We start from the raw sequence: 53,410 nt of genomic DNA, 5'->3' as shown, positions 1-53,410 counted from the left end.
GGCCGACACTCCAGATGTCGGACGTGTCTCCACGATCGGTCCGACATCTGGAGTGTCGGCCCCCGTTTCGTCACGGCCAACCCCGGTGTCGGCGGCGCGCAGCGCACGCAGCTGCGCCCGGGTGAGCGGCTGCTCGCCGGTGCCGCCGCCGTCAGGACCGTCAGTACTCATACGGATCCTTCGGCTCGTCGATCCTCTTCACCGTCGCCGACTCGATGCTCAGCGCACCGTCATCACCGGCGCGGACTGTGCCGGTCACCTCGACCCACTGTCCGGTCTCGTGATCGCCGTCGAGGCCGCCGCCGCTCACGGGGACGGATGCCGGCTGCGCATCGATCACGCAGTGCGAGATCACCATGCGGGTGAGGCTCACGTCGCCGTCCTCGGCGGGCGTGATGAATCCCGTGAGGGTGACAGCCGCGCCGTCGTACTTCTCGGGCCGGGTGGAGTTGGCGAACGCGATCGACCAGTCGCCGACGCCGAAGCTGGCGGTGTCGGCGACGCCGAGCGCGACATCGTCGGCACCGGCAAACAGCGTCGGCGACTCCCCCGCGCGCGACAGCGCGATCTGGGCGGAGAGCGATGCCGGCGGCAGCACGAGTCCGGCGAGCACGACCGCGGAGGCGATCACGCCGCCGCTCACCGCGGCGGTCGTCTGCATCCGGCGCCGACGTTGCGCCCGGGCATCCAGCGCCCGGGCATCCGGGGCCATGGCGCCCGGCGCCGTGGCATCCGGTTCACCCGACGCGGCGTGCGCGTGGTCGTGCTCGCCTTCCGCGCCGAGCGGCAGCGTGCACGACCAGACGGCCAGGACGAGCGTGACCGCGGCCGCCGCCGCGGCGAACCAGACCGTCTCGGGGCTGATGTACAGGGTGAGGCGGCCGGTCACGGCGAGAACGAGCGTGACCACCGAGACGACGACGGCGAGGCCGACGCCCAGCCAGCGGGAGGCGATGGCGCGCCAGCGGTCACGGCGCGCGTCTGCGGTGTCAGCCAAGGACGTTCACCCCGATCCCGATCACACAGGCCGACAGCACGACCACGCCGACGACGGCGGCCAGCACGCGGGCGGTGAAGGTGGTGCGCAGCAGCGCGAGCATCTTCACGTCTACCAGCGGTCCGACGATGAGGAACGCGATGATCGCGCCCGACGAGAAGGTCGAGGCGAACGACAGGGCGAAGAAGGCGTCGACGTTCGAGCAGATCGCGACGGTCATCGCGAGTGCAACCATCGCGACGATCGACAGCACGGGGTTCGAGCCGATCGCCAGCAGCACGTCACGCGGGACGAGCACCTGCACGGCTCCGGCGAGCGCGGAGCCGATCACCAGAGCCGGCATGACGGCGCGCAACTCGATGAGGAACTGCACGAGGCTGCGACGTGCAGGGCTGCCGGGCTCGTGCGCCACGTGCTCGCAGGTGTCGACGAATCGCTCGGTGAGCAGCGCCTGCTGGTCGCGGCGCAGACTGAAGATCCACCCGATCAGGTTCGCGATGACGAAGCCGCCGAGCAGACGGGCGACGAGGATCCCGCCGTCCCAGCCGAAAGCGGCGTGGGTGGTGAGGATGACGATGGGGTTGACGATCGGCGCGGCGATGAGGAAAGTCATCGCCTCGGCCGGCGCGAGGCCGCGCATCATCAGCCCGCGGGCGAAGGGCACGTTGCCGCACTCGCAGACCGGGATGAACATCCCCAGCAACGACAGCGCGCCGCGCCGCGCCCACGGATTGCGCGGCAGCCAGCGCTGCACGGCATCCGATGGCAGCCACACCTGCACGACGATCGACAGGACGACGCCGAGGATCACCCAGGGCAGCGCCTCGATCAGCACGCTGAGGGCGAGGGTCAATCCGTCCTGAGCGCGGGCGGGCAGGGCGACCGGGAAGAGCGTCGGCGCGAACAGGTCGATGAGCACCAGCGCGGCGACGATGCCGGCACCGGTCGCGAGGGCGGGGCCGGTCGGCACTCGGCGAGGCGGCTGCCGGTGAGCATGCGGCACCGTCGGCGAGACCGTGAGTGTCACTGTGAGGCCCCGGGTTCGGCATCCTGCCGGTTGGCGCAGGTCGCGCAGAGGCCGAAGATGTCGACGACGTGCTCGGCGTCGCGGAAGCCGTGCAGGGATGCCGTGCGCTGAGCCCACTGCTCGACGTCCTTCGCCTCGATCTCGACCGTCAGACCGCACGACCGGCAGATGAGGTGATGGTGGTGCCCTTCGGTCGAGCACGCCCGATACAGCGCCTCGCCCTCAGGGCTCTGCAGCGAGTCCGCCTCGCCCGAGGCGGCGAGCCCGGCGAGCGCTCGATACACGGTGGCGAGCCCGATGCCGGTATTCGCCTGACGCAGCTCAGCATGCAGCGACTGGGCGCTCACGAAACCGCGCGCGTCGGCGAGCGCATCGCGCACGCGTTCGCGCTGCCAGGTGTTCCGCTGAGCCATGCCTCGAGTCTAGGCCGGGCGGCTGTGCGGGCGATCCGTGCCGATCGCGCTCGGCCGCCGGTCAGCAACCAGGCTGTCAGCGGCGGGTGCGGTCGGCCTTCGCCCCGGATGCCGACAGCTCGTCGTCACCGAGCGAGCCGGCCGCGTCAGAGGCAGCGGCGTCATCCGCAGCGGCGTCATCCGTCGGCGCGTCAGAGGCAGCGGCGTCGTCCGCAGCGGCGTCGGCCACGGCGGTTTCGCTCGCCGTGGCGGTGAGCACGCCTTCGGGACGCAGCAGCTCGCGCACCTCGGCCATGAAACTGTTCAGCTGCTGCTGCTGCCAGCGAAGCTGGCGGGTCTGATCCTCGGCATCCCGCAGCACACCGGTGGCGTGACCGGTGACCGAGTCGACGATCTTCTGCGCCTTGGCCCGCGCGCGCTCGAGGATCTCGCGAGCCTTCACCTGCGCGTCGGCCTCGATGGCCTGCGCCTGCGTGCGCATCAGGCGCTCGTAGTCCTCGGCCTTCGACGAGATGCGCTGCGCGTGCTCGAGCGAGGCGGCGACCTGCTCGTTGGCGTCGGCGGTGATCCGCTCGGCGTGGGCCACTGCCTGGTTGTGCAGCACGAGGAACTCCTGCTGCGCGTCGTCCTGCCTGCGCGTCAGCGTCTCTTCGAACTCCAGCACCCGTGCGTTCATCTCGCGCACCTCGCGCTCGGCGGCGGCGCGCAGGTCGGTGGTCTCGCGGGTGACCATGGCGCGCAGCGCCGCGGCGCCCTTCTCGGCCTCGCTGCGCACGGTGGCAGCCTCGCGCTCGGCCTGCGCGACCTTCTCCGCGGCGTGCGCCGACTCCCGCTCGAGACGTGCCTCGTGCGCGGTGTGCTCGGTGTCGATCTTCAGACGAATCTGGTCGGCGTCGTGCTGCGCCTGGGCGATGATTCGCGTCACATCGGCGGCGAGTTCACCGCGCTTGCTCTCGGCCTCTTCTCGCGCCGCTTCCAGCAGCCGCTCGGCCTGGGTCGCCGCGTTGTGGATCAGCACGCTCGCCTGCTCTTCGGCGACGCGAAGCACCGCCTCGAACTGCTGACGGCTCTGGGGCTCGCCGTCGCTGCGAGGCGCATCGACCAGCTCGGTGCTCAGCGTCGCGATCTGAGCGGCGGCCTCGTCGGCCTGGGCGCGCGCCGCCGCGAGCTCGGCTTCGAGCCGCGCTATGCGATCATCGCTGTCGGCGGTCGCGTCGACCACAGCCCGCTCGGTCTGCTCCCGCAGCTGCTGCAGGTCGCTGCGCCGGCGCTCGTCGGCTTCGTCCAGCGACGCCGAGACCCGCTTGAGCTGGTCTCGCAGCGTCGCGAGCGCGGCATCCACCTCGACCTTGTCGTAGCCGCGGAACGCCTGGGTGAACGACGAGCGATCCTTGGGGACGCTGGTCAGCAGCTGGTCGAAGAAGTCGCCGATCTGCTCATGGTCGTTCTGCTGCGTCTCGCTCACCGGGTGGGGCCTCTCTCAGGTCTTCGCGCGCTCGGGCTCAATGATCTCATGCGCGGGCGACGCGACGAACACGCGAGCGGGTCCGCTGAGCGATCCAGCAACCCGCGTAGATCAGGAACGAGATCGTCGTGATGTACGGGCTCACCGGAAGCGTCCCCGCGAGCGCGAGCAGGATGCCCCCCACCGCAGCCGTGAAGCCGAAGAGCGCCGCGAGCAGCGGCACCGCGACCGGCCCGCTCGACAGGCGCATCGCCGCAGCCGCCGGGGTGACCAGCAGCGCCATCACCAGCAGGGCGCCGATGATGTGCACGCTGACCGCGACGATCAGCCCGAGCAGCACCATGAAGACGAGGCTGACCGCCCGCACCGGCACACCGCGCGCCGCTGCGGATTCGGCATCGAGCGAGTCGAAGCGCAGCGGATGCCACATCAGCAGCAGTCCGACCAGAACGACCGCGGAGATGCCGATCAGCCACCCGAGGTCGGGGCTCGACACAGACACGATCTGGCCGGTGAGCAGCCCGAAGCGGTTGGCCGTGCGTCCCTCGACGAGAGAGAGGAACAGGATGCCGAGGCCCAGCCCGAACGGCATCAGCACGCCCACGATGGAGTTGCGGTCTCGCGCCTTCGCGCCCAGCACGCCGATGAGGATGGCCGCGATCAACGCGCCGCTGAGCGATCCCACCACCACGCTGCCGCCGAACAGCAGCGCGGCCGCAGCGCCTGCGAACGACAGCTCACTCACGCCGTGCACGGCGAAGGCGAGGTCGCGCTGCATGACGAAGACGCCGATCAGGCCGCCGACGACGCCGAGCACAGCACCCGCGATGAGCGAGTTCGACAGCAGGGCCAGCAGCTCGCCGTAGTCCTGGAATGAGAAGACGTCACCCCAGTCGAGCAGCGGCCTCACGCGTGGGCTCCAGGGTGCGCGTCGTCGTCGGAGTGCTCGTGCGCGTGCGTGCCCTCGGCATCCGGCGCCCCGACGACCACCAGCCGGTCACCGGCGCGCAGCACGAACACGGCCGTGCCGTACAGGTCGGTGAGCACGCGGCTCTGCAGCACCTCGTCTGGGGTGCCGAGCACGAATCGGCCCCCGGCGATGTACAGGATGCGGTCGACGAGGCCCAGGATCGGGTTGACGTCGTGCGTGACGAACAGCACGCCGGCGCCCCGCCGTCTCTGCCGGTCGATGATGCCGGTGATGCCGCGCTGGTTGGCGAGATCGAGGCCGGAGAGCGGCTCGTCGCACAGCAGCAGCGCGGGGTCGTCGGCGAGGGCCTGGCCGACCCGCAGTCGCTGCTGCTCGCCTCCCGAGAGCAGTCCGACCGGGCGGTCGGCGTAGTGCCCGGCATCCACCCCCTCGAGCAGGGCGTCGACACGCGCGCGATCGCCGCGGCGCGGTATCGGCAGGCCGAACCGGGTGCCGTTCACGCCGAGCGCGACGAGATCGCGCGCGCGCATGCTCGTGTCGGGCGGAAGCGGTCGCTGCTGCGGCACGTAACCGATCCGGCGGTCACCGCGCCGAGCGGCTTCCCCGCCCACCCGGATGCTTCCGGCAGACAGCGGCTGCAGGCCGAGGATGCTGCGCAGCAGCGTCGTCTTGCCGGATCCCGACGGGCCGAGCACCGCGATGAACTCCCCCGGCGCGACATCGAGGTCGAGCCCCGACCACAGTTCTCGACCCGAGCGGTGCAGGGCGGCGCCGCGGATCTCGAGCACGCTGGTTCCGGCGCCGCTCATCCGTCGAGTGCGGCGGCGAGGTCGGAGATCGCGGAGCGCATCCACTCAGCGTACGACTGGTCGGCGCCCAGCAGCTCATGGAAGGTGATCACCGGGATGCCCGCGTCCTTCGCGGCGTCTTCGATGCGGCTCGTCTCGGTGCCGCCGGTCTGCGCGTTGGCGAGCACCGCTCGCACGCCGCCGCCTTCGACGAGCGACAGCGACTCGAGCAGGATCGCAGGGGCGACCTCGTTGCCTTCTTCGACCGCCGAGGCGAACCCGTCGGGGGCGAGGTCGTCGAGACCGGCTGCCGCGGCGAGCGCGGCGGGCAGCGGTTCGGTGATGAACACGGGTGCGCCCTCGAGCGTCGCGTGCAGTGCGTCGAGTTCGCCCTCGATCCCCTTCAGCTCGACCGCCAGCGTCTCGGCCGCGTCGGCGTACTCCGCCTCGCCCGCGGGGTCGAGCTCGGTGAGGTCGGCGGCGATCCGCTCGGCGAGGTGCGCCACGGTGTGCACGTCGAACCAGACGTGCTCGTTGAAGCCCTCGAGGTGCGCGTGCCCGTCGTGATCGTCAGCGGGCTCGTCGTGATCGTCGGCGGGCTCGTCGTGGTCGTCGACCACGGCATCCGGGTAGTCGTGCGAGAACTCCGCGGCGGTGATGACGACCGCATCCGATCCTTCGATCAGCTCGCGCATGAACGCGTCGTACCCGCCGCCGTTCTCGATGACCAGATCGGCCTTCTGCACCGCGAGACGGTCGCGCGCCGAGGCCTCGTATCCGTGCGGGTCCTTCGCGGTGGAGTCGATCACGCTGGTGACCTCGACCCGGTCGCCGCCGATCTCGGCCGCGAGCTGACCGTAGACGTTGGTCGAGGCGACGACCTGCAGCGCGCCCGTCCCGCCGCCGTCGGTCGACGTCGTGCATCCGGTCATGACGAGTACGGATGCAGCGGCGACAGCGAGGAGAGGGAGGCGGGACGGCATGCGTCCACTCTAAACGCTAATGAGAACCATTCTCAACTTGAGCACGGCGCAGACGGCCGCTCGGCGGTCGGAAACGTACGCGAATGGAATGATTCGCGTATGTTTCCGACCGTTCACGCGGTGGTCGCGGGCGTCAGGTGGTGAGCCAGGCGGTCGCCTCACCGGGCAACGCCCCGTCGCGAAGCGGCTGAGTGGTCAGCACCACGGCATCCGCCTCTGCCGCGAGGTCGAACGGTTCGGTGCCGAAGTTCGTCACCACCTGCCATCCGTTCGGGCGCGCGAAGCGCAGCACGTCGGGGCGTCCGGTCTCGCCCCATTCGAGCTTCTCCTCCGTCTGCAGCCGGCGGCGCAGACCCAGCGCCTCGCGGTAGAGCGAGAGAGTGGATGCCGGATCCGCGGCCTCGACGTCCACCGCATACTCGGCGAACCACGCGGGCTGGGGCAGGTGCGCGCCGTCGGCGCCGAAGCCGAACGACGACCCCTCGGCGCTCCACGGCAGCGGCACGCGGCATCCGTCGCGGCCGAGGCCGTCGAACTCCGCCCCCCGGAAGAAGGCAGGGTCCTGGCGCTGCTCGGGCGTGATGTCGGCGACCTCGTGCAGGCCGAGCTCCTCGCCCTGATAGAGGTAGGTGCTGCCGGGAAGGCCGAGCAGCAGCATCGTGGCCGCCTCGGCGCGCCGGCGCCCCTGCTCACGGTCGAGCTGGTCCTCGGGTCCGCCGGCGGCCACCCACTCGGTGCCCTGCTTGACGGGCCTGCCGTTCAGCTGAGGCAGCCCATAGCGGGTCGCGTGCCGGGTGACGTCGTGGTTCGAGAGCACCCACGTCGTCGACGATCCGGTCAGCTCGCTCTGCGCGAGGTTGACCGTGATGAGACGGCGGAACTGCTCGGCGTCGAAGTCGGCCTCCAGCAGATCGAAGTTGAACGCCTGGCCGAGCCCTTCGGCCGACGCGTAGCGAGCCCGCCGCTCGGGCGTCTGCACCCACGCCTCGGCCACGGCCGTGCGCGGCGGGTCGTACTCGTCGAACACCTGACGCCATTCGGCGTACACCTCGTGCACGTCATCGCGATCGGTGATCGGATGCTGACCGCTTGTGCTGTCGATGGCCTCCAGCTCGGCACGGCTGGGCAGCGGCTCGGTGAGGTCCTTGGTGAGCATGTGGGCGACGTCGATGCGGAAGCCGTCGACGCCGCGGTCCGACCAGAACCGCAGGGTCTTCAGGAAGTCGGCGCGCACCTCGGGGTGCGACCAGTTCAGGTCGGGCTGCTCGACGGCGAAATGGTGGAAGTACCACTGGCCGTCCTCCACGCGCTCCCAGGCCCCGCCACCGAACACCGACACCCAGTCGGTGGGCGGCTCGCTGCCGTCAGGACCCGTGCCCTCGCGGAAGATGTACCGCTCCCTGGCCGCCGACCCGCGTCCCGCTGCGAGGGCCTCCTGGAACCACTCGTGCAGGTTCGACGAGTGGTTCGGAACGATGTCGACGATGACGTGGATGCCGCGCTCATGCAGCGCCTGAACCATCCGGTCGAACTCCTCGAGCGTGCCGATGCGGGGGTCGACGTCGCGGTAGTCGGCGACGTCGTAGCCGCCGTCGGCGAGCGCAGACGGGTAGAAGGGGCTGAGCCAGACGGCATCGATACGCAGCTCGGCGAGGTAGTCGACGCGGGAGAGGATGCCGGCGATGTCGCCGATGCCGTCCGCGTTGCCGTCAGCGAAGCTGCGCGGATAGATCTGGTAGACGGCGGCCTGACGCCACCACGTGGTGGGGTCGACGGCGTTCTGTTCGGCGAGGGACGGGTCGGTCATGGATCTCCTTGTCTTGCGGGTGGTGCGGTGGGTCATCGCTGAGCCTGCCGAAGCATCAGCCCTTGACGGCGCCCTGGGTGACGCCCTCCATCACCCAGCGCTGCGTGAACAGGTAGGCGACGATCGCGGGCGCCATCGCCATCAGGTACGAGGCGAAGGCGACGTTGTAGTTGTTGCTGAACTGGTTCTGGAACAGGTTCTGCCGCACGGGCAGAGTCTGCAGGTTCGGGTCGGAGATGATCAGCGACGGCATCATGAAGTCGTTCCACGCGTACAGGAACGCGAAGATGCCTACCGTGGCGCTCATCGGGGCGAGCAGTGGGAAGATCAGCCTCCAGAAGGTCTGCCAGGTGGTCGCACCGTCGATGCGGGCGCTCTCCTCGAGTTCGATCGGGATCGAACGCAGGAAGGCGGTGAACAGCAGCACGCTGAAGCTGAGCTGGAACATCGTGGCGAGGATGATCACGCCCGCCGGGTTGTCGAGCCCGACCCGGCCGGTGAGCTGGATCTGCGGCAGCGCCACCACCGGGAACGGGATGAACATCGCCGCGAGCAGGTAGAAGAACGAGTACCGGAAGAACCGGCGGTCCCAGTTGCGCACGATCGCGTATGACGCGAAGGCCGCGAGCACGATCGTGGCGATCACGGTGCCCGCCGTGACGAGAATCGAGATGGTGGCGCCGACCGGGAACTTCGTGAGGTTCCACGCCTGCACGAAACCGTCGACACTGAACGGCGCCGGCAATGAGAACGCGTTGCCGTCGACGGCCTGTCCGGTCGTCTTGAACGCCATCGAGATGGTGACGTACAGCGGCAGCAGCACGGTGACCGCGCACAGGATGAGGATGATGGTCCCCGACCAGTTGACGCGCTCCATCGACGTGCGCGACGGCTTGGTCGGTGTGCGCTCGGTCAGTGCCCCTGGGGTGGCCGAGGTGAGGGCGGGCTGGGTGGTCATCAGAGCGCATTCCTTCCGCGCGTCAGCGAGAGCTGGAGCAGGGAGATGAGCACGGCGACGATGAAGAAGATCGTCGCGTTCGCCATCTGGTAGGCGTAGTCGCCGCCGTTGAAGCCCGCGATGATCGTCATCGCGACGCTGCGGGTGGAGGTGCCGGGGCCGCCGTTGGTGAGGCCGACGATGATGTCGTACGCGTTCAGGAAGCCCTTGAATCCGAGGATGACGTTGATCACCACGTAGCCCGCCACCAGGGGGACGGTGATGCGCATGAGCTGCTGCGTCTTGGTCGCGCCGTCGATCGACGCCGCCTCGTACACGTCGCCCGGCACCGACAGGAGCCCCGCGATGTAGATGAGCATCGTGCCGGGAATGGCCTGCCATGCCGTGACCAGGACGATCGCGACCCACGCGAGATCGGGATTCGCCAGCAGGCTCGTCCGCAGCCATCCGATTCCCGTCGCCGCTCCTGCCGCGGGGATGGAGTTCGAGAAGAGGAAGTTGAAGACGTAGGCGATGATGATGCCCGAGATCACCATCGGGATGACGAAGATCGTGCGCAGGCCGGTCTTGAACCGGATGCGTGAGGTGAGCCCCACCGCGAGCATGAACGCGACGATGTTGACGACGATCACCGTCGCGATCGAGAACCCGAAGGTGAACAGGTAGCTCTGCAGGATGGCCGGATCGCTGAACATCGCGATGTAGTTCGTCAGCCCGTTGAAGCTCCAGTCGCCGAGCCCGATCGAGTCGGTGAAACTGAAGAAGATGCCGATCACGCCAGGGACGGTGATCGCCAGGGTGCACAGCACGAGGGTGGGGACGAGGAAGAAGTAGTAGATCGGCTCGACGCGGCGGCTGCTGCGCCGGCGAGTGCGGTCACCCTGCGTGATGACCGTGGACGTGGTGCTCATTCTGCCGACTCCTTCGTCTGGCTGGTGGGCGCCGGGGCGCGGAAGGCGATGCGCGCCCAGTCGGCGTCCATCGTGCGCAAAACGCCTGCGGGGTCTGCCCCGAGCACCATCGCCTGCGCGTAGTTGAAGACGGGGATCGTCTTGGGCACCAGCACCGACGGGCCCTGATAGATGCGGCCCTCGTCGTAGTACTCGATCATCCCCTCGATGCGCGGGTCGTCCGGCGCGGGCGCCTGCTCGAGCGGCGTGAAGCCGAGCTGCGAGGCGTTGTACGCCTCGATGTGCTCGGGCTGGTAGAGGTACTCGAGGAAGTCCCGCGCGGCCTCCTTGTGCCGAGACTCCTCGGGGATCATCGCCGCGAGGTCCATGTTCACCCGCACGGCGAGGTCGTCGGGGTCGTCGGTCATCGGCAGCGGGAAGGTGCCGAGCTCGAGGTCGGGCGCGGTCTTGGCGATCTCGCTGAACGCCCACGGCCCCTGCAGGTACATGGCCGCCTCGCCCTTCGAGAAGGCGAGGTTGCCGTCGCCGTAGCCGCGGCTGGGTGCGTCGTCGTTGGTGTACTCGCTCGCGAGCTTCAGCATCCGATCCATCGGCTCGGCGAAGTCCTTCTGGAACGAGACGTCCGAGTCGGGGCCGACCTCGGTGCCCTCCTTCGCGAGAGCGTCGAAGAAGTCGAGCACGTCGAGCGACCCGCCGGCGGAATAGTCGTACCAGCCCTGACCCACGGTCCAGTCGTCTTTGAACGTGGCGTAGAACGGGGTGATGCCCGCCGCTTTCAGCTGATCGCCGACCTGCAGCAGGTCGTCCCAGGTGCGCGGCACCTCGAGGCCCTGCTCGTCGAAGATCTGCTTGTTGTAGATGACCGAGGCGGCCATCACCGAGTAGGGCAGCGCGCTGGTGCGCCCCTCGCACGACCCGTACTGCTCCATGAGCGGCTGCAGGTCGTCGCGCACCTTCTTCGCGGCGTCGGTGCCGCCGAGGTCGCTGAGTGCGCAACGCTGCACGAAGCGAGCGATCTCGTAGTTGTAGTTGGCGAGCATGATGTCGGGCGGGTTTCCCCGGACGAAGCTGGCGGAGACGACGTCGACGCCGGAGGTGTCGATCTCGACGCGCACGTCTTTCTGCGAGTCGTTGTAGTCGGCGACGAGTTCGGTCATGAACTCGATGGCCTCGCGTTTGCTGAACGTGAAGCGGATGGTCTCGCGACCGTCTGACGAACAGCCGACGAGGGCGGAGCCGAGGAGCGCGAGCATCGCGGTGCTCGCCGCCAAGCGCACCGCGCGGGGAGATTTCACAGACACCGTCGTCCTTCCGATCAGAAGATCCGGAGAGTAAATCTAGTGACTAGATTTAGTCGCTTGCCGGTACTCTCTCAGAGGGAAGAGAAGAGGTCAAGAGCTGTGAGTGATATCTCCGCCGATCTCGGCACCGGCAGAGCCAGCGTCGGAGCGGTGCTCGACTACGCCTGGACCGCGGGAGAGTTCACGGCGACGGATGCCATGGCATCCACCGCCATCACCCGATCCACTGCGATCGAGGCGCTCGCGACGCTGGTCGGCGCGAAGATCCTCACCGAGCTGCCGAATGCCAGAGCGGCCGGAGCGTACCGTGCAGGGCGGCCGGCTCGACGCTTCACGCTCTCCCCCGACCTCGGCGTGGTGGCGGGCATCGACGCGGGCGACACGCACCTGGCCGTGACGATCGCAGACCCGCTCGAGACGACGCTCGGCGAGCGCCGCACCGAGGTCGACCCGGAGGAGACGCCCGCCGAGCGCCGCGCCATCATCGTCGAGCAGCTGGATCAGGCACTGCGCGATGCCGGGCGGACTCGTGAGGATCTGCTGGCGATCTGCGCGGGCGTCGCCGCTCCCGTGAACCGCGACGGCGTCTCGCCCCCGCATCCGGAGGGGTTCTGGGAACGAACCAATCCCGGCCTGGCTGCAGCACTCGACGGGTGGGCGCCCGTCGTCGACGTGAAGAACGACTCGGTGCTCGCCGCCGTCGCGGAGGGTAGCCTGGGCGCTGCCGTCGGATGCCGCGATTACGTCGCGCTGCTCGCGGGCGAGCGCTTCGGCGGCGGGGTCGTCGTCGACGGGCACCTGCTGCACGGTGCGCACGGCGGCGTCGGCGAAGGGATCGTGTTCGACCACATCATCGGGGTGGGAGGCGCTTTCGGGCTCGGCCCGACACTGCACCATCAGCTGCTCGCCGCCGTCGAGTCGGGCGAAATCGATGCAGGGAGCCGGGTAGGACGCCTGGTCGACACGGACCGCATCGACACCCGGCTGATGCTCGAGCTCGCCGCGGCCGGTGATCCCGACGCACTGCTCGTCGCCAGCCGGCTCGGCGACACGCTCGCGCGCGTGGTCGGGGTGCTCGGCAGCATGTACGACCCTGCGCGCGTCATCGTGTGCGGAGCGATCGCCGAGAGCATCGAGCCCGTGCTCGCCGCCGCGCGCACCGTGCTGCCCACTCAGTTGCACCTGCCCGCTCCCGAGCTGCTCGCGTCGTCGCTGGGCACGGAGGTCGTCTCGCTCGGCGCTGTGGCGACCGCGCGGCGCGCAGCGCGCGAGCACGCCGTGCCGCTGCTCGCGGAGCGCCGGCTCGCCGCGCGGGCGTGACGTCGAGCACCGACGCCCGCGAGGTCAGTCTGTACGGACACAACCCGAATGGCGTACGTTTCTGACCCCGCACCAGTAGGGCGCTGTCAGTCCACGAGCAGGGCGGGCTCCTCCAGGATCGACGCGACATCGGCGATGAAGCGGCTCATGCCGTCGCCGTCGATCACCCGGTGATCGAACGAGCCCGACACCGTCGTGACCCAGCGGGGGCGCACCTCGCCGTCGACCACCCACGGCTTCTGGGCGATCGTGCCCATGGCGACGATGCCGGCCTCGCCCGGGTTGATGATCGGGGTGCCCGCATCCATGCCGAAGACGCCGATGTTCGTGATCGTAATGGTGCCGCCCTGCTGGTCGGCGGGGCTCGTCTTGCCCTCGCGCGCCGTGAGCGTCAGGCGGTTCAGCGCGCGGGCGAGATCCTTCATGCTGAGGTCCTGCGCGTCCTTGATGTTGGGCACCAGCAGACCGCGCGGGGTGGCGGCGGCGATGCCGAGGTTCACATAGTGACGCACGACGATCTCGGCCCCGGAGTCGGTGTCGACCCAGGCGGCGTTGACCGTCGGGGTGCGGCGGGCTGCCCAGATCACGGCGCGGGCCATGATCAGCAGCGGTGAGATGCGGATGTCGGCGTAGTCGGGCGACGCCTTCAGCCGCTTCACGAGCTCCATCGTGCGGGTCGCGTCGATCTCCTTCCACACCGTCACGTGCGGGGCGGAGTACGCGCTGCGCACCATCGCCGACGAGGTCGCCTTGCGCACGCCCTTGACCGGGATCGACTCGGAGCGCCCCTCGTCGATCTGCGGCGTGACCGGCAGCTTCTCCTCGCGGACAGCGCTGCGCGCGGGCGTCTCGATGTTACGGAACACGCTCGCCTGCTCGGCGTGCTTGACGACATCGTCGCGGGTGACCTCGCCGTCAGCGCCCGACGGCGTCACCTCAGTGAGCTCGACGTTCAGGTCGCGCGCCAGCTTGCGGATCGGCGGCTTCGCGATCACGCCGACCGACGAGCGCACCGGACGCTCAGCGGCACGCTTCCGGCGCGACGTCGCCCCTCCCCCGGTTCCGTAGCCGACGAGCACCGAACCGCCGCCCTCGTCGGTCGCCGGAGGAGCTGCGGGGTCCTTCGGGTTGGCCGCGATTCCGGCATCCGCCGCCTCGGCCTCCGACACGAAGGTGATGATCGGCGATCCGACCTCCACCGTCACGCCCTCGGCGACCAGCAGCTCACCGACGACACCCGCGTGCGGCGAGGGCAGCTCGACCAGCGACTTCGCCGTCTCGATCTCGCAGATGACGTCGTTGATCGCCACGGCGTCGCCGGGGGCGACCTTCCACGCGACCAGTTCGGCCTCGGTGAGGCCCTCGCCGACGTCGGGCAGGGTGAAGGTTTCGGTGGTCATGAGAGATGTCCTCCGGCGGAGATCAGTATGCGAGTGAGCGGTCGACGGCGTCGAGGATGCGGTCGGCATCCGGCAGGTAGGTGCCCTCGAGCTTGGCGGGCGGGAACGGCGCATCGAAGCCCGACACCCGCAGCACCGGCGCCTCGAGGGCGTAGAAGGCGCGCTCCATGACGGTCGCGGCGATCTCGCTGCCGACGCTCGTGTGACCGGGCGCCTCCTGTGCGTAGATCATGCGGCCCGTCGAGCGCACCGAGTCGAGGATCGGGCCGTAGTCGACCGGCGAGAGCGAGCGCACGTCGACGACCTCGCAGCTGGTGCCCTCGGCCTCGGCGAGCGCGGCCGCCTGCAGCAGCGTGGTGACCATGGCGCCGTGTCCGACGAGGGTCACGTCGCTGCCGCGACGCACGACGCGCGAGGCGTGCAGGGGCAGAGCGGATGCCTCGAGCTCGACCTCGCCCTTCTGCCAATAGCGGCTCTTGGGCTCGAGGAAGATCACCGGATCGTTCGAGCGGATCGCCTCCTGGATCATCCAGTACGCGTCGTTCGAGGTCGACGGTGCGACCACCCGCAGACCCGGGGTGTGCGCGAAGTACGCCTCCGGGCTCTCCTGGTGGTGCTCGACGGCGCCGATGTGCCCGCCGTACGGGATCCGGATGACGACCGGCATCGACAGCGCACCCTCGTGCCTGTTGGTGATCTTGGCGAGCTGCGAGGTGATCTGGTCGAAGGCGGGGAACACGAAGCCGTCGAACTGGATCTCGACCACGGGACGGAATCCGGCCATGGCCAGCCCGATCGCCGTGCCGACGATGCCGGACTCGGCGAGCGGGGTGTCGAGCACGCGGCGATCGCCGAAGTCGCGCTGCAGGTGCTCGGTGATGCGGAAGACTCCGCCAAGGCGACCGATGTCCTCCCCCATCAGCAGCACGCGGGGGTCGTCTTCCATCGCCTTGCGCAGACCGGCGTTCAGCGCCTTCGACATGGGCATCGACTCGATGGTCATGACGCGCTCCCCTCGAAAGAAGCCTCGTACTCGTTCAGCCAGGCCTTCTGCTGCGCCATCAGCGGGTGCGGGTCGCTGTAGACGTGGTCGAAGATCAGCGATCGCTCCGGAGAGGTGAGCGTGACGGCGCGGCTGCGCAGGTCTTCGGCGGCGTCCGCCGCCTCGGCATCCGTCTGCTCGAAGAGGGATGCCGGCGCGCCCCGCCCCTCGAGGAACGCGCGCATGCGCGCGATCGGGTCGCGCTGCGCCCACTGCTGCTCCTCGTCGGAGTGGCGGTACTTGGTCGGGTCGTCACTGGTGGTGTGCGCACCCATGCGGTAGGTCACCGCCTCGATCGCGCGCGGGCCGCGACCGCTGCGGGTCTCGTCGAGCAGCGCGCGCGAGACGGCGTAGCTGGCGAGCACGTCGTTGCCGTCGACGCGCACCGACGGGATGCCGTACCCCGCGCCACGGCCGACCAGCGGCACCTTCGACTGCGTCTCGACGGGTACCGAGATGGCCCAGTGGTTGTTCTGCAGGAAGAACAGCACCGGGGCCTCGTAGCTGGCGGCGAAGACCATCGCCTCGTGCACGTCGCCCTGGCTGGAGGCGCCGTCCCCGTAGTAGACGACCACCGCCTCGTCGCGCTCGATATCACCCGTGCCGGTGCGGCCGTCGAAGGTGAGGCCCATCGCGTATCCGGCGGCGTGCAGGGTCTGCGACCCGAGCACCAGGGTGTAGATGCGGGTGTTGCCGTTCTTGTGGTCGGTGGGGTTCCAGCCGCCGTGCGAGGTGCCGCGCATGACCTTGAGGATGTCGACGGGATCGACGCCGCGGATGCGGGTGACGGCGTGCTCGCGGTACGACGGGAACAGCGTGTCCTGCGTGCGGGCGGCGCGTGCGGATCCGACCTGAGCGGCCTCCTGCCCGCGGCTCGGCGGCCACAGGGCGAGCTGGCCCTGACGCTGCAGGTTGGTCGCCTGTGTGTCGATCGCGCGGATGACGACCATGTCTCGGTAGAACTGCTCGAGCTCGGCGTCGGTCAGCGCGTCGATGAGGGGCAGATAGCGCTCGGCGTCGGCCGAGGGGGCGTAGCTGCCGTCGTCGGCGAGGACGCGGACGAGGGGTGCTTCGATCGGGGTCACCCGACCACGCTACCCACGCCGGCATGCCAGGTCACGCATACCTAGGGGACCCTAGTAAGTGCCCGGCACCTGGACTTCTCGTGTCAGAGCAGCGACTTCGCGACGGTCAGCACTCGATCGATCGATTCCTCTTCGCCGGCCGAGATGCGGATGCCGTCGCCCGAGAACGGGCGCACGATCAGGTCGGCGGCGTCGAAGGCCGCCGCAACCTCGTCGGTGCGCTCGCCGGTGGACAGCCAGACGAAGTTCGCCTGCGAGTCGGGCACCTGCCAGCCCTGCGCACGCAGGCCGTCGAGCAGGCGCGTGCGGCGCTCGACGATCACCGACACCCGCTCGCGCAGCTCGGGCTCGGCGTCGAGACTGGCGATCGCCGCGCGCTCGGCCGCGCTCGTCACCGACAGCGGGATGCCCGTGGTGCGTGCGGCATCGAGCACACGCGGATGCCCGATCGCATAGCCCACGCGAAGACCGGCGAGCCCGTAGGCCTTGGAGAAGGTGCGCAGCACGACGACGTTCGGATGACGTTCGAAGAGGCGCTCGGCGAGCCCGTCGACCGCGTCGGGCGCGGTGACGAACTCGGCGTACGCCTCGTCGAGGATGATCAGCACGTCTCGCGGCACGCGGTCGACGAACGCCGCGAACTCGGCGCTCGTGACGATCGGGCCGGTCGGGTTGTTCGGCGTGCAGACGATCACCACGCGGGTGCGGTCGGTTACGGCATCCGCCATCGCGTCGAGATCGTGCCTGGCGCCCGAGGCGAGGGGCACCTGCACGCCCGTCGCGCCGGCCACCAGCGGAAGGCTGGGATACGCCTCGAACGAGCGCCAGGCGTAGACGACCTCGTCGCCGACCGACGAGGTGCCGAGCACCAGCTGGTGCAGGATCGACACCGACCCGGCGGCGACGTGCACCGCGTCGTGCTCGACGCCGTATTTCTCGCCGAGCCGGGCGCGCAGCGCCGCCGCCGACGCGTCGGGATAGCGATTCACCGGGGTGGTGGACTGCAGTGCCTCGAGCACGGAGGGCAGCGGCTCGAACGGGTTCTCGTTGCTGGAGAGCTTGAAGGCGTCGGGACCTGCCTGCTTGCCCTGTCGGTACGGCGGCAGCGCGGCGATCTCAGGACGGATGCGGGGCAGGATCGGCTCGGTCACGGCACCAGTCTAAGAGCGGCATCCGTCCCCGACGTGACAGGATCGGCACATGCGATTCCTCATCCGCGTCGTCATCAACGCCTTCGCCATCTGGGTCGTCACGCTGATCCCGGTGCTCGGCGTCGGCATCCGGCCGTTCGCGCCGGGCGGTGACCTGCAGGTCGTGCTGACCCTGCTGGCCGTCGGCGCGGTCTTCGCGCTGGTCAACTCGATCATCGGCACGGTGATCCGCATCGTGGCGTTCCCGCTGTACATCCTCACGCTCGGCCTGATCTCGTTCATCATCAACGGCCTGCTGCTGTGGATCACGGCGTGGATCACCAGCGCGTTCAGCTGGGGGCTGACCGTCGAGTCGTTCTGGTGGGGCGTGGTCGCGGCCTTCCTCATCTCGATCATCAACGCGATCCTCGGGGCCGTCCTGCGTCCGCAGGAGAAGAAGAAGCGCCGCTGACCTCGGCATGCCCGAGCGGGATCACGGCCGGGTCGCCTGGAACTCCATGCGCTCCACCGAGACGATGTCGTCGGCCTCCGCACGCAGACTCTCGTGCAGGCTCCTCACGCGCGCATCGCCTGAGGTGTCGGCCTGGGCGATCGTCTCGTCGTAGGCGTCGCGGAAATGCGATGGCACCGAGCTGAGCTCGTTCTTCGTCGCGTACTCGCGAGAGACGGTGATGCTCTCCGGCGATCCGGTCGCGTATGCCGGTCCCCCCGCAGTCAGGCCGGCGCCGACGGGATCATCGGTGTGGAAGACGCGGATGAGGGTCTGATCCGCCTTCAGTGATGGCACGGTCGGGCTGCCGACGATCATCACCCGGGGCGTCTCGTAGCGGCCGCTCATCGCCACAGCCCCCGCGATCGCTGCGCCCTGCGAGTATCCGACCAGGTCGACCCGCGCTCCCTTCTCCGCCCCCGCCAGCTGGAGCGCCTCGACCGTCGCCGCGTACGCCGCGCTCTGCTCGCGGTCGACGTAGATGTCCCAGTTCGAGCCCATGTCCCACGGTTCGGAGCCGCCGCTGGTCATGCGGCGCGTGCCGTCGATGTACGCGACGAACGAGACCGCCCCGTCGGCATGGGTGCGCTTCTCGACAGCCACCTGCGCGCTGCCGCCAGGCAGGCGCGTGACCAGCTGCGTGAGCGTCACAGCTGAGCCGACGACGGACGACGTCGACACCTGCCTGACAGCGACCGGCGGTGCGCCGCCCGTGATGGGCGTGCCACTCGAGATCGTGCCGGCCGCTCTCGTACCGTCGCGCAGCATCGCGGCGAGCATCCATGCGGGCACCGCGGCGTGCATGCGCACAGCGCCCCACGCGATCGAATCCAGCGACTGGTCGAAGAGACCGGTGGTGGACGATCTCTGCCACCGTGAAGTGAGGGTCAGTGCCATGGCGTCCAGCTGGTCGTTCGACGCGAGCAGCGCATCGATGCGCGTCTGCAGGCGCCCTGCGGCGGCGGGGCGCCTGAGCGAGAGCATCTCCTGTTCGGCGCGCAGATCCGCCAGTTCGAAGGCATCCGCCATGATCGCCGTGCCGGCGGCATCCGACGCGAGAGCCTCACCCTCCTCCGCCAGTCTCTGCGCAGTCCCCCCGAGCGCCGACAGATCCATGCGCGCCGCAGCGTTCCCCGTCGTCGCGAGCGACCGGTGCGCGCGGCGGAGGCTCTCTCCGGCATCCGTCAGCCGTGCGGCCACCGCAGCCATCCGATCGGACACCGTCCGCATCTGCTCCGGTTCGACGGCGATCGCTCCCCCACCGGTGATCTGCACGTCGCCGCTCATGCGATCACCCGCAGGCAGTCATCGCGCTGCGCCACGACATCGGCGCAGATCGCCGCGACCGCGCTACGCCGCTCGATGAGCGAGGCGCGCAGGATCTCGATGGCCTCCGCCCGCCAGTGCGAGTCGGCGATCAGCCGCGCCAGCTCGATGCGCACCTGCGTGAGAGTGTCGAGCGCATCGTCGAGCAGGCGCACACCGTCCAGGAGCGCGGCGATCTCGTCGGCGGACGATGCGACGGGAGGGGTGATCGTGAGCATGCCTCCAGGGTGCGGTGCCCCGCGTGCGCGGCCTCGTCGGAATCCCGGCAGCTGTGCACAAGTCGAGCAGATCCGCGATTGGGGACGGAGGTGGTTGCGGGCACAATGGTGTGATGACCGACCCGGATCCCTTCCGCGTCATCTTCGTCTGCACAGGCAACATCTGTCGCTCCCCGATGGCCGAGGTGGTACTTCGTGCGCTCTCCGTGCAGAACGGACTAGGCGCGCGCGTCGTCTCGCGCAGCGCCGGCACGGGCGACTGGCATGTCGGCGAGCGCGCCGACGTCCGCACCCTCGACGCGCTGAGCAGGCGTGGACTCGACGGCGCGACGCACCGCGCGAGGCAGTTCAGCGCAGCGTCCTTCTCGGAGAACGATCTGATCGTCGCCCTCGATCGCACCCACGAGCGCATCCTGCGGGCATGGGCGCGCAACGAAGACGACGAGGGCAAGGTCACCCTGCTGCGCGCCTTCGACCCGCACGCGTCGAGCATGGATGTGCCCGATCCGTACTACGCCGGCCCCGCGATGTTCGATTCGGTGCTCGGTATGATTGAGACCGCCACCCGCGGCCTCTTCGCCCAGCTCGAACCGGCTGTGCGGGCATCCCATCGCCGTCTCGCGTGACGCGGGACCCTGAGCAGGAGGACCTGCCCTGACTTCTCTGCCCTCGCTCCCGACCCAGCCGCTCAGCCCCCTCGACGGCCGCTACCAGGCCGCCGTCGCAGGGCTCGCCGACTACCTCTCGGAGGCGGGCCTGAACCGTGCCCGCGTCGAGGTCGAGGTGGAATGGCTGATCGCCCTCACCGATCGGTCACTGTTCGAGACGACGCCGCTGACGGATGCCGACAAGCAGCGCCTGCGTGCGCTGTACCGTGACTTCGGGCAGGCGGAGATCGACTGGCTGGCCGAGAAGGAGGCCGTCACCCAGCACGACGTGAAGGCCATCGAGTACCTGGTGCGCGACCGGCTCCAGGCCCTGGGCCTGGATGCCATCGCCGAGCTCACGCACTTCGCCTGCACCAGCGAGGACATCAACTCGGCCTCGTACGCCCTCACCGTGAAGCGTGCGGTGGAGGAGGTCTGGCTGCCCGCTCTCGATCTGGTGATCGCGAAGCTGCGCGAGCTGGCCGTCGAGCACGCCGACGCGGCCATGCTCTCGCGCACCCACGGACAGCCCGCGACGCCCTCGACCATGGGCAAAGAGCTCGCCGTCTTCGCGTGGCGCCTCGAGCGCGTGCGCGGTCAGATCGCGGCATCCGACTACCTCGCGAAGTTCTCGGGCGCGACCGGCACCTGGTCTGCGCACCTGTCGGCCGATCCGGATGCCGACTGGCCGACCATCGCCCGCGAGTACATCGAGGCCATGGGCCTCGGGTTCAACCTGCTCACCACGCAGATCGAGTCGCACGACTGGCAGGTCGAGCTGTACGACCGGGTGCGTCACGCCGGCGGCATCCTGCACAACCTCGCGACCGACATCTGGACGTACATCTCGCTCGGCTACTTCGCGCAGATCCCGGTGGCGGGAGCGACCGGCTCGTCGACGATGCCGCACAAGATCAACCCGATCCGGTTCGAGAACGCCGAGGCGAACCTCGAGATCGCCGGCGCACTGCTGAACTCGCTCTCGCAGACGCTGGTCACCTCGCGCCTGCAGCGCGACCTCACCGACTCGACCACGCAGCGCAACATCGGCGTCGCGTTCGGGCACTCGCTGCTCGCGCTCGACAACCTGCGCCGCGGTCTGAACGCCATCTCGCTGCGCCGCGACGTGCTGCTCGACGACCTCGACCACAACTGGGAGGTGCTCGCCGAGGCGATCCAGACCGTGATCCGCGCGGAGGTCGTCGCAGGACGCTCGAGCATCAGCGACCCGTACGCGCTGCTCAAGGAGCTCACCCGCGGGCACCGCGTGGGAGCTGCGGAGCTCGCCGAGTTCGTCGAGAAGCTCGAGATCGGGGATGCCGCGAAGCAGCGCCTGCTCGCCCTGACGCCCGCGACGTACACCGGCATCGCCGAGCGCCTGGCGCGCTGAGGATGGCTGGCCGGGCAACCATTGCTCGGCCGCCCGGAAAGAGACGTCGCCCCTCCGCCGGCGTGGCAACGGGTGAGCGTCTGTCAGACCGCGTCCGGGTCCGGCACGTCGTCTCGCGGCATGAGCACCGCGGCGAGCAGGGTCAGCGCGGCGAACACGGCGGCGCCGACGAACACCCACGTCGACGCCCAGACGACGGTGGCGGGGTCGCCTGCTCCCCTGCCGGCGTCGAGCAGCGAGTTCGAGATGGCGCCCAGCACGGCCACGCCGACCGCGCTCCCCGCCGATCGGGCGAAGCCGTTCATTCCCGTGACAGCACCGCGCTCTCCCCAGCCGACCGCCGCCTGTGCGCCGATCAAAGTCGGCGCGGCGGTCCACCCCAGGCCGAATCCCAGCACGAAGGCGACGGCGGCGAACAGCAGCGGGTTCGGCCACGGTGCGATCAGCACCAGACCGGCGGCTGCGATGGTCGTGATCGACATGCCGATCAGCACCGTGCGGCGGAAGCCGATGCGCAGGTACAGCCGGCCGACGAGGGATGCCGCGAGTGGCCAGCCCATGCTCAACGCCGCGACTGCCAACCCGGAGACGAGCGGGATGGCCCCGCCTGCGCCTTCGAGGTAGGCGGGACCGAAGCTCGTCACGCCGATCGTGAGCGCACCGACCCCGAAGGCGACGGCGGTGCAGGTGAGGATGAGGCGCCGAGTGATGAGGGCGAAGTCGATGATCGGCTCCGCCGCCCGCTTCTCGACGAACGCGAAGACGGCGAGCAGCAGCGCGCCTCCCACGAAGCAGACGGCACTCTGCCACGACAGCCAGGCCCACGCGCTGTCTCCCTCGAGCAGCCCGAGGATGATCCCTGTCAGTCCGAGGGTGAGCAGAACGGCGCCGAGGTAGTCGATGCGGTGCTGCTTCCGCTCCACCTGCTCGTGATACCTCGTCACCAGCATCCATGCCGCCAGCAGACACAGCGGGACGTTGACGAAGAAGATCCACCGCCACGCATCCAGCTGAGCGAAGATCCCGCCGAGTGACGGGCCGACGACCGACGAGATCGCCCAGACACTCGCCATGTAGCCCTGCACCTTGGCTCGCTCGGCGACCGTGTAGATGTCGCCCACGATCGTCATGGCCATCGGGCCGACGGCGCCCGCGCCGAGGCCCTGCACGACGCGGAACAGGATGAGCGTGAGCATGCTCCACGCGAACCCGCAGAGCACGGAGCCCACGAGGAACAGCCCGATGCCGATCAGGATGATCGGCTTGCGGCCGATCGTGTCGGCGAAGCGCGAGTAGATCGGCACGCTCACCGCCTGGGCGAGGAGGTAGACCGAGAACAGCCACGGGAACAGCTGATAGTCGCCGAGATCCCGAACGATCGTCGGGACGGCCGTGGCGAGGATCGTCGTGTCGATCGCGATGAGTCCGGTGGCGAGCATGAGCGCGCCGAGCACGGGGCCGCGCTCCGATCGCAGGCCGACAGAGGCGCGATCGACGGAGACGGTCATGACAGGGCCAAGGCGGCACCCGCCGGAAGTATTCCCGGTGAGGGTGGATCGACGGCGCGAAGTGACGGATGCTGGAGGGCACACACGTGAGAGGAGCGGCCGATGAGACGACGCGTCCCACCGGGGCTGGTGCTCGGCGCTCTCGTTCTTGCGGGGTGCTCGGCCCCCGGCATCCCGACGCCGCCCGCGGTCGACCCGACCGACACGGCGAACACCGAACCGGTCACCCTCGCGTCGGGGCTGGCCGCGCCTTGGTCGGTGGTGCGCCTCGACGGCGGCGGGGCGCTGATCTCGCAGCGCGACGGCGGCGAGGTGCTCGAGCTGACGGCATCCGGAGACCTGCGCGAGGCGGGCGTCGTGCCCGGCGTCGTCTCGGGTGGAGAGTCGGGCCTGCACGGCCTCGCGCTGCTCGTCGATGGCGAGACGCGCTGGCTGTACGCCTATCACGGTGCGGCGGACGACAACCGGGTCGTACGGATGCCGCTGACCGGCGAGCCCGGCTCGCTGACGCTCGACGTCGACGCGGCCGAGGTGGTGGTCGCCGGCATCCCGCGGGCATCGAATCACGACGGCGGACGGATCGCCTTCGGGCCGGACGGGATGCTGTACATCGCCACCGGCGACGCGGGGCAGCGCGATCGTGCTCGGGATCGGGACTTCCTCGGCGGGAAGATCCTGCGGGTGACGCCGGAGGGCGAGCAGGCGTCCGGCAACCCGTTCGGCACCGCGGTGTACAGCCTCGGCCACCGCAACGTGCAGGGGCTCGCGTGGGGTGACGACGGCACGCTGTGGGCGAGCGAGTTCGGGCAGGACACGTGGGACGAGCTGAACCGCATCGAGGCGGGCGGCGATTACGGCTGGCCCGACCACGAGGGGTTCGCGCGCGCCGATGACGCGATCGAACCGGTCGCCGTGTGGGCGCCCGACGAAGCGAGCCCCAGCGGCATCGCCGTGATCGATGACGTCGTATACGTCGCCGGTCTGCGCGGTGAGCGGCTCTGGCTGTACGACACGACGACACCGAGCATCGAACCCTGGCCGGTGTACACGGGCGAGTTCGGCCGGCTCCGCGACGTCGTCGCCGGTCCCGGCGACACCTTCTGGGTGCTGACGAACAACACCGACGGTCGGGGATCGCCGGGGCGGGACGACGATCGGCTGCTGCAGCTCACGCTGCCGGAGGGGTGAGGCGGGTCAGGATGCCGCGGCCGGCCCGTCGCCGGCATCCGGACGCTCACCGCTCTTCGGCTCGCCGGTCGAGCTGCGACCGGCGTCGGGCGACGACGGGTCGGCGTCGAAGAGCACGGGGCGATCGATGGTCTTGGTCACGTCGGCCGGGTCGATCGCGAGCATGAGCATGGCGAGCCCGAGCAGGGTGACGATGAACGAGGCGCCGCCGACGACGAGACCCAGGCCGACGGGGGTGAGACCCTCGTAGGTGCCCTTGGCGATGGAGAGGTTCACGCGCTCGGTGAAGGCCCCGGTCGAGACCAGGGTCACCACGGTCGCGAAGACGCCGGCGGCGAGGGCGATGCCCACGAGGTGCAGCGGGCGCAGGATCTCCTTGCGCGTCGGCTTGTTGTCGGTCATGCCTCTCCTCCGTGGTCGGCCAGGCGGTCGGCCCCGGCAGTCTTCTCACCGGTCGTGGTGCTCTTCGCGGCGGGGGCGAGTCCGGCGATCCCGAGGAACACCGCGACGATCGCGGCGTACCCGCCGAACAGTCCCACGCCGATGATGATGCCGGTGAGCGACATCGCGTGTCCTTCGACGGCGTAGTTCTGCACGAATCCGGCGGGGACGAGCAGCAGCAGCGCCGCGAGCAGAAGTCCCAGCGCGCCGACGGTCATGGCGTCGCGAGAGCCGTCCTGGCCCCGTGTCCGGATGGCCGAGATCAGCTCGACGAGACCCGTCAGCGCCGCCCACGTGATCACGAGCACGAAGAACAGCGCGTCGGTGCGCCAGGTCGGGATGCTCGCGGCCATGCCGAGAACGAGGGTGATCGTGCCCATCAGCACCGACGGCCAGCGCTGGCCCGCACGGTGCACGACGATCGCGGCGACGATCAGCACGAGAGAGGTGACGATCGCGAACCCGCCGAACACCGACAGGCCGACGGCGGCGGAGTGATCGGGAGAGAACGTGATCATGAGGGCGGCGACGGCCGCCATCACGGCACGCGCGAGCTGCACGGTGCGCACGGTGAACGGGCGCCCCGTAGCGGGACGCGCGGTGCGCGAGCGGGAAGCGGCGGGCATGACAGTCCTCAGATCGGTGACCCGACCAGTCTACGTCGCGCAGCCTTTGCGCCGCCTCGACGGCAAGCGCCGCACCGCGTTCCCGCGCAGACGAGCGGATCCGCCGTCCCCGCACGCGCGTCACCGCGCGCTGCCGTGCCCGCCGGCCTCTAGCCGTTCCAGTCGCTCTGGAAGTCCTCGTTCCGCGCCAGCACATCGGCGGTGATCCAGGCTGGGACGCTGCCGAGCTCGTCCGCGTTCACGGACTCCTCGACACTCTCGCCCGCGAGGTGGCGGAGAAGCTGGGTCAGTGCTGTTGCCCCCCGCTGAACCGGAAACGCAGCATAGGTGCTCTTCCAGGTTCCCGCGCGGATCCCGTCGATCGCCTCGGTCGTACCTCCGGTCCCGGTCACGTATCGCTCCGACGGGTCGACGCCTGCCGCTTCGAGTGCCACGACGATACCGGACGTCTGCTGGTCGGTGTTCGAGAGGAAGACGTCGATATCGGGGTTCGCCTGCAGCACGTTCGTCACCGCCGTCAGCGCCTTGTCTCGGTCGTACTCCCCCTCTACGGTTCCGACGACATCGATGTTGTCATGCTTGCCGAGAACTCGCTCGTATGCCGCGAGGATGGCGACGTCGAGCGGAGCCGTCGTGAAGCCGACCACCTGCACGACCTTGCAGGGGTCGCGATCCGCACAGTACTCGACGACGTCCTCGGCCTGGGTCTGGCCGATCAGATCGGGCGAGATGCCGACTGTGGAGATCACGCCCTCGACCTGCGGCTCCATGGAGACGATGTCGGGGCCGATGGGGTTCGTCACCGTCACGACCGGCAGGTTCTCCACGAGAGGAAACGCGGACGCGAGGCTCACGCCGTCGTTGGGCAACACGACCACGCCGTCGAACTGACTCGCCTGGAGGTTCTCCAGCTGGGACAGCTGAACGTTCGAATCGAACTGCCCGTCCAGGACCTTCAGTTCGACTCCGGCGTCCTTCGCAACCTCCTCGACACCTGCGAGAACCGCCTGGTTGTACGCATTCTGAGTCGACGCGAGAAGCACCGCGACACTCGTGCCGGTGCCCTTTCGACTCCCCGCCCCGGTGTCGGCGCATCCGGTGAGCACCAGCGCACCCGCTGACGCAGCGGCCAGGAACATCATCGTCTTCTTCACAGCTCTCTCCATTCGCTTCTCACCATCAGCCGTTCTGGTCGCACCGGAGGAATCCACTGCTGGAGGTCCTCGCTCGGCGGCGCCTCGAAACCGCTGGCTTTGCTCACCCGCCACCCGTTCCGGTCCCTCGCGTCCACGAGGAACTCGACGTAGCGCAGGGCGGCGACGGCGGAATCGATGACCGGCACCTGCAACTCCTCCTGCAGCTCTCGGTACAGGCCGAACTGTGCGGTGCATCCGAGCACGATCGCGTCGGCGCGATCCTCTTCCACCGCTGCCCTGGCTTCCTCGAACATGCGGCGCGCGGTGGTCTCCAGATCGCCCTGGTAGCCGTTCACGCCGATGCCGAGGACCCGGAATGAGGCAAGCTTGTTCTCGTGGCCGTAGCGCACCACGTTCTCGTGCATCTCGGGGACGTTCTTCCGGCTGCCCACCAGCACGGAGTAGCTCTCTCCCAGTGTCGAGGCGAGTCGCAGCGAAGACTCCGCGGGCGCAGCGACCACCAGGTTTGTTGTGATCTCGCGAGCAGCGCGCAGGTAGGGGTCGTAGAAGCACCCGATGATCGCCGCGTCGTAGGACTCCTCCTCGGCCCATCGGATCACGCCCAGTGTCTCCTTCGCAACGACCGCTGCCGAGGAGTTGTAGTCCAGGTTCCTCGGACCCTCGCTCAACGAGGCGACGTCGATGCGCGCGTCTGACTCAATGGCGAGCGCATCGGCGATGGGCAAATCGAACTCGTCGCTTCCCAGCGGATTGATCCACAAGATCTTCGTCACAGCTGTTCTCCGTTCTTCTCACTCGCCCGCCTGAGCGCTCGGGGAGCGTCGGGGCGATGCGGCGTCGGTGAGGTGATCCAGCCATTCCTGGTGCACCTCTTCGTGTCCCAGTCCCGCACTCGAGCGGGCTGATACGCGAAATCTATCCGTCTGCAACATCACAAAAGCGGCGCTTTGCACATTTCCCCTCCAGGACTGCGTGCATCATGGTGGAAGCAATGCATGCCTTCACCGCAGAGGCAGCGCTCGGACGAACCAAAGGAGGTGAGAACCGATGCTCTTCGGTGTCTCCGTGTCGCCCACGACGATCGTCGGCGTGCGGGTGCAGCACGGACAAGTGCACGAGGAGCGCGAGCCCGTGCGGGAGTTCGACTACTCACGCGCGCTGACCCGCCTGTTCCCGAGGCTCCTGCGAGGAGGCGATCCACAGGCCGGCTCACCCGACACCGTGGTGTTCGACGTGAGCGCGGCCCTGAGCACGAACCCTCCGCCGTCCATCACCGTCGTCCGCATCGCGCCGCGGCCTCCGATCGACGCGGAGCATGAGCTGGCCACCGATCTGCGATCATTCGAGGGCGCGGATGTCGTGCATGTACGGGGCGGGCACAATGCGTTGGGAGAAGAGCTCGCGAGACTCGATCTCGAATCCCTCGCAGCACTGGCCGCGTCCCGGGATGGACCCACACGCTATGTGATCACGAGCGTCGGGTCACTGGCACATCCACAGCATGAGGTCCGGGCTGAGCAGCTGCTCTCCAGCTATCCCCTCACCGTCAAGGTCGAGAGCTCTCGCTCGTTTCACAGCAGTTCCTTCGCGACTCGGGAGCGCACAGCGCTGGTGAACCAGGCGCTGCTGCCGCAGGCGGAGGCCCTGGGCACGACACTCGCTCTCGTGGCCGGCGAGGCCGTTCCACGTGCGAGGCTCTACGTGGCCACGAACGACGGCGGCCGGGCGCCTCTCTCCCGGCTCGCAGTCACTCCCGTGCACTCGCTCTTGTCGGGGCGAGCAGCCGAGCTCGTCGGGGCGGCGGCAGTCGTGGGTGTCGCCGACGGCCAGCTGATCTACAGCCGTGACGGCGCCTTACTCTCGGGCGAGATGCTCAACGGGGTACCGGCGGTGACGCCGTTCGCCGCCAGTACGCGCGTCGGTCGGCTCGCCACACAGTCCGCGAACACCCACCCTGTGGACCCTGCGACCATAGCCGGCCTTCTCAGGTCGCCCTTCAACGCTCGACGCCCTCTCGCGATGGTCGTGCAAGCGGACGCCGAGCTTTCGGGACCCCTTCCCGGACCGCTGTCGCGGGTAGCGTACGACCTGCGCGCACTCGGCGCCGCCTGCACCTTCCACACGGAGTGGATCAATCGGTTCATCCGTATCGCCAACCCCGAGGAGATGACGAGAGAGCTGGCTCTCGGCGAGGCCCGAGTGACGGCTCGTCTGATCGATGCAGGAGCTCCGCCGTCTCAGACCAGGATCGTGGAGTCTCGGGTCGAGACCACCGCGTACGAGACCGCGAACGTCGCCGCCGTGCGGGTGAGAGGGATCGCCCGCGACTCTCCGCGGCCGCACGTCGTCGGCGACCACGCCGTCGCCCAGGGAGGGGGATCACGATGCGACTGAGTGCCGAAGACCTGCAGCACATCCGCAAGGGAGCCCTCTTCCTCGCATGCGCCGTAGACCCACTCTGGTGCACGGAGCAGACCGAACGCGCTCTCGGGTACATGCGCACTCACGACGCGGCGGCTGAGCTCCGTGACGTCCGAGATCTCGAAGACGACGCGCTGGTGGTCACCCTCGGCTTCGTGAACAACGGCCTGCCGCTCTCCGATCTGCGCCCGGCAGGCGACGAGTTCGTGCGCAGCCTGCGGCTGCTCGAGCGAGAACTGGGGCAACGTGCAGATGGCATCATCCCGCTCGCGGGGGCGAACGTGAACGCCCTCGTGCCGGTCCTCACCGCGATGCAGGTGGACGTGCCCGTGATCGACGCCGACCCGCAAGGCCGCGTCTTCCCGCTGCTGCACCAGTCGGTGTTCACCCTCGCGGGCCTGCCTGCCGGACCGGTGGCGGCGACGGGGCCCGTGGGCGAGTCCGCAGTTCTGGACGTGACAGACCCGCTACGAGTCGAACGGCTGGTGCGCTCGCTCGCCTCGGAGTTCGGCGGATGGAGCGCGACGGCTCTCTATCCCATGCGCGCCTCGGAGTTGCGTCAGCACGGCCTGCTGGGCAGCATCTCTCGTCTGCTCCGCATCGGGAGAATACTCGACTCAGACGACGAGACGAGCAGCAAATACGACCAGCTCCGACGGTACGAGGGGGTCTCTCGCATCATCCACGCCCGTGTCAGCGACGTCGCGGGATTGTCCCGCCCGTCCTCTCCCAGCCAGCCGGACCGCCCTTCGAGCGTCGTGCTCATCGAGGAGGAGCAGGGGAAGATCGTGCAGCTCGAGATCCAGAACGAGCTCCTCATGGTGCTCGTGGACGGCGTGGTGGAAGGGGCGATGCCCGACATCATCACCCTGCTCGACCCCCTCACCGCGAGTGTCGCCAGCCTCGAAGATCTGTGGGTGGGGAACACGCTCGACATCGTGATCCTCCCCGGTGCAGCCCGCTGGTACACGCCGGAAGGCCTGCAGCTGGTCGGCCCCGAGGCACATGACATCTCCGTCTCGCGGCGCGAGGGGAGGCGAGCATGACGCCACCTGCTGTCTCGCCGAGCCTCGCCGAGCTGGTCGCGCAGCGCGAATCGTCCGACCTCACCTTCCTGCATGTCGTCCCGTCTCTCGACCAGGTGCGCGACCTCGTCGTGGTGAGTGACATCGATGGCATCGCCTCAGTGGGGCCGGACACCGTCATCCTCCTCACGCCCGAGGTCGCGCATGGCGGCTGGACGATCTCGACCGCGCTGCGCTACGCATGGGAACGACGGGCGTGCGCGTTGGTCGTACCGGCACAAGCATCCACGAGTGGGGCCGTCGAGCTCGCCAGACGACTCGGCATCAGCCTGCTGAGCACCAGCAGCGAGATCGTTCCGCTCGCGCTGGAGCTCGCCGAGCAGATCGGCTTGTCACGCGCAGGCGCCATCACGAGGATCCAGGCATTCGTCGACCGCGTCTCGCGCCAGCCCCGCCTCGACGACGTGCTCCGCCTGACTTCGGACGAGCTGGCCGGCGCGGCCGTGCGAGTCGAGACAGAGAGCGGACTCCATGCCGCTTCCCCTGCGGCTGAGGCTCCCGTCGCCGGCCACGGCGCGGCGCCCGGCACCGGATCCCATCGCGTACGCGTGGCCGTGGACCCGTCCGGCTCCACCGGCGATCTGCTGACGGCCACGGTGCACCACTCGCAGGTCGATGCGGCCGCTCAGCTCTTGCGCGCCATCGCGCCCACCGTCAAGGCGCTGCTGGCCGAGTCGCGCCTCGCCGCGATCCGCGCATCCCTCCCCCTCCTGTCGGCGACGGCGCTCACGGGGGCGGCGCCCATGGCGACGATCGACGGCCCCGAGGTAGTCGCCGTAGAGAACCAGGCGTGGCCGATCCAGGGCGAATACCGCGGAGTCTGCGTGCTCTCAGATGATGCGTCCCGTCTCTCCAGCGCCGTGCACGAGGCTTGGCTCTCGGAGTTCGGCGAGATCCCGCTCACACGCTTCACCGAGGGCTGGTTCGCATTCGTACCGGCGTCCGCTGACGCCCTCGACGGCGCGGAGACCATGCACGCGCTCTCCGGCTTCGCGCCACTGCACCGCCTCGGAGTCCGGGTAGGAGCCTCCCGAAGGCACGAAGGTGGCCTGGAAGCTCCGGCCAGCGTGCACGAGGCGTGGCTGACGGCCCGGGTTGCCAGCGCGACGCGCCCGTTTCTTGAGTTCGACGCCATCGACGACGAGCTCGTACCCCGCTTGTTGCCACCCTCGCTCGCCGAGCAGTTGCTGGGTCTCGCGTACCCCCGCTTCGTCGCCGAGCCGGATGCCGCACAGCTGACCGCGAGCGTCACCGCGTATCTCGCGCATCAGGGTTCGGTGTCCGGGGCGGCGGCCGCGCTGGGACTTCATCGGAACACGCTGCAACAGCGGTTGCGGCGGGCGCAGGGGCTCGGACTGCCGCTGAGCGATCCGCGGCGAGTTCTCTCCATCCACCTGCTCTTGGCGGCGAGCACTCGCTGATCCCGAGAAGCGTCAGCTCGCCGCGATCATCCTGCTGGACGAACTGCAGCCACGGGTGTCCAGCCTGGCGGCTCTTCAAGCCGAGTAGCGCCGGCCGCACTTCGTGGCCGGGCTCCGGGCATCCGAGGTCAGTTTCGTACGGCTTCGCGGCGGAAAACCGTACACAATCGACCCCGCAGCGCGGCGCGGGGCGTCCTAGAGCGGCCATCGCGCAGGCGAACGGGCCGCGGCCGTCGGACGCATCATGGATGAGCGTCTTCCGGCCGCGGCCCGTGGAGGCCGGCCCGGGTCGCTACCCGGCCGCGACCGTGCGACGGTGGCTGATGCGGTGACCGACCCAGAAGCCGATGGCGATGAGCCCGACGAGTCCCAGCCCGAGCATCCAGGGTAGCGTCGACGGGGCGGCGGCGGCGGTGGCCGAGGCCAGCTGCACGGAGCCCGCAGCAAGCTTGCCGTTTCCGTCGCGGAGGTCTCCGGCTCCACCGGACAGCTCGCCACCACCCGCGGCCAGCTTCGCGGTACCCTCATCGACCGCGGCGGCGCCGTCGGAGAGCTTGCTGACGCCGGCGCTGAGGTCGGATGCCCCGGTGCTGAGCGTCGACGTTCCCGCGGCGAGGTCTCCCGCACCGGCGTCGAGCTTGGCGGCTCCGGCGCTGAGGTTCTGCGCGCCGACGTTCAGCTGGCCGGCCCCGGATGACAGGGTGCCGAGTCCGGTGGTCAGATCGTTCGCCCCGGTCGAGAGCTTGCCCGTGCCGTCACGCAGATCGCCTGCGCCCGCGGAGAGTGTTCCGGCGCCGGCCGACAGCCGGGAGGCACCGGACGCGACGGCGGACGTGCCGGCGACGAGCCGGTCTCCACCGGCCTTCAGCTCAGACGCGCCCTTCGCGACAGTGCCGGTGCCCGGCCACAGGATCGTGGTTCCATCGCGGGTGACCTCTCCGCCGTTCACCAGGAGGTTCGCCCCGCCGAGGACCCTGGTGGCCCCAGCGGATGCGTCGGTCAGACCCTTCGCGAGCTTGGGAGCCGCAACGGTCGGACCCGACATCGCGGTCACCTGCTGGTTGACACCGACCGCGAGGCCGGCGAGCGCCTTCAGGTTGGCGTCGTCGGGACTGGCGTCCGAGAGCGCCTTGAGCTTCTCGGCGAGCGTCTTGGAGTTGTCGGACGCCGAGGTCGCGAGGCCGGTGAGCGCCGTCAGCGTCGCGGGGTCCGCGAGCGCGGTCACCTCCCCTGTCACTCCTTTAGAGAGCTCGGTGCTCAGCGTCTTCGCCCCGCCGAGCACCTCGCCCGCGATCGTGTGAGCGCCCGCGGTTCCGGCAACGAGTTCGCTCGCGCCCGCGGTCAGCGTTCTGGCACCGTTCATCACGTCGGCCGCGCCCGTCGCGAGCTCCGCGGACTTCGATGTCAGTTCCTGTGCACCGCCCGCCAGCTTCTGGGCACCGGCGTAGGCGCTGCTCGCGCCGCCGGAGAGCTTGAGAGCACCGCCGTAAGCCGACGAGGCGCCGGCGTCGAGCTTGGCGGCTCCGACCGCGGCGCTCGAGGCACCGGCGCTCAGCGAGGTGGCTCCGTCGGCAAGGGTCTGCGCGCCGGTCGCGGCGCTCGCGGCTCCTTCGCTGAGCTTTGTCGCGCCGGCATCCGCGTCCGTCGCCCCCTGCGCGAGGGCTGACGTGCCGTCCGCAAGCTCACCGGCGCCGTCGGCGAGCGTGCTCGCCCCGGTCGCCAGCTGCGTCGAGCCGTCGTGCGCGGCCGACGATCCGTCGGCAAGCTCGGCGGCACCGGCGGCGATACGGCCGGTCGTCGCGAAATACAGGAACACCATCGCGGCCAGCATGATGCTGAGCACGATCACGAAGACGCGCATGCCGATTCCGTGCGCGTGAGGGGTACCACTCGTCATTGAGCACTCCAGGGTCGGGGGGCCTCGTCGCCCTCGGTGAGCGTATGGGCGGATGCTCAGCCGCGACGGTACCTTGAACCCCGACACCAAGTTCCCCACTTGGTGACACTCAGTTTCTGTTCACAATCCACAAAGACACGCCCGGCCACGCGAGTGAAACCCCCCAGCGGTACCCGACGGGCCAGGAGGTCAGGAGGCGACGCGGATGGAATCGCCGACGGGGCGTGCGGGTGCGCTGCGTCCCGTCGTACGCGGTGCGCTCGCCTTCGCCGGCTCCGCTGCGGGTTCGACCGATGGCGCCGCGACTGCCGTCTCGGTGCGCGAGCGGCGGATGCCGCGCAGCAGAGTCCGCCCGAGGCCTCCGACCACGAAGGCTGCCGCGAGCGCGCCCAACGACACGAAGACCGGCGTCCACACCGTGGCGAACGATGCGCACAGGCTCAGCATCGCGCCCAGGATCCAGACGCCCACACCGCCCCCGGCCAGCCCCGCCGCGCCGCGCACGAGCGCGAAGGCGGTCACGAGCGCGCAGACGACGGCGAGAACCGCACCCGCACTGCCGATCGGCACGAGCACTTCTGCCAACGTGTTGGCCATGGCAAGACTGGACATTTCCCCGACCCCCCGGTCACCCGCACGCCGCATCGCAGCGTGCTCGTGCCAGCCACGTTACGCGCGAAGATCGCGTTCGTGCATCGGCCAGGGGAACGATTCGGCATCATCCTGGCGGATGACTCGCGCACATCTCCCGCAGCCGATCGCTCAGCGCGTCCGCCGCCCCCTCCGGGGAAGACGCAGGGCGCTCAACCGGCCCACGACGACGGGCGCGGGGGCGGTGAACACGGCGTCCACCATCCGCGATCCCTCCGTCGGACCGATCACCGGGATGGGCGTCGTGAGGGTCGTCTCGATCGGCTCGACCGGCATGCGGCTGAAGGACCGATGCGCGGAGAGGTAGGCCGGCACGAGAATCACGACCGCCCCGATCCACGCGAGTGGATTGCTGAGCGCGACGCCCGCGAAGTCCCAGACCGCGCCCAGCGCGACGGCAGCGATCACGCGCGCGACCAGCTCGACGACGCCGGTGATGGTGGGGATGGCGACCCGGCCGACGCCCTGCAGCACGCCGCGCAGCACGAACAGCACGCCGAGGGCCGCGTAGCTCACGCCGTTGATGATGAGCATCTGGTGGGCGAGATCGACGACCCGTTCGGATCCGTCGCCGACGAACAGCCGCACCACCGAGGCGCCGAACGCGATCATGATCACGCCGAGCAGCACCGACGTGGCGATCGCCATCCACAGCGCCTGGATCGTGCCCCGGCGGATGCGGTCGGGGCGGCGAGCGCCCAGGTTCTGCGCGGCGTACATCGACGACGCGAGTCCCAGCGAGGCGAGAAGGGCGACGGCGAGTCCGTCGATGCGGGATGCCGCGGTGTACGCGGCGACCGCATCGGCGCCGAGCGTGTTCAGCGCCACCTGCACGGCGAGGGCGCCGATCGCGATGATGGAGGCCTGGAATCCCATCGGCAGACCGAGCCGCAGGTGCTCGAGCGCGTCGGCGCGGCGCACCTTCCAGTCATCGCGGTGCACGTGCAGCACGGGCAGCTTGCGCAACAGGTATCCGAGGCAGAGCAGCACCGAGACGGCCTGCGCGATCACCGTGGCCAGCGCTGCCCCGGCGACGCCCCAGCCCAGCGGTCCGACCATGAGAATCACGAGGGCGACGTTCAACCCGCACGAGATGGTGAGGAACACCAGCGGCGTCGTCGAGTCGCCGATCGCGCGGATGATGGCCGCCAGGTAGTTGAAGAACATGATCGTGCTGCCGCCGATGAACGTCACCTGCGTGAAGGTCGTCGCCTCGGCGAGCAGCTCGGGTGGGGTCTGCAGCAGCTCGAGGAACGGGCGCGCGATGAGCGGCCCGAGCACGGTCAGGATCAGGCTGGTGACGGCGGTGAGCAGAGTGCCCGTCGCGACCGAGCGGCTCACGCCTCGGGCGTCCCCCGCACCGAACGCCTGCGCGGTGGGGATCGCGAAGCCGCTGGCGAGACCCCACGCGAACCCGATGATGAGGAAGATCAGGCTGCCGGTCGCGCCGACCGCCGCCAGCGAGTCGACGCCGAGCTGGCGTCCGACGACGATCGTGTCGACGAACTGGTAGAGCTGCTGCACGACGTTGCCGATGAGCAGGGGCACGGAGAAGAGCAGGATGACGCGCCAAGGGCGGCCGGTGATGAGGGTGGTGGCCATGATGATCCGGGGGACGAGGGATGCCGGCAAAAAGACGGCGGCACCGTGGATCGTCACGGCGCCGCGTCCAACAGTCTATCGAATCGTTTCGACCAGGTCGACAGGGACAGATGTATTCCTTTCCGTCGCGCGCCGCCAGGGGCTTGCCCGCGGCTGCTCCGGTTGGGTAGTCCGGATGCATGACCCGCCTGCGTCGAAGCGATCCGCACGCCCCCGGCATCCGCCGCGTGCGTCATGGTCGGGGGTACCGGTTCCTCGCGGCCGACGGGGCGGCGGTCGACGACCCCGGCACGCTAGCGCGGCTGCGCGAGCTCGTCGTGCCGCCCGCGTGGAGCGACGTGTGGCTGTGCCCCTACGCGAACGGGCACATCCTCGCGACCGGGGTCGATGCCGCCGGCCGGCGCCAGTACATCTACCATCCGGCCTGGCACGAGCGGATGGCGCGCGAGAAGTTCGATCGCATGCTGCAGCTCGCCGACGTGCTTCCCGCCGCCCGGGGCGGCGTGACCCGCGACCTGCGCACCGACGGGTTCGGTCGGCCGCGGTTGCTCGCGGGTGCATTCCGGATGCTCGACTCGGCCCTGCTGCGTGTCGGCTCGGAACAGTATGCGAGAGCGCACGGCAGCATCGGACTGGTCACCCTGCGCGGGTCGCACGCCCGGGTGCGCGGCGGCCGGGTCGTGGAGCTGCGCTTTCCCGGCAAGAGCGGCCAGCCCTGGGAATCCGAGATCGACGACGCCGACCTCGCCGTGCTCATCGCCGGGCTGAAGCGCCGCGGCGGTCGCTCGCTGCTGCTGAGCTGGCAGGACGGCACCGCGCACACCGCCGCCTGGCATCCGCTTCGCGCGGCCGACATCAACGACGACGTCAGACTCCGCACCGGCGGAGACTTCACGGCGAAGGACTTCCGCACCCTGCACGGCACCATCTCGGCGGCCGTCGCCCTGGCCCGGATCGGCCTGAAGCCGACGGCGACCGCGCGCTCGCGCGCTGCCGCCCAGGCCGTGCGCGTCGCGGCATCCGCCCTGGGCAACACTCCCGCCGTCGCCCGCGCCAGTTACATCGATCCGCGCGTGTTCGACCTGTACGACGAGGGCGTCGTCGTCGACCCGTCGCGACGCGTCGAGGGTCAGCTCGTGACGCTGTTCAGCTGAGCCTGTCAACCCGGTGGGCCACGCCGGATGCCCGGGCTATCGTCACCGGCACATGATGAAGGAGGAGCGATGAACGACGACGCCTCAGCCGATGAGCGCGGCACCGAAGACCTCGAACCCCGCGACGAGGGCAGGCAGGAGACAGACACCAGCGGCCGCTCGGGCGGCGGCGATCACCCCAGTCAGGCCGAAGGCGAGGATCCGGAGGACCCGCCGACGCGGCCCGATCCCGACACGACGGGCCATCCGTCACAGGCCGAGGGCTGAGACGCGGCTTCGAAGAACAGCGCTCACCGCGCCGCGCAGGAGCATGATGGAGGTGTGGTCGACATCCTCTCCGCGCTCTCGACGATGCCCGAGCCCCAATACGTCGAGGTGGGCGACGGCGTCGCCCTCGCGACGTACTCGTGGGGTGACGAGAGCGGGCCCACCGTCGTTCTCGTGCACGGGTTCGCGTCGAGCACGGCCGACACCTGGGTGCACACCGGCTGGGTGCGCATGCTCGAGCGCGAGGGCTTCCGGGTGCTCGGCATCGACCAGCGCGGGCACGGCGCGAGCCAGAAGCCGCACGACTCCGCCGGGTACACGGTGCGCAACCTCGCCCGCGACATCGAGGCCGTGCTCGACACGTTCCTCCTCGACGAGGCGCTGTACGCGGGTTACTCCCTCGGCGCACGTGTGGGGTGGCAGGTGGCGCTGGATCTCGGCGACCGCATCCCACGGGCGGTGCTCGGCGGGGTTCCCGACGGCATCCCACTCGACCGGCTCGACACCGATCAGGTGCGCCGGTACGCCATGGACGGCACGCCCGTCGAGGACCCCGTGACGCAGAACTACATCGCGCTGGCCGAGCGGGTGGCCGGCAACGACATGCACGCGCTGCTCGCGCTGGCCGAGGGCATGCGCGATTCGCGCTCGATCGACCCCGACCCCGCGCACGCTCCGCAGCAGCCGGTGCTGTTCGCGACCGGCGACAGAGACGGCGTGCTCGAGGGGTCGCGGCGGCTCGCCGAGGCGGCCGCGCAGGCGACGTTCTTCGAGATCCCCGGTCGGCACCACTTCAACGCGCCGGGTTCGAAGGCGTTCCGCCTGGCCGCGCTGGAGTTCCTGCGGGGCTGAGCCTCAGCGTCGCTCGTCGCTGGAGCGGGCCATGAGCGTGCGGATGACCGCGAAGACGATCACCGCGACGACGGCGACGATCGCGAGTTTCGCGATGAGCCAGATCAGCGAGAAGAGGGCGTTCACGATCCAGAATGCGATGACGACCGAGACGACGACGGCGACGATGGTCCAGATGGTGCTCTTGGTCATGCCTTCAGCCTAGAAGCGTCTACCGTGTGATGGTGACCTTCGACGGCCCGCTCTCGGCATCCGCGTACGAGCTGCTCGGAGTCGACGCCACCGTCTCGGACGACGAGCTGCGCCGCGCCTACCGCCTGCGACTGCGCCAGACGCACCCCGACACCGGCGGCGACGCCGCGGTGTTCGTGCGGGTGCAGCGGGCGTGGGAACTCGTCGGCACCCCGGCGGCGCGCGCCGCCTACGACCAGGGGCGGGGCGAGGCATCCTGGGCGGCGCGCCGGCCGGCTCCCGGCGCGACCGGCACCCGCCCGCGCGGCCGCTCGCACGGCCAGGCGGGCGCCTGGCGCCGCCGCCGCTACCGGGATCTTCTCGCCGACCAGCTCGCTCACGCGGTGACGGATGCCGAGGCCTACGACCCGCTCATCGTGCGCGCCGCGTCGTGGGAGGCGCGGCGCATGCTGGCCGACGCGCTGGCCGAGGAGGCCACCGCCGCGGCCATCGACGAGCTCGGCATCGGGTTCACCGCCTGGCACGACGTCGTCACCGGCGAGGACGACGACGCGAAGCTCGACCACGTCGTACTGGGCCCGACCGGGCTGTACGGACTCATGTCCGAGGATTTCGGCGGGCCCGTGCGGTTCCGTCGGGGAGAGGTCATCGGCGGCCACGTCGGCGGCGCCACACCGATCGGCGACCTGCTCTCCCGCATGCGGATCGTGGCGCGCGCTGCGCGCGTGCGCTTCGGCGGCGCGATCCTCATCCTCCCCGACGACGACCTCGACGACGCGGTCACGCCGCTGGGCTCTGTGCGAGGCGTGCCGGTCGTGGTCGTGCGCCGCAGCGCACTGCGCACGGTGCTGCGCGGCGGGGTTCCGGGAGCCCGTGTGCTCGGCGGCAACGAGGCGTTCGACGTGCGCAGCCGATTGACGCACAGCACCGGCGTGCTCTCCCCCTGACAGCCCGCGGAGGATCGGATGCCCGCGCCGGACGCGGCCGCGAGGGTTACGGTGAGAGCGTGGATGCCACCGACCCGCTGCCCGATCACCCCGCCCCAGACGCCCCGGAGGGCAAGCTCGTGCTGCTGCGGCACGGCGAGACCGAGTGGTCGCGCACCGGGAAGCACACCGGCCTGACCGACATCCCGCTCACCCCGCACGGCGAAGAGCTCGCCCGGTCGGCGGGCGAGCTGGTGACGGGCTACGACTTCCGGCTCGTGCTGAGTTCGCCGCTGCAGCGCGCCCGCCGCACGGCCGAGCTCGCCGGGCTGACGGCGGCGATCGATCCGCTGCTGGTGGAGTGGGACTACGGCGGATACGAGGGCCGCACCACGAAGGAGATCCGGGCGGAGCTGGGCTACAACTGGACCACCTTCGAGCACGGAGTGATCCGCGGCGAGACGCCGGGCGAGACGGTCGAGGAGGTCGCCGCTCGGGCATCCCGCGTGCTGACGAGGGTGCTGCCGGCGATGGCATCCGGAGATGTCGCCCTCGTCGCGCACGGCCACTACCTGCGCATCCTCACCGCAGTGTTCCTGCGGCAGGCGCCCCGGTTCGGCGCGTCGATCTCGCTGGACGCGGGATCGGTGTCGGTGCTGGGGTACGCCCGCGAGCAGCCGGCGATCCTCGCCTGGAACCACGGACCGCGCCTGCCCATGCAGCCCGCCGAGTCCTGAGACGGGATCGGCCTGCCCGCCGGCAGCGACCGCGCATAGGCCGGGCATTGTGCGGCGTTCTCGCCGCGCGGTCAACCGCTCGCCGCGCGTGACGCGCGGCACTTAGGCTCGCGTCATGCACCTGTTCCGCAGCGATCGTCCCCGCCGTGTCCAGCTCGATCAGACGACGGTGGAGCCGCGTGCGACTCGCGCGCCGTGGAGCCTGTGGGCCGACGCGTTCGGACGCCTCGGCATCCGCTCGGTCCAGATCCTGCTGGTGATCGCCGTCGCGGCCGGCATCGTGTTCGTCATCCAGTACCTCACCCTGGTCACCATCCCCCTCGCGATCGCGCTCATCCTCGCGTGCGCGTTCGCCCCAGCCATGAACTGGCTGCGCCGGCACCACGTGCCGGATCTGCTGGCGACGATCATCACCCTGCTGACGATCGTCGCGGTGCTCAGTGGACTGAGCTGGCTCATCGTGTGGGCGGTCCGCGATCAGTGGGACGACCTGTACGCGCAGGCGCAACAGGGCATCGACCATGTCATCGACTGGATCGACACGCTACCGTTCCAGCTGTTCACCCCCGACCAGATCGAGGAGTGGACCAAGACGCTCACCGACTTCGTCACGAGCTCCCAATTCGGCTCCGGCGCCCTCGCCGGAGTCAGCGCGGTGGCGAGCTTCGCGACCGGGTTCGTGCTGCTGGTCACCATCCTCTTCTTCTTCCTCAAGGACGGGCCGCAGATGTGGGAGTTCCTGCTGCGGCCGTTCCACGGCGAGAACGAGCGCCGCGTGCGCCGGATCGGCCACAAGACCGTGGGCGTGCTCGGGTCGTACGTGCGCGGGACGGCGACGGTGGCGCTGGTGGATGCCGTCGGCATCCTCATCGGCCTGCTCATCCTGCAGGTGCCGCTTGCGATCCCGCTCGCCGTGCTCGTGTTCCTGCTGGCGTTCATCCCCATCGTCGGTGCGACGCTGGCCGGCGTGCTCGCGGCGCTGGTGGCCCTCGTGGCCAACGGCTGGGTGAGCGCCCTGCTCGTTGTCGGGGTGGTCGTGCTGGTCAACCAGCTGGAGGGCAACCTGCTGCAGCCGTTCCTGATGGGACGCACCATGAAGCTGCACGCGTTCGTGATCCTCGTCGCCCTGGCCGTGGGCACCGCTCTCAGTGGCCTGGTCGGGGCCGTGCTGGCCGTGCCGACCACCGCCGCCGTGTGGGGCATCATCCAGGTGTGGGACGGCGAGAACCTGCCGGCCAAGTGGGCCCGGCGCAAGCCGCGTGAACCCGAGGCCGCGCAGAGCACGGCCGTGGAGGTCGCCTGAGGAGCGCTCAGCGAGAACCTGTCGCGCTCGGACCGCCGGAGTGGTTGCATGGCGTCATGAGCATCGCGACCTCCGCAGACGGAACCGAGATCTCCTACGCGACGACCGGGGCGGGGCCGGCCGTCGTCGTCGTGAACGGCGCGCTGTCGACCGCCGCGGATGCCGGGCCGCTGGCCGAAGCGCTGGCCGAAGCCGGGTTCCGGGCGGTCACCTGGGATCGCCGGGCGCGCGGCGCGAGCGGCGACCGCCGGGAGTCGGCTCCGGCCGACGAGGCCGACGATCTGGCCGCCGTCATCGGAGCGGTCGGCGGGGTGGATGCCGTGCTCGGCCACTCGTCGGGTGCGATCCTCGCGCTGTTCGCCGCTTCGCGCGGGGTGCCGACCGGTGCGCTGTTCCTGTCGGAGCCGCCGATCGACTTCGACGCGCAGGGGTGGGGCGAGGAGCTGCCGCGACGGCTGCAGGAACTGGTCGACACCGGGCACCGCGAAGACGCCGTCGCGGCATTCCAGCGCGACGCCGTGGGGCTGCCCGCTGAGATGGTGGAGGCGGGCCGCGCGAATGGTCAGCTGGCCGCCCTCGCCCCACTCGCGCAGTCGACCGTGTATGACGCGCGGCTGACGCTGCGCTATCGGCATCCGGATGCCGCTCTGCTCGACGTCGATGTGCCGGTGACGGTGCTGCGCGGCGCGCAGACTTTCCCGTTCCTCGTCGCGTCGTCCGACCGGCTCGCGGGTGAGGTCGAGGGCGCCGAGCTGGTGATCGTGCCCGAGTCGATCATGCACCGCCCCGATCCGGCGGCGACCGCGCGGGTCATCGCGGGGCGGGTGTGACCGCGCCGTTTCAGCAGGCGGAGAGTAATCTCGCGGTATGAGACGGCCGGTACCCGACCCCATCCGCGCGGGCGAGGAGTCGGTGTGGGGGTACCCGCGGCCACCGCGCATCGAGCCGGTGACCGAGCGGATCACGATCCGTCTGGGAGGCGTGCTGATCGCCGACACCGTCGATGCGGTCCGGGTGCTGGAGACCAGCCATCCGCCGGGCTACTACCTGCCGAGCGACTCGTTCATCGAGGGTGCGCTCGTCCCGTCATCCGGATCGTCGTTCTGCGAGTTCAAAAGCGCAGCAGCGTACTTCGACGTGCGCGGCGGCGACCGTGTCGTGCCGGGAGCCGCGTGGACCTATCCGCACCCTGCACGCGGATTCGAGGCGCTGACCGGGCGGGTCGCGGTCTACGCCGGCGACATGGATGCGTGCACCGTGGGCGACGAGCGGGTCACCCCGCAGCCGGGTCGCTTCTACGGCGGCTGGATCACGTCCCGCATCCGCGGCCCGTTCAAGGGCGCACCGGGCTCGATGGGGTGGTGACGCGCCGGGTCAGGCGGTGAGCCCTGGGCCGTCGTTGTCGTCACCGCCGTCGAACGTCGCGGTGAGGATCTGCTCGGCCTCGAGCGTGAGGTCGATGATGCGGGCAAGCAGTCCGGCGAGCGAGGTGGCCTGCAGCAGTTCGAGCTGGTCGATCGGCCCCAGCGGCGCGATCGCCGCGAGCTGCCACGATGCCTCCAGTGGGTTGTCGGAGATCTCGATGTTCGGGTCCCACCGGCTCCCCGAGGTCAGCGCCGCGCGGGTGAGCACGCGGCGCACATGCTTCTCGGCTTCGTCGCGCAGGGGTGCGAGCGCAGGGTCCCAGGTCAGCTCGGCGATCGGGTGCACCTCGGCGGTCGGGTAGACCTCGTCGGTCCACCAGGCGCTCACTTCGATGCGCTCCCCGCCGACGACGAGCAGCTCGATGTCGCGCTCGGTCGCGGCGACCTCGACGATCCGCGCCATCGTGCCGGTACGGAAACGGGTGTCCCCTCCCCCGGCCTCGGATCCGCGTTCGATGAGCACGACCCCGAACGACGGCTCGTGGGATTCGAGAGCCGCGCCGAGCATCTTCAGGTAGTGCTCCTCGAAGACGCGCAGCGCGAGAGGCGTGTGCGGGAAGAGCACCGTCTCCAACGGGAACATCGCCGTGGCTGCCATCGCGCAAGTAAACCACCCCGAGCGACCCCTGGTCACCGACGGACCGGAGCGACGAACGTGCGATCCATTGAGATCAATGTCAGGCGGCCTGCGGTTCAGGGATCCGTCCGAGGCGGACCATGATCTCGAACCGGTCGGGCACGCCCCAGTGCTCCACGATGCGGCCGTCGACGACGCGGGCCGAGTCGTACACGGTGAACTGCACCGGACGTCCGGTCGGCGGGCCGATGAACGGACCGGTGTTCGTGCCGGTCGCTTCGGCCCGCACCCAGATGGTGTCTCCCGCGATCGCCCAGTCTCCGATCGTGAAGTGCAGGTCGGGGAAGGCGTCGTGCACGGTCTTCATGCCATTGCGGATCTTCGCGATCGCCTCGGCTCCGCGGCCGGTCAGCCCGAACTGGTGCTCGATCAGGTCGGGCGAGCAGAGTTCGTCGGCGACGTCGAGGCGACCGCCGGCGAACCCCTCCACGAGCATTCGTTCGACCACGGCGAGCATCTCGCGCGCGGTCGTGGTGCCAGTCATGATGGACTCCTTTGCATCTTGTCTGTATTCATTGCATCGGTTCTGCGCTGAATGCAGGGATAGTATGTCGGGATGGCGGACGGTGTCAAGAGCGAGACGATGACCTATCGGCAGCAGCAGGCCGAGGCGACGAAGGTGCGCATCGCCGAGTCCGCGCGAGAGCTGTTCGCCAGCGAGGGATACAGCGTCACGAGCATGGAGTCGATCGCCGCGCGCGCGGGCGTCGCGACGCGCACGGTCTACGCGGCGTTCGGCGCGAAGCGCGAGATCCTCAACCTGATCTGCGAGCGCTGGCTCGAACGCGCCGGCGCGCGAGCGCTCGCCCGCCACGTGCTCTCCCTGACGGATGCCGTGTCGCGGCTGCGTGGCGCGGCGCACTGGCTCACCACCCTGTACGCGACCGACTTCGCCGTCGCGCTGATCCTCGACTCGGCCGTCGATGAAGACGCCGACACGCGTGCGCTGCTGCACGGCAAGCTGCGTGGGCGCAACCGCGTCATGGATGAGCTGATCGCATCGGTTCGCGACGACCTCAGCATCCCGCTCGACGATGCGCAGGCGATCTTCCGCGCTCTCGGCGCGACCGGCGTGTACGGCGAACTCGTCGGCGCCTCGGGGTGGAGCCCGGACCGATTCGAGACGTGGCTCGCCGAGACCCTCGTCGCGCAGGTGATGCAGAACGACTGACGTCGTCCGCGACAGCTGCCGTGCGAGCCGGACGACGCAGGGCGGCTCGTGCCCTGGAGTGGCGTGCGCCACGATGAGCCGCATGATCGACAGTCATGACCCGGCGTTCCTGGCGACGCCGCTGCCGCTGCCTGCGCCGCCGCAGGCGGTGCGCACCCTGGCGTACCCGAGGTTCAGCGTGCCAGTAGCACCGGGGTCAGTTGAAGTCGCCGCCCCCGCCGCCTCCGCCGAAGTCACCGGGCGCCATGTCCTTGAACCGCGAGTAGTGGCCCTGGAAGGCGACGGTGATCGTCGCGGTGGGTCCGTTGCGGTGCTTGGCGACGATCAGGTCTGCCTCGCCCGGACGGATGTCCTTGTCGTATGCGGCCTCGCGGTGCAGCAGGATCACCATGTCGGCGTCCTGCTCGATCGAGCCGGACTCTCGAAGGTCGCTGATCGCCGGCTTCTTGTCGGAGCGCTGCTCGGCACCACGGTTCAGCTGCGACAGCGCGATCACCGGCACCTGCAGCTCTTTCGCGAGCAGCTTGAGCGCACGCGAGAACTCAGAGACCTCCTGCTGACGCGACTCGACGCGCTTGCCGCTCGTCATCAGCTGCAGATAGTCGATGACGACCAGGCGCAGGCCTTCGCGCTGCTTGAGCCGGCGGCACTTGGCCCGGATCTCGACGAGCGTCATGTTCGGGCTGTCGTCGATGTACAGCGGGGCGTCGTTGATCCGTCCGCGAGTGGCCGCGACGGTGGTCCAGTCGCGCGGGTCGAGGGTTCCCTTGCGCATGTTCTGCAGCGGGATCGCGCCTTCGGCGCTGAGCAGGCGCATCGCGATCTCGCTCTTGCCCATCTCGAGCGAGAAGAAGATCGACGGCTCGTTGTGGCCGATGGCTGCCGCGCGCGCGAAGTCCAGGGCGAGCGTCGAGTTGTGAGTCGGGATCATCGACTCACCGGCGAGGTAGAGGTGTTCGGCGTTGTCGACCTGCACGCATCGCACCGGCACGCTGGCGATCGGACGCACCGCCTTCACGTAGCGACGGCCGATGCGGGCGATGCTGACCGGCCGCTCCTGCTCGTGCAGACGGCGCTTGCGCTCCAGACGGAACACGTCGTCGACGGTCGAGAAGTTGAGGATGTAACACGTCGACGACGCCTCGGAGCGCCCGGCGACTCGCTTGGACGTGCGCCCGCACTTGTATCCGAGGCTCACGATCAGCTCGTACACACTGTCGGCGAGCCGCTTGTTCGTCACCGCGAACTGGCAGGAGCCGGCGCCACGGACGACTGTGCCGTCGGTATCCATCAGACCGGCGAGCAGCTCGCGGCGCTGGCTGACGGAGGCGCGCAGATACTGTGCGGGCACATGCTTGTCTCCGATCACGCCGAGCCCGCGGAGCAGGGCGGTGAACGAGCCGTGGTCGCGATAGCAGTCCGCGCAGCGCTGCGCCTCCCCCGAGAACGGCGAACCGCAGTCAGGGCAGCTCAGGCGTTCGGGGTGAGCGCCCTTGTTCTTCGGTCCGCAGGTGCGGCCGCAGGTGCGCACGTGCGGGTGACGAGCAGTGAACGGAACGCCGCAGACCTCGCAGTCGCGCACGATCGTCTGGGTGGGGAGCTTCAGTGCGTAGAGCATGTTGCCACGCGCCTCGGTACGGATGCCGGTGGCCGCGATGAGCTCGGGGATCTCCGCAGTCTCACTCGTCATGCGCGCACCGTCGCTGTGCCCGTCGCCGAGCCAGGCCCCCAGCACGTACGGAGGGATGGGCAATGCAGCATCCGGGGCGCGCAGCGCGGCTGCGTTCTGCACCGAGTGATTGGCCCGCGCGTCCGCCCCGACGGTGAGCGTTTCACGGATCTGCTCGGTGGTGACCGTGACCGATCCGCCCGCCGGCGAGCGACGCGTCGCGCGCGTCTCGGTCACCCACTGGTGCTGTGCATCGGCCACGATGACAGACCCGTCTGAGAACTCGACCTCGTAGCAAGGACGCTCGACCATGACATCCGTCGCCGCGACCACCCGTGTGGGGCGACCGTGCGCGTCGTACAGCTCGTCGCCGATCTGCACTTCACCCATCGTGGTCCACCCGGTCGGGGTGGGCAGCCGGGTGTCGAGCGCCAGCGCCTTGCCCATAGCGGGTCTCGCGGCGACGACGATCATCTGTCCGCCGTGCAGACCGTTGGTCAGCTCGTCGAGCTCACGGAATCCGGTCGGGATGCCGGTCATCGTGCCGTCGCGGCCGTTGGCCGCCTCGATCTCTTCGACAGCAGCGTCGACGGCGATCGTGAGCGGTACGTAGTCTTCTGCCGTCTCGGAGCCGGTCACCGAGTAGATCTCGGCCTGGGCGTTGTTGACGATGTCGGCGGCGTCACCCTCCCCGGCGTAGCCGAGCTGCACGATGCGGGTTCCCGCGTCGACGAGGCGCCGGAGGATCGCGCGCTCCGCCACGATTCCCGCGTAGTACCCGGCGTTCGCCGCGGTCGGAACGATCGAGGTGAGCGTGTGCAGGTAGTCGGCGCCGCCGGCGCGCCCCAGCTCACCGGTCTTGATCAGCTCGTCGGTCACGGCCACCACGTCGGTGGGCTCGCCGTGCGAGTACAGCGAAAGGATCGCCTCGAAGATCAGCTCGTGCTTGGGCACGTAGAAGTCGGCGCCCTTGAGCATCTCGATCACATCGGCGACGGCGTCCTTCGACAGCAGCATGCCGCCGAGGGCGCTCTGCTCGGCGAGAAGGTCGTGCGGTGGGGTGCGCTCGGGCGCGCGAGAACTACCCAGACGCTCGTTCGAGATATCTGCGATCGACACCGTGCTCCTCCCGGCCGGCACGACTGGACGCTCGTCACCGGCACTTGAGACCGGCGGGCAGTCGGCCTCGGGCACAAGCAGAACACGCGCCACCGACATCCGGTCTCCCTCAAGCTAGAAGGCGGGTTATCCCCATGCAACCGCGCCTGTGGATAAGTGTGTGGAGAGTGTGCGAAGAACTCCGGAGTGTCTGTGCAGAACGGGTGTGGACAACTCGGTGGAGAGTTTCGAGTTCGTCGATTTTTCTGCCTGCTGATCAGCAGTTCTTCGGTTCCCCACCCTGTGGACGAATTTCCGCCTCAACGTGAGATTGAAGGTTGGCCCACCGGAAGGCCCGATGTGCAGAACCTGGGGAAAGTCAAGTGCGATCCCACCCGGGCGCGCCGCGACGCGTCACGAGCCGGTCGACTCGCGGATCACGAGGTCAAGAGGGAGCGTCGAGTCCGCCACGAGCTGCTCTCCGCGGATCAGACGCACGATCGTCGCCATCATCGCCGCCCCCTTCGCAGCGGTGTGCAGATCGACCGTCGTGAGCTGCGGAGACGCGCTCGTCGAGAACACGTTGTTGTCGACGGTGGCGACGGCGACGTCATGCGGAACGCTGATGCCCCGCTCTTTGAGCACGCCCAGCGCACCGGCTGCCATCTGCGCTGACGCGACGAACAGGGCATCCATCTCCACTCCCGCATCGACCAGCCGACGTGCGGCTGCTGCTCCCCCGGTCGGGGTGTAGTCGCCCTCTTCACTGCCGGCCTCTGCGATGCCGGCAGCCGCGAGTGCGTCGCGCCAGCCTTGCAGCCGCTCCTGACCTGCCGACGTGTCGAGAGGCCCGCTGATCGTGGCGATCCGCCGTCGGCCGCGATCGATGAGGTGCTGGGTCGCGAGCGAGCCGACGGCGGTGTTGTCGACATCGACGACGTGGATCTCGTCGCCCGTCTCTCCCGACGGGCGCACTCCGAAGACGACCGGCAGCGTGCGCGCCAGCTCGCGATACGACGAGGAGGCACTGTGATGCGAGAGGATCAGCGCGCCGTCCACGTTGCCGCGGCGGAGCAGCTGGTGGGTCTTCTCCGGATCCTTCTCCGACTCGATCAGCAGGGTGAGGGAGTATTCGGTCGACGACGCGTACATCGCGGCCCCCTGGATCACCTCGGCGAAGTACGGGTCTGCGAAGAATTCGGCTGTACGCTCCGGAATCACCATGGCGACGGTCTGAGTGCTGCGGCGAGCCAGGCTCCGGGCGGCACGATTGGGCACGTACCCGACCTTGGCGATCGCCGCGTTCACCCGGGCGACCGTGTTCTCGGTGACCCGCGGCGACCCGTTGATCACCCGCGATGCGGTCGAGCTCGACACTCCGGCCAGCGCCGCGACCTCCTCGAGGGTCGGGACCCAGGGCTGCGCGCTGCGAGACGCTCTCGTCGTCACTCTTCGTCTCCTGCTGCGCATCCCGCGCGATCGTGGGCTCCTCGCGGTCGAGGGTGGCCTCTTCACCGTACGCCACGCACGCGCGGCGTCTCACTCCGGGATCCGGTGCTCCTCGATGAGCCGCGCCAGCCACAGTCCGCTGTCCTTCACCGTGCGCTTCTGCGTGTCGTAGTCGACGTGCACGATGCCGAACCGCTTGCTGTACCCGTAGCCCCACTCGAAGTTGTCGAGCAGCGACCAGACGAGGTACCCGCGAAGGTCCACGCCCTGCTGCAGAGCGCGGTGCGCCGCCGTGAAGTGACGGCGCAGGTAGTCGAGCCTGGCGTCGTCGTGCACTCGATCGTCGATGCGCTCGTCGTCGAAGGCGGCGCCGTTCTCGGTGATGACGAGAGGAAGACCCGGATGCTCGCGACTGAGCGTGAGCAGCAGCTCCTCGAGCCCGTCGGGCGCGATGTTCCACCCCATCGCCGTGTACGGGCCGTCCTGCGTCAGGAACTCGACGACGTCGCTGCCCGGCCAGGCCGAGCCGCCGACGTCCTTGTGTCCGTCGGCCCGCTCGCGCGGGGCGACGCCGTCCCACATCCGCACCCGCGTCGTGGAGTAGTAGTTGACGCCGAGGAAGTCGATCGGCTGCCGGATGATCTCGGCGTCCCCGGGCCGCACGAACAGCCAGTCGGTGACCTGTGCGGTGTCCGCGATCAGATCGGCGGGGTAGCCGCCGACGAGCATGGGGTGCGTGAACGACCGGTTCGCGAGGGCGTCGATGCGCCGCACGGCCTCGGAGTCCTGGCCGTCTGCACCCCGGACGACATGGAAGTTCAGCGTCACCGACACCTCTGCGTGCGGCGCGACCTCCCGCAGCACCCGCACCGCGAGACCGTGCGCCAGATTCAGATGGTGCATGGCTTGAAGCGCTGCGGCGCCGTCGGTGCGGCCGGGGGCGTGCGCACCCGAACCGTAACCGAGGAACGCGCTGCACCACGGCTCGTTCAGGGTCGTCCAGACGGGCACGCGATCGCCGAGCGCATCGGCGAGGTGACGGGTGTACTCCGCGAAACGGTAAGCCGTCTCGCGGTTGGTCCATCCGCCGGCATCCTCGAGCGCCTGCGGCAGGTCCCAGTGATAGAGAGTGGCGATCGGACGGATGCCGCGGGCGATCAGACCGTCGACGAGACGGCCGTAGAAGGCGAGACCCGCCTCGTTCACCGGCCCGGATCCCGTCGGCTGGATGCGGGGCCATGAGATCGAGAAGCGATAGGCCTCGATGCCCAGGCCGGCCATGAGGTCGAGGTCGGATTCGAGCCGGTTGTAGTGATCGACGGCGACGTCGCCCGTGTCACCGTCGACCACCTTGCCCGGCGTGGCGCTGAACGTGTCCCAGATGGAGGGCCCGCGACCGTCTGCGGTGGCGGCACCCTCGATCTGATACGCCGCCGTGGCCGCGCCGATCAGGAAGTCGGCGGGAAAGTCGAGTCCGGCGTCCCGGTAGTCGGGGCTGTCTCTGGTGTGCGCCTGCATCTCGATGGTCATATCAGCCTTTCACTGCACCTTGCATGATCCCGGTCACGAGCTGACGACCCGCGACGACGAAGAGGATGAGGAGGGGGATGACCGACAGCACTGCTCCGGCCAGCACCAGCGCATTGTCGGGATTCTGTCCCCCGGCCGCGCTCAGCGCCGCCAGCGCGGTCTGCACGCTGGGATTTCGTGGGCTCAACGCCAGCAGCGGCCACAGGTAGTCGGTCCAGGCGGCCATGAAGCTGAAGAGCCCGAGCACGGCCATCGCGGGGCGCGCGGCCGGCAGGGCGACGTGCCAGAACGTACCCCACATGCTCGCGCCGTCGACGCGTGCGGCTTCGATGAGCTCGTCGGGGATCACGTCGACCAGGTACTGGCGCATGAAGAACACCCCGAACGCGGTGACCATCCCGGGGACGATGACGGCCTGCAGGGTGCCGATCCAGCGCCACTCGGCCATCAGCATGAACAGCGGGATGATGCCCAGCTGGGTCGGAACGGCCATGGTGGCGATGACCGCCACCAGCAGTCCATTGCGCCCGCGGAAGCGCAGCTTGGCGAACGCGTACCCGGCGAGGGTCGAGAAGAAGACGACGGAGATCGTGATCGCACCCGAGATCACCGCGCTGTTGACCAGCGAGAGCAGGAACGGGACCGTCTCGAACACCTCGGCCGCGTGGGAGACGAAGTTCGGTCCGGGTACGACCGCCGGCGGCACGAGGTTGGTGTCGGACGACTGCCGGGAGGAGATGACGAACGACCACCACAGCGGGAACGCCGATCCGGCGAAGTACGCGATGAGCAGGGCGTAGGTCAGCATCCCCGGGCGCTCGTAGGCGCGCACCCGGCGAGCGCGGCGTTCGGATGCCACCGTGCGGCGTTCTGCTCCGGCATCCGTCTCCGGCGCCGCTGCGGGGGTGAGAAGGGCGGTCATGATGCTCCCTGCTGGGTGTGAGCCGGAACCGGCGTCTGCGTTCGAGACGGGACTCGCTTCTTGCGCGCCTTCGAGGTCTTCTCATCGGCGGTGCGAACCGCTCGGGTGATCATGAAGCTGAGCAGTCCGACGAGCATGATGACGAGGAAGAGGATCCACGCGGTCGCGGATGCGCGGCCGAAGTCGCGCATGGGGAAGCCGAGCTGGTACAGGTAGAGCACGATCGTCTGGAACTGCCGGTCGCTGCCGCCGTAGGTGCGGCCGTCGAAGAGCTTCGGCTCGGTGAAGATCTGCAGCCCGCCGATGGTGGCCGTGATGACCACGAAGATCAGCGTCGGACGGATCAGCGGGATGGTGATCGACCAGAACTGCCGGAGCTTGCTGGCTCCGTCGATGGTGGCCGACTCGTACATGTCTCGTGGCACCGCCTGCATGGCTGCGAGCAGCAGCAGAGCGTTGTATCCGGTCCAGCGCCAGTTGACCATGCTCGCGATCGCGACGTGCGACGGGAAGACGTCGAACGCCCAGCGGATCGGGTCGAGGCCGAGCAGCTCGAGGAGCCCGGCGACGGGGCCGTGGTACTGGTTGAAGACCTGCAGGAAGATCACCGTCACCGCGACCGGCGCGACGATGTAGGGCAGCAGGATGCTCATGCGCCAGAAGGTGCGGCCACGGATGGCCTGGTTCAGCAACGCGGCGACCACCGTCGCGATCACGAGCTGCGGGATGGCGGAGAGCAGGAAGATGCTGAACGTGTTGCCGAAGGCGTTCCAGAAGAACGGGTCGGTCAGCACGTCGACGTAGTTCTGCAGCCCGACGAAGTCGCCCTGACCCTTGAGCAGATGCCAATCGTAGAGCGACACGTTGAAGGTGTAGGCGATGGGGAAGACGCCGATCAGCGCGAAGAGGATGAAGAACGGCGCGATGTAGAGGTACGGGGAGAAGGTGTGGTCGAAACGACTGACCTTCTGCCGGAACGTGAGTTCCGTGCGGGCGGCTCTGCCGGTTGTGCTGCTCATCGTTGAACCAATCGCGAGATCGAGTGCGGGGTGGATGCTCGGGCGGCCCGACGGCATGCGTCGAGCCGCCCGTGCAGTCAGCTGGGGATCTGAGCGAGCAGTTCCATGGCGGCATCCCAGGCCTTGTCGGGATCGGTGACCTCGCCCTGACTGACGCGGTCGAAGATCGGTCCGAAGACGTTGTCCTGGATGTTGGAGTCCTCAGGTCCCTTGACCTGCGCTACGACGCCCTTGGAGCGCTCGGCGAAGATCTGGCCGATCGGAGCGTCGTTGAAGAACGGGCTGGTGGTGTCGGCGACCAGCTTCTGGCCCTCCATCGTGCTGGGGTACGGCCCCGCCTTCTCGAAAGCGGATGCCTGCTGCTCGGGCGATGCGAGCCAGAGCGCGAGCTTCGCCGCCTCCTCCTTGTGCTCGGACGATTCTGCGACGCCGAGGAATGCACCGCCCCAGTTGGCTGCGCCACCGGGGAGCACGTTCGCGAAGTCCCAGCCGCTGTCGGTGGTGCCCTCGTCGTAGTAGCCCTGCACGATTCCGAGCATCCAGCTCGGGCACATGTACACGGCGAAGTCGCCTGCCTTGGCCTCGGGTCCGACCTCCCACCCCGGAAGGCCTGCGCCGAGCCCGGCCTTCTCGGCCTCGACGATCTTGGCGAAGTGCTCCTTCAGCACCGCGTTGTCCTCGATGTTGAGGGTCTCGCCGTCCTTCTTGTAGTAGCCCTCTTTCTGCTGGTTGACGAAGGAGTTCCAGAAGAATCGCGGGCTGTGGTAGAACGCCTTGCCGGACTTGTCGACGTACTCCTTGCCGACATCGAAGAAGCGGTCCCATGTGGCATCCTCGCCGCCGAAGTAGGCAGCCACCTCTTCGCGATCGCTGGGCAGGCCCGCGGCCTCGAAGAGGTCGCCGCGGTAGCACAGGCCCTGCGGGCCGATGTCGAGGCCGGCGCCGAGGACCTTGCCGTCGGCGGTGGTGCCCTGCTCGTACTTCCAGTCGAGCCAGGAGTCCTTGACGTCTTCGATGCCGTAGTCGCGCAGGTCGACGAACGCGTCGGACACCTCGGCGATCGTGCCGAGCCAGCCCTCCTCGATCGCGACGATGTCGCTGAGACCGGTGCCGGCGGCGATCTTCGCGTATGCGTCGTCGCGGGCGGCCCCACCGCCCTCGAGGTTTGTCGCCTCGATCTTGATGTTCGGGTTCTGCTTCATGTACTCGGCGTACTTCGCGTCGACGCCCATCGTGCCGAAGGTGGTGATCGAGAGGGTGATCTCGTCGTCGCTCGCTTCGGCTCCACCTCCGCTCGAGCATCCGGTGGCGATGAGGGTTACGGCTGCGACGCCGGCGACGGATGCGGCGATCTTGCTTCGTGCTGATTTCACGGTCACTCCCTTGTGTGCGCTTCGGGTCGGCCCATGCAAG

Annotated in this window: 51 protein-coding genes; 17 read left to right on the top strand and 34 right to left on the bottom strand. The window is 69.3% G+C overall.

The window, feature by feature from the left end; genetic code table 11:
• Positions 1–160: 160 nt before the first annotated feature.
• From ACWGSM_RS05140 to ACWGSM_RS05090, 11 genes are all read right to left on the bottom strand, one after another.
• On the bottom strand, positions 161–997 hold the full coding sequence (locus ACWGSM_RS05140) for a TIGR03943 family putative permease subunit (protein ID WP_452321878.1): 837 nt from the start codon (positions 995–997) through the stop codon (positions 161–163).
• Positions 990–1,967 (bottom strand): permease, encoded by a 978-nt coding sequence (locus tag ACWGSM_RS05135; RefSeq protein ID WP_452321877.1) that lies wholly within the window; start codon positions 1,965–1,967, stop codon positions 990–992. Before ACWGSM_RS05135 ends, ACWGSM_RS05140 begins: the two co-directional genes overlap by 8 nt.
• 53 nt (positions 1,968–2,020) lie before the next feature.
• A complete protein-coding gene (locus tag ACWGSM_RS05130) occupies positions 2,021–2,437 on the bottom strand; it encodes a Fur family transcriptional regulator (protein ID WP_452321876.1) in 417 nt (138 codons plus the stop codon).
• 76 nt (positions 2,438–2,513) lie between these two features.
• On the bottom strand, positions 2,514–3,902 hold the full coding sequence (locus tag ACWGSM_RS05125) for a DivIVA domain-containing protein (RefSeq protein WP_452321875.1): 1,389 nt from the start codon (positions 3,900–3,902) through the stop codon (positions 2,514–2,516).
• A 46-nt stretch (positions 3,903–3,948) separates the two neighbouring features.
• Positions 3,949–4,812: a metal ABC transporter permease gene (locus ACWGSM_RS05120; RefSeq protein WP_452321874.1), complete on the bottom strand. Its 864-nt coding sequence runs from the start codon at positions 4,810–4,812 to the stop codon at positions 3,949–3,951.
• Complete coding sequence (locus ACWGSM_RS05115) at positions 4,809–5,642, bottom strand: metal ABC transporter ATP-binding protein (protein WP_452321873.1); 834 nt, start codon at positions 5,640–5,642, stop codon at positions 4,809–4,811. Before ACWGSM_RS05115 ends, ACWGSM_RS05120 begins: the two co-directional genes overlap by 4 nt.
• Entirely contained in the window at positions 5,639–6,604 is a 966-nt protein-coding gene (locus ACWGSM_RS05110) for a metal ABC transporter solute-binding protein, Zn/Mn family (RefSeq protein ID WP_452321872.1), read from the bottom strand. The genes ACWGSM_RS05115 and ACWGSM_RS05110 overlap by 4 nt, the downstream gene beginning before the upstream one ends.
• Before the next feature lie 133 nt (positions 6,605–6,737).
• Positions 6,738–8,411, bottom strand: a complete 1,674-nt coding sequence (locus ACWGSM_RS05105; RefSeq protein WP_452321871.1) for a glycoside hydrolase family 13 protein — start codon at positions 8,409–8,411, stop codon at positions 6,738–6,740.
• Between the two features lie 55 nt (positions 8,412–8,466).
• Positions 8,467–9,369 carry a carbohydrate ABC transporter permease gene (locus tag ACWGSM_RS05100; RefSeq protein ID WP_452321870.1) on the bottom strand — a complete coding sequence of 301 codons (903 nt, stop codon included), beginning with the start codon at positions 9,367–9,369 and terminating at the stop codon, positions 8,467–8,469.
• Positions 9,369–10,280, bottom strand: coding sequence for a carbohydrate ABC transporter permease (locus ACWGSM_RS05095; protein WP_452321869.1), 912 nt, complete (start codon positions 10,278–10,280; stop codon positions 9,369–9,371). The genes ACWGSM_RS05100 and ACWGSM_RS05095 overlap by 1 nt, the downstream gene beginning before the upstream one ends.
• On the bottom strand, positions 10,277–11,533 hold the full coding sequence (locus tag ACWGSM_RS05090) for an ABC transporter substrate-binding protein (protein WP_452321887.1): 1,257 nt from the start codon (positions 11,531–11,533) through the stop codon (positions 10,277–10,279). Before ACWGSM_RS05090 ends, ACWGSM_RS05095 begins: the two co-directional genes overlap by 4 nt.
• A gap of 147 nt (positions 11,534–11,680) precedes the next feature.
• Here ACWGSM_RS05090 and ACWGSM_RS05085 point away from each other — a divergent pair, with 147 nt between their 5' ends.
• On the top strand, positions 11,681–12,901 hold the full coding sequence (locus tag ACWGSM_RS05085) for an ROK family protein (protein ID WP_452321868.1): 1,221 nt from the start codon (positions 11,681–11,683) through the stop codon (positions 12,899–12,901).
• 86 nt (positions 12,902–12,987) lie between these two features.
• Here the strand turns inward: ACWGSM_RS05085 and ACWGSM_RS05080 are convergent, their stop codons facing one another.
• The 4 genes from ACWGSM_RS05080 to ACWGSM_RS05065 form a co-directional block, all read right to left on the bottom strand.
• A complete protein-coding gene (locus ACWGSM_RS05080) occupies positions 12,988–14,301 on the bottom strand; it encodes a dihydrolipoamide acetyltransferase family protein (protein ID WP_452321867.1) in 1,314 nt (437 codons plus the stop codon).
• Positions 14,302–14,323: 22 nt separating this feature from the next.
• On the bottom strand, positions 14,324–15,304 hold the full coding sequence (locus tag ACWGSM_RS05075; RefSeq protein WP_452321866.1) for an alpha-ketoacid dehydrogenase subunit beta: 981 nt from the start codon (positions 15,302–15,304) through the stop codon (positions 14,324–14,326).
• A complete protein-coding gene (locus tag ACWGSM_RS05070) occupies positions 15,301–16,428 on the bottom strand; it encodes a thiamine pyrophosphate-dependent enzyme (RefSeq protein ID WP_452321865.1) in 1,128 nt (375 codons plus the stop codon). The genes ACWGSM_RS05075 and ACWGSM_RS05070 overlap by 4 nt, the downstream gene beginning before the upstream one ends.
• A gap of 83 nt (positions 16,429–16,511) precedes the next feature.
• On the bottom strand, positions 16,512–17,579 hold the full coding sequence (locus ACWGSM_RS05065) for a histidinol-phosphate transaminase (protein ID WP_452321864.1): 1,068 nt from the start codon (positions 17,577–17,579) through the stop codon (positions 16,512–16,514).
• A gap of 49 nt (positions 17,580–17,628) precedes the next feature.
• On the opposite strand from ACWGSM_RS05065, the gene ACWGSM_RS05060 reads away from it, so the two are divergent.
• The gene (locus ACWGSM_RS05060) at positions 17,629–18,030 is read left to right on the top strand and encodes a phage holin family protein (RefSeq protein WP_452321863.1); all 402 of its coding nucleotides are present in this window, start codon (positions 17,629–17,631) and stop codon (positions 18,028–18,030) included.
• A 21-nt stretch (positions 18,031–18,051) separates the two neighbouring features.
• Here ACWGSM_RS05060 and ACWGSM_RS05055 read toward each other — a convergent pair whose 3' ends face one another.
• Both ACWGSM_RS05055 and ACWGSM_RS05050 read right to left on the bottom strand, forming a co-directional pair.
• Positions 18,052–19,356 carry a hypothetical protein gene (locus ACWGSM_RS05055; protein WP_452321862.1) on the bottom strand — a complete coding sequence of 435 codons (1,305 nt, stop codon included), beginning with the start codon at positions 19,354–19,356 and terminating at the stop codon, positions 18,052–18,054.
• The gene (locus ACWGSM_RS05050) at positions 19,353–19,613 is read right to left on the bottom strand and encodes a hypothetical protein (protein WP_452321861.1); all 261 of its coding nucleotides are present in this window, start codon (positions 19,611–19,613) and stop codon (positions 19,353–19,355) included. Before ACWGSM_RS05050 ends, ACWGSM_RS05055 begins: the two co-directional genes overlap by 4 nt.
• Before the next feature lie 113 nt (positions 19,614–19,726).
• On the opposite strand from ACWGSM_RS05050, the gene ACWGSM_RS05045 reads away from it, so the two are divergent.
• Both ACWGSM_RS05045 and purB read left to right on the top strand, forming a co-directional pair.
• Positions 19,727–20,239, top strand: a complete 513-nt coding sequence (locus ACWGSM_RS05045) for a low molecular weight protein-tyrosine-phosphatase (protein ID WP_452321860.1) — start codon at positions 19,727–19,729, stop codon at positions 20,237–20,239.
• A gap of 37 nt (positions 20,240–20,276) precedes the next feature.
• Positions 20,277–21,650 carry an adenylosuccinate lyase gene (gene purB, locus ACWGSM_RS05040; protein WP_452321886.1) on the top strand — a complete coding sequence of 458 codons (1,374 nt, stop codon included), beginning with the start codon at positions 20,277–20,279 and terminating at the stop codon, positions 21,648–21,650.
• 83 nt (positions 21,651–21,733) lie between these two features.
• Here the strand turns inward: purB and ACWGSM_RS05035 are convergent, their stop codons facing one another.
• A complete protein-coding gene (locus tag ACWGSM_RS05035; RefSeq protein ID WP_452321859.1) occupies positions 21,734–23,158 on the bottom strand; it encodes an MFS transporter in 1,425 nt (474 codons plus the stop codon).
• Between the two features lie 102 nt (positions 23,159–23,260).
• Between ACWGSM_RS05035 and ACWGSM_RS05030 the strand changes: the two genes are divergently transcribed.
• Positions 23,261–24,346, top strand: coding sequence for a PQQ-dependent sugar dehydrogenase (locus tag ACWGSM_RS05030; RefSeq protein WP_452321858.1), 1,086 nt, complete (start codon positions 23,261–23,263; stop codon positions 24,344–24,346).
• A gap of 6 nt (positions 24,347–24,352) precedes the next feature.
• On the opposite strand, the gene ACWGSM_RS05025 is transcribed toward ACWGSM_RS05030, so the two are convergent.
• The 4 genes from ACWGSM_RS05025 to ACWGSM_RS05010 all read right to left on the bottom strand — a co-directional run bounded on the left by ACWGSM_RS05025 (position 24,353) and on the right by ACWGSM_RS05010 (position 27,343).
• Positions 24,353–24,748 (bottom strand): hypothetical protein, encoded by a 396-nt coding sequence (locus ACWGSM_RS05025; protein ID WP_452321857.1) that lies wholly within the window; start codon positions 24,746–24,748, stop codon positions 24,353–24,355.
• Positions 24,745–25,413, bottom strand: a complete 669-nt coding sequence (locus ACWGSM_RS05020; protein ID WP_452321856.1) for an acyl-CoA synthetase — start codon at positions 25,411–25,413, stop codon at positions 24,745–24,747. Before ACWGSM_RS05020 ends, ACWGSM_RS05025 begins: the two co-directional genes overlap by 4 nt.
• 149 nt (positions 25,414–25,562) lie before the next feature.
• Complete coding sequence (locus ACWGSM_RS05015; RefSeq protein WP_452321855.1) at positions 25,563–26,567, bottom strand: sugar ABC transporter substrate-binding protein; 1,005 nt, start codon at positions 26,565–26,567, stop codon at positions 25,563–25,565.
• On the bottom strand, positions 26,564–27,343 hold the full coding sequence (locus ACWGSM_RS05010) for an aspartate/glutamate racemase family protein (RefSeq protein ID WP_452321854.1): 780 nt from the start codon (positions 27,341–27,343) through the stop codon (positions 26,564–26,566). The genes ACWGSM_RS05015 and ACWGSM_RS05010 overlap by 4 nt, the downstream gene beginning before the upstream one ends.
• A gap of 292 nt (positions 27,344–27,635) precedes the next feature.
• Here ACWGSM_RS05010 and ACWGSM_RS05005 point away from each other — a divergent pair, with 292 nt between their 5' ends.
• The 3 genes from ACWGSM_RS05005 to ACWGSM_RS04995 are packed head-to-tail and all read left to right on the top strand — an operon-like array spanning position 27,636 to position 31,497.
• Positions 27,636–28,964 (top strand): hypothetical protein, encoded by a 1,329-nt coding sequence (locus tag ACWGSM_RS05005; RefSeq protein WP_452321853.1) that lies wholly within the window; start codon positions 27,636–27,638, stop codon positions 28,962–28,964.
• Complete coding sequence (locus ACWGSM_RS05000) at positions 28,955–30,037, top strand: DUF917 domain-containing protein (protein WP_452321852.1); 1,083 nt, start codon at positions 28,955–28,957, stop codon at positions 30,035–30,037. The genes ACWGSM_RS05005 and ACWGSM_RS05000 overlap by 10 nt, the downstream gene beginning before the upstream one ends.
• Complete coding sequence (locus ACWGSM_RS04995; RefSeq protein WP_452321851.1) at positions 30,034–31,497, top strand: helix-turn-helix domain-containing protein; 1,464 nt, start codon at positions 30,034–30,036, stop codon at positions 31,495–31,497. The genes ACWGSM_RS05000 and ACWGSM_RS04995 overlap by 4 nt, the downstream gene beginning before the upstream one ends.
• A 292-nt stretch (positions 31,498–31,789) precedes the next feature.
• On the opposite strand, the gene ACWGSM_RS04990 is transcribed toward ACWGSM_RS04995, so the two are convergent.
• The 3 genes from ACWGSM_RS04990 to ACWGSM_RS04980 form a co-directional block, all read right to left on the bottom strand.
• Positions 31,790–33,358, bottom strand: coding sequence for a hypothetical protein (locus tag ACWGSM_RS04990; RefSeq protein ID WP_452321850.1), 1,569 nt, complete (start codon positions 33,356–33,358; stop codon positions 31,790–31,792).
• 225 nt (positions 33,359–33,583) lie between these two features.
• On the bottom strand, positions 33,584–33,991 hold the full coding sequence (locus tag ACWGSM_RS04985; RefSeq protein ID WP_452321849.1) for a hypothetical protein: 408 nt from the start codon (positions 33,989–33,991) through the stop codon (positions 33,584–33,586).
• 165 nt (positions 33,992–34,156) lie between these two features.
• A complete protein-coding gene (locus ACWGSM_RS04980; RefSeq protein WP_452321885.1) occupies positions 34,157–35,647 on the bottom strand; it encodes an MATE family efflux transporter in 1,491 nt (496 codons plus the stop codon).
• Positions 35,648–35,826: 179 nt separating this feature from the next.
• Between ACWGSM_RS04980 and ACWGSM_RS04975 the strand changes: the two genes are divergently transcribed.
• From ACWGSM_RS04975 to ACWGSM_RS04965, 3 genes are all read left to right on the top strand, one after another.
• Entirely contained in the window at positions 35,827–36,801 is a 975-nt protein-coding gene (locus ACWGSM_RS04975) for a DNA topoisomerase IB (RefSeq protein ID WP_452321848.1), read from the top strand.
• Between the two features lie 69 nt (positions 36,802–36,870).
• Positions 36,871–37,068, top strand: a complete 198-nt coding sequence (locus ACWGSM_RS04970) for a hypothetical protein (protein WP_452321847.1) — start codon at positions 36,871–36,873, stop codon at positions 37,066–37,068.
• Between the two features lie 84 nt (positions 37,069–37,152).
• Positions 37,153–37,920 carry an alpha/beta fold hydrolase gene (locus ACWGSM_RS04965; RefSeq protein ID WP_452321884.1) on the top strand — a complete coding sequence of 256 codons (768 nt, stop codon included), beginning with the start codon at positions 37,153–37,155 and terminating at the stop codon, positions 37,918–37,920.
• Between the two features lie 3 nt (positions 37,921–37,923).
• Here ACWGSM_RS04965 and ACWGSM_RS04960 read toward each other — a convergent pair whose 3' ends face one another.
• Positions 37,924–38,112, bottom strand: a complete 189-nt coding sequence (locus ACWGSM_RS04960) for a hypothetical protein (protein ID WP_452321846.1) — start codon at positions 38,110–38,112, stop codon at positions 37,924–37,926.
• A gap of 29 nt (positions 38,113–38,141) precedes the next feature.
• Here ACWGSM_RS04960 and ACWGSM_RS04955 point away from each other — a divergent pair, with 29 nt between their 5' ends.
• From ACWGSM_RS04955 to ACWGSM_RS04935, 5 genes are all read left to right on the top strand, one after another.
• Entirely contained in the window at positions 38,142–39,059 is a 918-nt protein-coding gene (locus tag ACWGSM_RS04955; protein ID WP_452321845.1) for a J domain-containing protein, read from the top strand.
• Positions 39,060–39,118: 59 nt separating this feature from the next.
• Positions 39,119–39,775 carry a histidine phosphatase family protein gene (locus ACWGSM_RS04950; protein WP_452321844.1) on the top strand — a complete coding sequence of 219 codons (657 nt, stop codon included), beginning with the start codon at positions 39,119–39,121 and terminating at the stop codon, positions 39,773–39,775.
• Positions 39,776–39,890: 115 nt separating this feature from the next.
• Complete coding sequence (locus tag ACWGSM_RS04945; RefSeq protein ID WP_452321843.1) at positions 39,891–41,078, top strand: AI-2E family transporter; 1,188 nt, start codon at positions 39,891–39,893, stop codon at positions 41,076–41,078.
• A 56-nt stretch (positions 41,079–41,134) separates the two neighbouring features.
• Entirely contained in the window at positions 41,135–41,908 is a 774-nt protein-coding gene (locus tag ACWGSM_RS04940; protein ID WP_452321842.1) for an alpha/beta fold hydrolase, read from the top strand.
• A gap of 37 nt (positions 41,909–41,945) precedes the next feature.
• Positions 41,946–42,443 carry a DUF427 domain-containing protein gene (locus ACWGSM_RS04935; RefSeq protein ID WP_452321841.1) on the top strand — a complete coding sequence of 166 codons (498 nt, stop codon included), beginning with the start codon at positions 41,946–41,948 and terminating at the stop codon, positions 42,441–42,443.
• 9 nt (positions 42,444–42,452) lie between these two features.
• Here ACWGSM_RS04935 and ACWGSM_RS04930 read toward each other — a convergent pair whose 3' ends face one another.
• A complete protein-coding gene (locus tag ACWGSM_RS04930) occupies positions 42,453–43,100 on the bottom strand; it encodes an LON peptidase substrate-binding domain-containing protein (protein WP_452321840.1) in 648 nt (215 codons plus the stop codon).
• A 79-nt stretch (positions 43,101–43,179) separates the two neighbouring features.
• Positions 43,180–43,623 carry an ester cyclase gene (locus ACWGSM_RS04925; RefSeq protein WP_452321839.1) on the bottom strand — a complete coding sequence of 148 codons (444 nt, stop codon included), beginning with the start codon at positions 43,621–43,623 and terminating at the stop codon, positions 43,180–43,182.
• A 72-nt stretch (positions 43,624–43,695) separates the two neighbouring features.
• On the opposite strand from ACWGSM_RS04925, the gene ACWGSM_RS04920 reads away from it, so the two are divergent.
• On the top strand, positions 43,696–44,310 hold the full coding sequence (locus tag ACWGSM_RS04920) for a TetR/AcrR family transcriptional regulator (RefSeq protein ID WP_452321838.1): 615 nt from the start codon (positions 43,696–43,698) through the stop codon (positions 44,308–44,310).
• A 196-nt stretch (positions 44,311–44,506) separates the two neighbouring features.
• Here the strand turns inward: ACWGSM_RS04920 and dnaB are convergent, their stop codons facing one another.
• The 6 genes from dnaB to ACWGSM_RS04890 form a co-directional block, all read right to left on the bottom strand.
• Complete coding sequence (dnaB, locus tag ACWGSM_RS04915) at positions 44,507–47,197, bottom strand: replicative DNA helicase (protein WP_452321837.1); 2,691 nt, start codon at positions 47,195–47,197, stop codon at positions 44,507–44,509.
• 294 nt (positions 47,198–47,491) lie between these two features.
• Positions 47,492–48,526: a LacI family DNA-binding transcriptional regulator gene (locus ACWGSM_RS04910; RefSeq protein WP_452321836.1), complete on the bottom strand. Its 1,035-nt coding sequence runs from the start codon at positions 48,524–48,526 to the stop codon at positions 47,492–47,494.
• A gap of 90 nt (positions 48,527–48,616) precedes the next feature.
• A complete protein-coding gene (locus tag ACWGSM_RS04905) occupies positions 48,617–50,056 on the bottom strand; it encodes a GH1 family beta-glucosidase (RefSeq protein WP_452321835.1) in 1,440 nt (479 codons plus the stop codon).
• A gap of 1 nt (position 50,057) precedes the next feature.
• Entirely contained in the window at positions 50,058–50,978 is a 921-nt protein-coding gene (locus tag ACWGSM_RS04900) for a carbohydrate ABC transporter permease (protein WP_452321834.1), read from the bottom strand.
• Positions 50,975–51,997 (bottom strand): carbohydrate ABC transporter permease, encoded by a 1,023-nt coding sequence (locus ACWGSM_RS04895; RefSeq protein WP_452321833.1) that lies wholly within the window; start codon positions 51,995–51,997, stop codon positions 50,975–50,977. Before ACWGSM_RS04895 ends, ACWGSM_RS04900 begins: the two co-directional genes overlap by 4 nt.
• A gap of 77 nt (positions 51,998–52,074) precedes the next feature.
• Positions 52,075–53,370, bottom strand: a complete 1,296-nt coding sequence (locus ACWGSM_RS04890; protein ID WP_452321832.1) for an ABC transporter substrate-binding protein — start codon at positions 53,368–53,370, stop codon at positions 52,075–52,077.
• Positions 53,371–53,410 lie beyond the last annotated feature (40 nt).

The organism is Microbacterium sp. NPDC055521, assembly GCF_053619695.1.
This window is presented reverse-complemented; position numbering and strand designations above follow the sequence as displayed.

What these genes read in the sequence shown, in the direction of transcription:
- ACWGSM_RS04975 (WP_452321848.1), top strand. Translation starts at nt 35,827, where the DNA reads ATGACCCGCCTGCGTCGAAGCGATCCGCACGCCCCCGGCATCCGCCGC.
- ACWGSM_RS04945 (WP_452321843.1), top strand. Translation starts at nt 39,891, where the DNA reads ATGCACCTGTTCCGCAGCGATCGTCCCCGCCGTGTCCAGCTCGATCAG.
- ACWGSM_RS05045 (WP_452321860.1), top strand. Translation starts at nt 19,727, where the DNA reads ATGACCGACCCGGATCCCTTCCGCGTCATCTTCGTCTGCACAGGCAAC.
- ACWGSM_RS04925 (WP_452321839.1), bottom strand. Translation starts at nt 43,623, where the DNA reads ATGACTGGCACCACGACCGCGCGCGAGATGCTCGCCGTGGTCGAACGA.
- ACWGSM_RS04995 (WP_452321851.1), top strand. Translation starts at nt 30,034, where the DNA reads ATGACGCCACCTGCTGTCTCGCCGAGCCTCGCCGAGCTGGTCGCGCAG.
- ACWGSM_RS04895 (WP_452321833.1), bottom strand. Translation starts at nt 51,997, where the DNA reads ATGAGCAGCACAACCGGCAGAGCCGCCCGCACGGAACTCACGTTCCGG.
- ACWGSM_RS05035 (WP_452321859.1), bottom strand. Translation starts at nt 23,158, where the DNA reads ATGACCGTCTCCGTCGATCGCGCCTCTGTCGGCCTGCGATCGGAGCGC.
- ACWGSM_RS04985 (WP_452321849.1), bottom strand. Translation starts at nt 33,991, where the DNA reads ATGGCCAACACGTTGGCAGAAGTGCTCGTGCCGATCGGCAGTGCGGGT.
- ACWGSM_RS05130 (WP_452321876.1), bottom strand. Translation starts at nt 2,437, where the DNA reads ATGGCTCAGCGGAACACCTGGCAGCGCGAACGCGTGCGCGATGCGCTC.
- ACWGSM_RS05025 (WP_452321857.1), bottom strand. Translation starts at nt 24,748, where the DNA reads ATGACCGACAACAAGCCGACGCGCAAGGAGATCCTGCGCCCGCTGCAC.
- ACWGSM_RS05060 (WP_452321863.1), top strand. Translation starts at nt 17,629, where the DNA reads ATGCGATTCCTCATCCGCGTCGTCATCAACGCCTTCGCCATCTGGGTC.
- ACWGSM_RS04990 (WP_452321850.1), bottom strand. Translation starts at nt 33,358, where the DNA reads ATGCGCGTCTTCGTGATCGTGCTCAGCATCATGCTGGCCGCGATGGTG.
- ACWGSM_RS05110 (WP_452321872.1), bottom strand. Translation starts at nt 6,604, where the DNA reads ATGCCGTCCCGCCTCCCTCTCCTCGCTGTCGCCGCTGCATCCGTACTC.
- ACWGSM_RS04900 (WP_452321834.1), bottom strand. Translation starts at nt 50,978, where the DNA reads ATGACCGCCCTTCTCACCCCCGCAGCGGCGCCGGAGACGGATGCCGGA.
- ACWGSM_RS05030 (WP_452321858.1), top strand. Translation starts at nt 23,261, where the DNA reads ATGAGACGACGCGTCCCACCGGGGCTGGTGCTCGGCGCTCTCGTTCTT.
- ACWGSM_RS04955 (WP_452321845.1), top strand. Translation starts at nt 38,142, where the DNA reads ATGGTGACCTTCGACGGCCCGCTCTCGGCATCCGCGTACGAGCTGCTC.
- ACWGSM_RS04905 (WP_452321835.1), bottom strand. Translation starts at nt 50,056, where the DNA reads ATGACCATCGAGATGCAGGCGCACACCAGAGACAGCCCCGACTACCGG.
- ACWGSM_RS05080 (WP_452321867.1), bottom strand. Translation starts at nt 14,301, where the DNA reads ATGACCACCGAAACCTTCACCCTGCCCGACGTCGGCGAGGGCCTCACC.
- ACWGSM_RS05090 (WP_452321887.1), bottom strand. Translation starts at nt 11,533, where the DNA reads ATGCTCGCGCTCCTCGGCTCCGCCCTCGTCGGCTGTTCGTCAGACGGT.
- ACWGSM_RS04980 (WP_452321885.1), bottom strand. Translation starts at nt 35,647, where the DNA reads ATGGCCACCACCCTCATCACCGGCCGCCCTTGGCGCGTCATCCTGCTC.
- ACWGSM_RS05100 (WP_452321870.1), bottom strand. Translation starts at nt 9,369, where the DNA reads ATGACCACCCAGCCCGCCCTCACCTCGGCCACCCCAGGGGCACTGACC.
- ACWGSM_RS05020 (WP_452321856.1), bottom strand. Translation starts at nt 25,413, where the DNA reads ATGCCCGCCGCTTCCCGCTCGCGCACCGCGCGTCCCGCTACGGGGCGC.
- ACWGSM_RS04935 (WP_452321841.1), top strand. Translation starts at nt 41,946, where the DNA reads ATGAGACGGCCGGTACCCGACCCCATCCGCGCGGGCGAGGAGTCGGTG.
- dnaB (WP_452321837.1), bottom strand. Translation starts at nt 47,197, where the DNA reads ATGTCGGTGGCGCGTGTTCTGCTTGTGCCCGAGGCCGACTGCCCGCCG.
- ACWGSM_RS04970 (WP_452321847.1), top strand. Translation starts at nt 36,871, where the DNA reads ATGAACGACGACGCCTCAGCCGATGAGCGCGGCACCGAAGACCTCGAA.
- ACWGSM_RS04920 (WP_452321838.1), top strand. Translation starts at nt 43,696, where the DNA reads ATGGCGGACGGTGTCAAGAGCGAGACGATGACCTATCGGCAGCAGCAG.
- ACWGSM_RS04930 (WP_452321840.1), bottom strand. Translation starts at nt 43,100, where the DNA reads ATGGCAGCCACGGCGATGTTCCCGTTGGAGACGGTGCTCTTCCCGCAC.
- ACWGSM_RS05075 (WP_452321866.1), bottom strand. Translation starts at nt 15,304, where the DNA reads ATGACCATCGAGTCGATGCCCATGTCGAAGGCGCTGAACGCCGGTCTG.
- ACWGSM_RS05095 (WP_452321869.1), bottom strand. Translation starts at nt 10,280, where the DNA reads ATGAGCACCACGTCCACGGTCATCACGCAGGGTGACCGCACTCGCCGG.
- ACWGSM_RS05000 (WP_452321852.1), top strand. Translation starts at nt 28,955, where the DNA reads ATGCGACTGAGTGCCGAAGACCTGCAGCACATCCGCAAGGGAGCCCTC.
- ACWGSM_RS05050 (WP_452321861.1), bottom strand. Translation starts at nt 19,613, where the DNA reads ATGCTCACGATCACCCCTCCCGTCGCATCGTCCGCCGACGAGATCGCC.
- ACWGSM_RS05115 (WP_452321873.1), bottom strand. Translation starts at nt 5,642, where the DNA reads ATGAGCGGCGCCGGAACCAGCGTGCTCGAGATCCGCGGCGCCGCCCTG.
- ACWGSM_RS05055 (WP_452321862.1), bottom strand. Translation starts at nt 19,356, where the DNA reads ATGAGCGGCGACGTGCAGATCACCGGTGGGGGAGCGATCGCCGTCGAA.
- ACWGSM_RS04965 (WP_452321884.1), top strand. Translation starts at nt 37,153, where the DNA reads ATGCCCGAGCCCCAATACGTCGAGGTGGGCGACGGCGTCGCCCTCGCG.
- ACWGSM_RS04960 (WP_452321846.1), bottom strand. Translation starts at nt 38,112, where the DNA reads ATGACCAAGAGCACCATCTGGACCATCGTCGCCGTCGTCGTCTCGGTC.
- ACWGSM_RS04940 (WP_452321842.1), top strand. Translation starts at nt 41,135, where the DNA reads ATGAGCATCGCGACCTCCGCAGACGGAACCGAGATCTCCTACGCGACG.
- ACWGSM_RS05105 (WP_452321871.1), bottom strand. Translation starts at nt 8,411, where the DNA reads ATGACCGACCCGTCCCTCGCCGAACAGAACGCCGTCGACCCCACCACG.